This window comes from Pantoea sp. ABR1s (assembly GCF_057812235.1).
In genome coordinates this window covers 400807-455038 of the sequence record NZ_CM173823.1, presented here as the reverse complement: position 1 = coordinate 455038, position 54232 = coordinate 400807, and the positions used below count along the sequence as shown (strand labels likewise).

Annotated in this window: 65 protein-coding genes (1 of these 65 cut by a window edge); 15 read left to right on the top strand and 50 right to left on the bottom strand. The window is 55.5% G+C overall.

The annotated features are described in order from the left end of the window. Positions 1 to 222: 222 nt before the first annotated feature. From rpsQ to rpsJ, 11 genes are read right to left on the bottom strand one after another with little or no spacing between them, the layout of a single operon-like run. Positions 223 to 477 (bottom strand): 30S ribosomal protein S17, encoded by a 255-nt coding sequence (gene rpsQ / locus ACXKZD_RS02160; RefSeq protein ID WP_003850147.1) that lies wholly within the window; start codon positions 475 to 477, stop codon positions 223 to 225. Continuing rightward, the gene (gene rpmC / locus ACXKZD_RS02155) at positions 477 to 668 is read right to left on the bottom strand and encodes a 50S ribosomal protein L29 (protein WP_003850146.1); all 192 of its coding nucleotides are present in this window, start codon (positions 666 to 668) and stop codon (positions 477 to 479) included. Before rpmC ends, rpsQ begins: the two co-directional genes overlap by 1 nt. After that, positions 668 to 1078, bottom strand: coding sequence for a 50S ribosomal protein L16 (gene rplP, locus ACXKZD_RS02150; RefSeq protein ID WP_008927134.1), 411 nt, complete (start codon positions 1076 to 1078; stop codon positions 668 to 670). The genes rpmC and rplP overlap by 1 nt, the downstream gene beginning before the upstream one ends. A 12-nt stretch (positions 1079 to 1090) precedes the next feature. Beyond that, positions 1091 to 1789: a 30S ribosomal protein S3 gene (gene rpsC, locus ACXKZD_RS02145; protein ID WP_009087585.1), complete on the bottom strand. Its 699-nt coding sequence runs from the start codon at positions 1787 to 1789 to the stop codon at positions 1091 to 1093. A 17-nt stretch (positions 1790 to 1806) separates the two neighbouring features. Continuing rightward, positions 1807 to 2139 (bottom strand): 50S ribosomal protein L22, encoded by a 333-nt coding sequence (rplV, locus tag ACXKZD_RS02140; RefSeq protein ID WP_008927136.1) that lies wholly within the window; start codon positions 2137 to 2139, stop codon positions 1807 to 1809. A gap of 13 nt (positions 2140 to 2152) precedes the next feature. After that, positions 2153 to 2431, bottom strand: a complete 279-nt coding sequence (gene rpsS / locus ACXKZD_RS02135) for a 30S ribosomal protein S19 (RefSeq protein WP_001138115.1) — start codon at positions 2429 to 2431, stop codon at positions 2153 to 2155. Between the two features lie 16 nt (positions 2432 to 2447). Next, positions 2448 to 3269 carry a 50S ribosomal protein L2 gene (gene rplB, locus ACXKZD_RS02130; protein ID WP_008927137.1) on the bottom strand — a complete coding sequence of 274 codons (822 nt, stop codon included), beginning with the start codon at positions 3267 to 3269 and terminating at the stop codon, positions 2448 to 2450. Between the two features lie 17 nt (positions 3270 to 3286). Next, positions 3287 to 3589, bottom strand: coding sequence for a 50S ribosomal protein L23 (gene rplW / locus ACXKZD_RS02125; RefSeq protein ID WP_003850708.1), 303 nt, complete (start codon positions 3587 to 3589; stop codon positions 3287 to 3289). Continuing rightward, positions 3586 to 4191 (bottom strand): 50S ribosomal protein L4, encoded by a 606-nt coding sequence (gene rplD, locus ACXKZD_RS02120; RefSeq protein ID WP_003850711.1) that lies wholly within the window; start codon positions 4189 to 4191, stop codon positions 3586 to 3588. Before rplD ends, rplW begins: the two co-directional genes overlap by 4 nt. Positions 4192 to 4201: 10 nt before the next feature. After that, the gene (rplC, locus tag ACXKZD_RS02115; RefSeq protein ID WP_003850712.1) at positions 4202 to 4831 is read right to left on the bottom strand and encodes a 50S ribosomal protein L3; all 630 of its coding nucleotides are present in this window, start codon (positions 4829 to 4831) and stop codon (positions 4202 to 4204) included. A 32-nt stretch (positions 4832 to 4863) separates the two neighbouring features. Further along, entirely contained in the window at positions 4864 to 5175 is a 312-nt protein-coding gene (gene rpsJ, locus ACXKZD_RS02110; RefSeq protein ID WP_001181005.1) for a 30S ribosomal protein S10, read from the bottom strand. Positions 5176 to 5568: 393 nt separating this feature from the next. On the opposite strand from rpsJ, the gene ACXKZD_RS02105 reads away from it, so the two are divergent. After that, on the top strand, positions 5569 to 6342 hold the full coding sequence (locus ACXKZD_RS02105) for a prepilin peptidase (RefSeq protein WP_010671586.1): 774 nt from the start codon (positions 5569 to 5571) through the stop codon (positions 6340 to 6342). Here ACXKZD_RS02105 and bfr read toward each other — a convergent pair. The 11 genes from bfr to fkpA form a co-directional block, all read right to left on the bottom strand. Then, on the bottom strand, positions 6329 to 6802 hold the full coding sequence (bfr, locus tag ACXKZD_RS02100) for a bacterioferritin (protein WP_010253012.1): 474 nt from the start codon (positions 6800 to 6802) through the stop codon (positions 6329 to 6331). The genes ACXKZD_RS02105 and bfr overlap by 14 nt on opposite strands. A 100-nt stretch (positions 6803 to 6902) precedes the next feature. After that, positions 6903 to 7097, bottom strand: a complete 195-nt coding sequence (bfd, locus tag ACXKZD_RS02095) for a bacterioferritin-associated ferredoxin (RefSeq protein WP_010671585.1) — start codon at positions 7095 to 7097, stop codon at positions 6903 to 6905. A gap of 171 nt (positions 7098 to 7268) precedes the next feature. Then, a complete protein-coding gene (tuf, locus tag ACXKZD_RS02090) occupies positions 7269 to 8453 on the bottom strand; it encodes an elongation factor Tu (RefSeq protein ID WP_010253018.1) in 1185 nt (394 codons plus the stop codon). A 68-nt stretch (positions 8454 to 8521) separates the two neighbouring features. Then, positions 8522 to 10636 carry an elongation factor G gene (gene fusA, locus ACXKZD_RS02085; RefSeq protein ID WP_010253020.1) on the bottom strand — a complete coding sequence of 705 codons (2115 nt, stop codon included), beginning with the start codon at positions 10634 to 10636 and terminating at the stop codon, positions 8522 to 8524. Between the two features lie 90 nt (positions 10637 to 10726). After that, a complete protein-coding gene (gene rpsG / locus ACXKZD_RS02080) occupies positions 10727 to 11197 on the bottom strand; it encodes a 30S ribosomal protein S7 (RefSeq protein WP_003852909.1) in 471 nt (156 codons plus the stop codon). 96 nt (positions 11198 to 11293) lie between these two features. Next, positions 11294 to 11668, bottom strand: coding sequence for a 30S ribosomal protein S12 (rpsL, locus tag ACXKZD_RS02075; RefSeq protein WP_003852912.1), 375 nt, complete (start codon positions 11666 to 11668; stop codon positions 11294 to 11296). A 124-nt stretch (positions 11669 to 11792) separates the two neighbouring features. Beyond that, positions 11793 to 12080, bottom strand: a complete 288-nt coding sequence (gene tusB / locus ACXKZD_RS02070; protein ID WP_010253026.1) for a sulfurtransferase complex subunit TusB — start codon at positions 12078 to 12080, stop codon at positions 11793 to 11795. A gap of 9 nt (positions 12081 to 12089) precedes the next feature. After that, entirely contained in the window at positions 12090 to 12449 is a 360-nt protein-coding gene (gene tusC, locus ACXKZD_RS02065) for a sulfurtransferase complex subunit TusC (protein ID WP_010253027.1), read from the bottom strand. After that, positions 12449 to 12835 carry a sulfurtransferase complex subunit TusD gene (gene tusD / locus ACXKZD_RS02060; RefSeq protein ID WP_010671584.1) on the bottom strand — a complete coding sequence of 129 codons (387 nt, stop codon included), beginning with the start codon at positions 12833 to 12835 and terminating at the stop codon, positions 12449 to 12451. The genes tusC and tusD overlap by 1 nt, the downstream gene beginning before the upstream one ends. After that, the gene (locus ACXKZD_RS02055; RefSeq protein WP_010253029.1) at positions 12835 to 13557 is read right to left on the bottom strand and encodes a helix-turn-helix transcriptional regulator; all 723 of its coding nucleotides are present in this window, start codon (positions 13555 to 13557) and stop codon (positions 12835 to 12837) included. The genes tusD and ACXKZD_RS02055 overlap by 1 nt, the downstream gene beginning before the upstream one ends. Positions 13558 to 13723: 166 nt before the next feature. Further along, entirely contained in the window at positions 13724 to 14569 is an 846-nt protein-coding gene (gene fkpA / locus ACXKZD_RS02050; protein WP_010253030.1) for an FKBP-type peptidyl-prolyl cis-trans isomerase, read from the bottom strand. Between the two features lie 269 nt (positions 14570 to 14838). Between fkpA and ACXKZD_RS02045 the strand changes: the two genes are divergently transcribed. Beyond that, complete coding sequence (locus ACXKZD_RS02045) at positions 14839 to 15057, top strand: SlyX family protein (protein ID WP_010253031.1); 219 nt, start codon at positions 14839 to 14841, stop codon at positions 15055 to 15057. A gap of 95 nt (positions 15058 to 15152) precedes the next feature. Here ACXKZD_RS02045 and slyD read toward each other — a convergent pair whose 3' ends face one another. The 4 genes from slyD to kefG form a co-directional block, all read right to left on the bottom strand. Next, on the bottom strand, positions 15153 to 15719 hold the full coding sequence (slyD, locus tag ACXKZD_RS02040; protein WP_010671583.1) for a peptidylprolyl isomerase: 567 nt from the start codon (positions 15717 to 15719) through the stop codon (positions 15153 to 15155). 197 nt (positions 15720 to 15916) lie between these two features. Further along, complete coding sequence (locus tag ACXKZD_RS02035) at positions 15917 to 16111, bottom strand: YheV family putative zinc ribbon protein (RefSeq protein WP_010253033.1); 195 nt, start codon at positions 16109 to 16111, stop codon at positions 15917 to 15919. A gap of 23 nt (positions 16112 to 16134) precedes the next feature. Beyond that, a complete protein-coding gene (gene kefB, locus ACXKZD_RS02030) occupies positions 16135 to 17940 on the bottom strand; it encodes a glutathione-regulated potassium-efflux system protein KefB (RefSeq protein ID WP_010253035.1) in 1806 nt (601 codons plus the stop codon). Further along, positions 17941 to 18492, bottom strand: a complete 552-nt coding sequence (gene kefG, locus ACXKZD_RS02025; RefSeq protein ID WP_010253037.1) for a glutathione-regulated potassium-efflux system ancillary protein KefG — start codon at positions 18490 to 18492, stop codon at positions 17941 to 17943. A gap of 112 nt (positions 18493 to 18604) precedes the next feature. Between kefG and ACXKZD_RS02020 the strand changes: the two genes are divergently transcribed. Next, positions 18605 to 20509: an ABC transporter ATP-binding protein gene (locus ACXKZD_RS02020; RefSeq protein WP_010671582.1), complete on the top strand. Its 1905-nt coding sequence runs from the start codon at positions 18605 to 18607 to the stop codon at positions 20507 to 20509. A 33-nt stretch (positions 20510 to 20542) separates the two neighbouring features. On the opposite strand, the gene tauD is transcribed toward ACXKZD_RS02020, so the two are convergent. Genes tauD through tauA form a run of 4 tightly spaced genes read right to left on the bottom strand, consistent with a single transcriptional unit; the run spans position 20543 to position 23957 of the window. Beyond that, positions 20543 to 21382 (bottom strand): taurine dioxygenase, encoded by an 840-nt coding sequence (gene tauD / locus ACXKZD_RS02015; protein ID WP_010253043.1) that lies wholly within the window; start codon positions 21380 to 21382, stop codon positions 20543 to 20545. After that, on the bottom strand, positions 21379 to 22206 hold the full coding sequence (tauC, locus tag ACXKZD_RS02010) for a taurine ABC transporter permease TauC (protein WP_010253046.1): 828 nt from the start codon (positions 22204 to 22206) through the stop codon (positions 21379 to 21381). The genes tauD and tauC overlap by 4 nt, the downstream gene beginning before the upstream one ends. Then, a complete protein-coding gene (gene tauB / locus ACXKZD_RS02005; protein ID WP_010253049.1) occupies positions 22203 to 22970 on the bottom strand; it encodes a taurine ABC transporter ATP-binding subunit in 768 nt (255 codons plus the stop codon). The genes tauC and tauB overlap by 4 nt, the downstream gene beginning before the upstream one ends. Positions 22971 to 22979: 9 nt before the next feature. After that, entirely contained in the window at positions 22980 to 23957 is a 978-nt protein-coding gene (gene tauA / locus ACXKZD_RS02000; protein ID WP_080694248.1) for a taurine ABC transporter substrate-binding protein, read from the bottom strand. A gap of 236 nt (positions 23958 to 24193) precedes the next feature. Between tauA and ACXKZD_RS01995 the strand changes: the two genes are divergently transcribed. Beyond that, on the top strand, positions 24194 to 25174 hold the full coding sequence (locus ACXKZD_RS01995; protein WP_010671579.1) for a LacI family DNA-binding transcriptional regulator: 981 nt from the start codon (positions 24194 to 24196) through the stop codon (positions 25172 to 25174). A 1-nt stretch (position 25175) separates the two neighbouring features. Here ACXKZD_RS01995 and ACXKZD_RS01990 read toward each other — a convergent pair whose 3' ends face one another. Continuing rightward, a complete protein-coding gene (locus ACXKZD_RS01990) occupies positions 25176 to 25778 on the bottom strand; it encodes a LysE family translocator (RefSeq protein ID WP_010671578.1) in 603 nt (200 codons plus the stop codon). Positions 25779 to 25835: 57 nt separating this feature from the next. Here ACXKZD_RS01990 and ACXKZD_RS01985 point away from each other — a divergent pair, with 57 nt between their 5' ends. The 3 genes from ACXKZD_RS01985 to ACXKZD_RS01975 all read left to right on the top strand — a co-directional run bounded on the left by ACXKZD_RS01985 (position 25836) and on the right by ACXKZD_RS01975 (position 28006). Then, positions 25836 to 26852, top strand: coding sequence for a hydrolase (locus ACXKZD_RS01985; RefSeq protein ID WP_010253062.1), 1017 nt, complete (start codon positions 25836 to 25838; stop codon positions 26850 to 26852). A gap of 4 nt (positions 26853 to 26856) precedes the next feature. Continuing rightward, a complete protein-coding gene (locus ACXKZD_RS01980) occupies positions 26857 to 27075 on the top strand; it encodes a YheU family protein (protein WP_010253066.1) in 219 nt (72 codons plus the stop codon). A 61-nt stretch (positions 27076 to 27136) separates the two neighbouring features. Then, entirely contained in the window at positions 27137 to 28006 is an 870-nt protein-coding gene (locus tag ACXKZD_RS01975) for a phosphoribulokinase (RefSeq protein ID WP_010253068.1), read from the top strand. Positions 28007 to 28250: 244 nt separating this feature from the next. Here ACXKZD_RS01975 and ACXKZD_RS01970 read toward each other — a convergent pair whose 3' ends face one another. Continuing rightward, on the bottom strand, positions 28251 to 28655 hold the full coding sequence (locus tag ACXKZD_RS01970) for an OsmC family protein (protein WP_010253071.1): 405 nt from the start codon (positions 28653 to 28655) through the stop codon (positions 28251 to 28253). A 303-nt stretch (positions 28656 to 28958) separates the two neighbouring features. Here ACXKZD_RS01970 and crp point away from each other — a divergent pair, with 303 nt between their 5' ends. After that, entirely contained in the window at positions 28959 to 29591 is a 633-nt protein-coding gene (gene crp / locus ACXKZD_RS01965; protein ID WP_003852956.1) for a cAMP-activated global transcriptional regulator CRP, read from the top strand. 57 nt (positions 29592 to 29648) lie between these two features. After that, positions 29649 to 31724 (top strand): YccS/YhfK family putative transporter, encoded by a 2076-nt coding sequence (locus tag ACXKZD_RS01960; protein WP_010253083.1) that lies wholly within the window; start codon positions 29649 to 29651, stop codon positions 31722 to 31724. 1 nt (position 31725) lies between these two features. Here ACXKZD_RS01960 and argD read toward each other — a convergent pair whose 3' ends face one another. From argD to ppiA, 5 genes are all read right to left on the bottom strand, one after another. Then, positions 31726 to 32946, bottom strand: coding sequence for a bifunctional acetylornithine/succinyldiaminopimelate transaminase (gene argD / locus ACXKZD_RS01955; RefSeq protein WP_022624054.1), 1221 nt, complete (start codon positions 32944 to 32946; stop codon positions 31726 to 31728). Positions 32947 to 33027: 81 nt separating this feature from the next. Further along, positions 33028 to 33603, bottom strand: coding sequence for an aminodeoxychorismate/anthranilate synthase component II (locus ACXKZD_RS01950; RefSeq protein WP_022624053.1), 576 nt, complete (start codon positions 33601 to 33603; stop codon positions 33028 to 33030). A 41-nt stretch (positions 33604 to 33644) separates the two neighbouring features. Then, complete coding sequence (locus ACXKZD_RS01945; protein ID WP_022624052.1) at positions 33645 to 34238, bottom strand: putative adenosine monophosphate-protein transferase Fic; 594 nt, start codon at positions 34236 to 34238, stop codon at positions 33645 to 33647. Then, positions 34228 to 34398, bottom strand: a complete 171-nt coding sequence (locus tag ACXKZD_RS01940) for a YhfG family protein (protein WP_010253095.1) — start codon at positions 34396 to 34398, stop codon at positions 34228 to 34230. Before ACXKZD_RS01940 ends, ACXKZD_RS01945 begins: the two co-directional genes overlap by 11 nt. 99 nt (positions 34399 to 34497) lie before the next feature. Next, a complete protein-coding gene (gene ppiA, locus ACXKZD_RS01935) occupies positions 34498 to 35070 on the bottom strand; it encodes a peptidylprolyl isomerase A (protein WP_003852970.1) in 573 nt (190 codons plus the stop codon). A gap of 261 nt (positions 35071 to 35331) precedes the next feature. Here ppiA and tsgA point away from each other — a divergent pair, with 261 nt between their 5' ends. Then, entirely contained in the window at positions 35332 to 36510 is a 1179-nt protein-coding gene (gene tsgA / locus ACXKZD_RS01930) for an MFS transporter TsgA (RefSeq protein ID WP_022624051.1), read from the top strand. Between the two features lie 35 nt (positions 36511 to 36545). On the opposite strand, the gene ACXKZD_RS01925 is transcribed toward tsgA, so the two are convergent. Beyond that, positions 36546 to 37823, bottom strand: coding sequence for a cytosine deaminase (locus ACXKZD_RS01925; protein WP_022624050.1), 1278 nt, complete (start codon positions 37821 to 37823; stop codon positions 36546 to 36548). 217 nt (positions 37824 to 38040) lie between these two features. Here ACXKZD_RS01925 and nirB point away from each other — a divergent pair, with 217 nt between their 5' ends. Genes nirB through cysG form a run of 3 tightly spaced genes read left to right on the top strand, consistent with a single transcriptional unit; the run spans position 38041 to position 42314 of the window. After that, complete coding sequence (nirB, locus tag ACXKZD_RS01920; RefSeq protein ID WP_033780999.1) at positions 38041 to 40581, top strand: nitrite reductase large subunit NirB; 2541 nt, start codon at positions 38041 to 38043, stop codon at positions 40579 to 40581. After that, positions 40578 to 40904, top strand: a complete 327-nt coding sequence (nirD, locus tag ACXKZD_RS01915; RefSeq protein WP_033785680.1) for a nitrite reductase small subunit NirD — start codon at positions 40578 to 40580, stop codon at positions 40902 to 40904. The genes nirB and nirD overlap by 4 nt, the downstream gene beginning before the upstream one ends. Positions 40905 to 40949: 45 nt before the next feature. Further along, positions 40950 to 42314 (top strand): siroheme synthase CysG, encoded by a 1365-nt coding sequence (gene cysG, locus ACXKZD_RS01910; RefSeq protein ID WP_488981839.1) that lies wholly within the window; start codon positions 40950 to 40952, stop codon positions 42312 to 42314. A gap of 58 nt (positions 42315 to 42372) precedes the next feature. Here cysG and trpS read toward each other — a convergent pair whose 3' ends face one another. The 7 genes from trpS to aroK all read right to left on the bottom strand — a co-directional run bounded on the left by trpS (position 42373) and on the right by aroK (position 48485). After that, positions 42373 to 43374 (bottom strand): tryptophan--tRNA ligase, encoded by a 1002-nt coding sequence (gene trpS / locus ACXKZD_RS01905; RefSeq protein WP_033758992.1) that lies wholly within the window; start codon positions 43372 to 43374, stop codon positions 42373 to 42375. 16 nt (positions 43375 to 43390) lie between these two features. Next, the gene (locus tag ACXKZD_RS01900) at positions 43391 to 44068 is read right to left on the bottom strand and encodes a phosphoglycolate phosphatase (protein WP_488981838.1); all 678 of its coding nucleotides are present in this window, start codon (positions 44066 to 44068) and stop codon (positions 43391 to 43393) included. After that, complete coding sequence (rpe, locus tag ACXKZD_RS01895; protein WP_010253116.1) at positions 44052 to 44735, bottom strand: ribulose-phosphate 3-epimerase; 684 nt, start codon at positions 44733 to 44735, stop codon at positions 44052 to 44054. Before rpe ends, ACXKZD_RS01900 begins: the two co-directional genes overlap by 17 nt. Positions 44736 to 44802: 67 nt before the next feature. After that, entirely contained in the window at positions 44803 to 45618 is an 816-nt protein-coding gene (gene dam, locus ACXKZD_RS01890) for an adenine-specific DNA-methyltransferase (protein ID WP_010671570.1), read from the bottom strand. 93 nt (positions 45619 to 45711) lie between these two features. Further along, positions 45712 to 46764 carry an SPOR domain-containing protein gene (locus ACXKZD_RS01885; protein WP_045139564.1) on the bottom strand — a complete coding sequence of 351 codons (1053 nt, stop codon included), beginning with the start codon at positions 46762 to 46764 and terminating at the stop codon, positions 45712 to 45714. Positions 46765 to 46836: 72 nt separating this feature from the next. Beyond that, on the bottom strand, positions 46837 to 47925 hold the full coding sequence (gene aroB / locus ACXKZD_RS01880) for a 3-dehydroquinate synthase (RefSeq protein WP_187492640.1): 1089 nt from the start codon (positions 47923 to 47925) through the stop codon (positions 46837 to 46839). A 38-nt stretch (positions 47926 to 47963) separates the two neighbouring features. Continuing rightward, positions 47964 to 48485 (bottom strand): shikimate kinase AroK, encoded by a 522-nt coding sequence (gene aroK, locus ACXKZD_RS01875; RefSeq protein ID WP_003852989.1) that lies wholly within the window; start codon positions 48483 to 48485, stop codon positions 47964 to 47966. Between the two features lie 97 nt (positions 48486 to 48582). On the opposite strand from aroK, the gene ACXKZD_RS01870 reads away from it, so the two are divergent. Next, on the top strand, positions 48583 to 48756 hold the full coding sequence (locus tag ACXKZD_RS01870; RefSeq protein WP_223265993.1) for a hypothetical protein: 174 nt from the start codon (positions 48583 to 48585) through the stop codon (positions 48754 to 48756). Between the two features lie 91 nt (positions 48757 to 48847). Here the strand turns inward: ACXKZD_RS01870 and hofQ are convergent, their stop codons facing one another. Genes hofQ through pilM form a run of 5 tightly spaced genes read right to left on the bottom strand, consistent with a single transcriptional unit; the run spans position 48848 to position 52266 of the window. Continuing rightward, positions 48848 to 50119 (bottom strand): DNA uptake porin HofQ, encoded by a 1272-nt coding sequence (hofQ, locus tag ACXKZD_RS01865; protein WP_488981837.1) that lies wholly within the window; start codon positions 50117 to 50119, stop codon positions 48848 to 48850. After that, the gene (locus tag ACXKZD_RS01860) at positions 50058 to 50441 is read right to left on the bottom strand and encodes a HofP DNA utilization family protein (RefSeq protein ID WP_191921935.1); all 384 of its coding nucleotides are present in this window, start codon (positions 50439 to 50441) and stop codon (positions 50058 to 50060) included. The genes hofQ and ACXKZD_RS01860 overlap by 62 nt, the downstream gene beginning before the upstream one ends. After that, positions 50431 to 50925 (bottom strand): HofO family protein, encoded by a 495-nt coding sequence (locus tag ACXKZD_RS01855; RefSeq protein WP_488981836.1) that lies wholly within the window; start codon positions 50923 to 50925, stop codon positions 50431 to 50433. Before ACXKZD_RS01855 ends, ACXKZD_RS01860 begins: the two co-directional genes overlap by 11 nt. Beyond that, positions 50918 to 51460 carry a PilN domain-containing protein gene (locus ACXKZD_RS01850; RefSeq protein ID WP_488981835.1) on the bottom strand — a complete coding sequence of 181 codons (543 nt, stop codon included), beginning with the start codon at positions 51458 to 51460 and terminating at the stop codon, positions 50918 to 50920. Before ACXKZD_RS01850 ends, ACXKZD_RS01855 begins: the two co-directional genes overlap by 8 nt. Further along, positions 51460 to 52266 (bottom strand): type IV pilus biogenesis protein PilM, encoded by an 807-nt coding sequence (pilM, locus tag ACXKZD_RS01845; protein ID WP_033773304.1) that lies wholly within the window; start codon positions 52264 to 52266, stop codon positions 51460 to 51462. Before pilM ends, ACXKZD_RS01850 begins: the two co-directional genes overlap by 1 nt. 116 nt (positions 52267 to 52382) lie before the next feature. Here pilM and mrcA point away from each other — a divergent pair, with 116 nt between their 5' ends. Further along, on the top strand, positions 52383 to 54232 hold the 5' portion of the coding sequence (mrcA, locus tag ACXKZD_RS01840; RefSeq protein WP_022624040.1) for a peptidoglycan glycosyltransferase/peptidoglycan DD-transpeptidase MrcA. It continues 700 nt past the right edge of the window; 1850 of the gene's 2550 nt are visible here — the first part of the coding sequence; it begins with the start codon at positions 52383 to 52385; its stop codon lies off the right edge, out of view.

Below are 54232 nucleotides of genomic sequence, written 5' to 3'. Positions count from 1 at the left end.
ACGGCACATTTCCTTGTACAGTTATGATAACCCCGGCGTTTATAGCCTGGCGTTTTCAGGCCACCTCGCCTGAAGAGAGGCAGCTTAATCCCTGCAAGCCCCTGAATTTGTGAGCACCATCAAATCCGTATTGCCACGGGCACAAATGGATCAAGCCCGAATCGCAGGCAAAAAAAAACCCCCTGCCGAAGCAGAGGGTTTCCTCAGAAAAAACGATTCTTATTATAGAACAGCTTTCTCGATTACGCGAACCAGGGTCCAGGATTTAGTCTTGGACAGTGGACGGCATTCGCGGATTTCTACCACGTCACCAATTCCACATTCATTGTTCTCGTCATGGATGTGCAGCTTGGTCGTACGTTTAATGAATTTGCCGTAGATCGGGTGTTTCACGAAACGTTCGATAGCAACAACTGCAGATTTCTGCATTTTGTCACTTACTACACGACCCTGCAGAGTACGGATTTTATCGGTCATTACGAACCCGCCTTCTCAGTCAGTAAAGTCTTAACGCGTGCAACATCACGGCGAACCTGTTTCAGCAGATGAGTCTGCTGCAGTTGGCCAGATGCTGCCTGCATGCGCAGGTTAAATTGCTCACGCAGCAGATTAAGCAGCTCAGTGTTCAGCTCTTCAACGCTTTTTTCACGCAGCTCAGTTGCTTTCATTACATCACCGTCTTAGTTACAAAGGTGGTTTTGATAGGCAGTTTTGCTGCTGCCAGCTTGAATGCTTCACGGGCCAGCTCTTCTGGTACGCCGTCCATTTCATACAGGACTTTACCAGGCTGGATCAGGGCAACCCAATACTCTACGTTACCCTTACCTTTACCCATACGCACTTCCAGCGGCTTCTCGGTGATCGGTTTGTCCGGGAATACTCGGATCCAGATCTTACCTTGACGCTTAACTGCACGGGTCATAGCACGACGTGCTGCTTCGATCTGACGAGCAGTCAGACGACCACGGCCAACAGCTTTCAGACCGAAAGTACCGAAGCTGACATCCGTACCCGCAGCCAGACCGCGGTTACGGCCTTTGTGCACTTTACGGAATTTCGTACGCTTTGGTTGTAACATCAGCGACTCTCCTTACTTACGGCCTTTACGCTGCTGCTTTTTAGGTTGAGCAGCCGGTTCCGGTTGTTCAACAGCAGCCATACCACCCAGGATCTCACCTTTGAAGATCCATACCTTAACGCCGATTACACCATAAGTGGTGTGCGCTTCAGAGGTGTTGTAGTCAATGTCAGCACGCAGTGTGTGCAATGGCACGCGACCTTCACGATACCATTCGGTACGTGCGATCTCGGCGCCACCCAGACGGCCGCTAACTTCGACTTTAATACCCTTCGCGCCAAGACGCATGGCGTTCTGAACTGCACGCTTCATAGCACGACGGAACATCACACGACGCTCCAGCTGTGAAGTGATGCTGTCAGCTACCAGTTTCGCGTCCAGTTCCGGCTTGCGGACTTCGGCGATATTAATCTGTGCAGGAACGCCAGCGATATTCGCGACGACCGTGCGCAGTTTTTCTACATCTTCGCCTTTCTTACCGATAACGATGCCCGGACGAGCGGTGTGAATAGTCACACGGATGCTCTTCGCTGGACGCTCGATAACGATACGAGAGACAGATGCTTTAGCCAGTTCTTTAGTCAAAAACTGACGTACTTTAAAATCGCTGTCCAGGTTGTCAGCGAATTCTTTGGTGTTCGCAAACCAGGTAGAGTTCCATGGTTTTACAATACCCAGGCGAATACCATTAGGATGTACTTTCTGACCCATTGCTAGTCTCCAGAGTCTCAGCGATCGGACACAACCACAGTAATGTGGCTGGTGCGCTTCAGGATGCGATCTGCACGACCTTTGGCACGCGGCATAATGCGTTTCATGGTCGGACCTTCATCAACGAAAATTTTCGTGATTTTCAGATCGTCGATATCAGCGCCATCGTTGTGTTCGGCGTTAGCAATGGCAGATTCCAGAACTTTTTTGACCAGTACAGCCGCTTTCTTATTGGTGTAGGTCAAAATGTCCAGTGCCTGCGACACTTTCTTACCGCGAATCAGGTCAGCAACAAGGCGAACCTTCTGAGCAGAAGAACGAGCGTGGCGATGTTGAGCTAAAGTTTCCATCTCTTCCTCCTACTTATTTCTTCTTGGCTTTTTTATCAGCCGCGTGACCGCGATAAGTACGTGTCGGCGCGAATTCACCCAGTTTGTGACCAACCATTTCGTCGGAAACAAAGACAGGAACGTGCTGACGACCATTATGGACAGCGATGGTCAAACCGATCATGTTAGGAAAGATCGTTGAACGACGGGACCAAGTGCGCAAAGGCTTCTTGTCACCGCTTTCCACCGCTTTCTCTACCTTCTTCAGCAAGTGCAGGTCAATAAAAGGACCTTTCTTGAGAGAACGTGGCATGGCTTATCCTCTAATATTATTTGCTACGGCGACGTACGATAAACTTATCGGTACGCTTGTTGCTACGGGTCTTCTTACCTTTGGTCTGAACGCCCCACGGAGTTACCGGGTGCTTACCAAAGTTACGACCTTCACCACCACCGTGCGGGTGATCAACTGGGTTCATCGCGGTACCACGAACGGTAGGACGAACACCACGCCAACGGGCTGCACCAGCTTTACCCAGAACGCGCAGCATATGCTCAGCGTTGCCGACTTCGCCCAGTGTTGCGCGGCAGTCAGACTCGACTTTACGCATTTCACCTGAACGCAGACGCAGGGTAACGTAAGAACCTTCACGCGCAACGATCTGCACGTAAGCACCGGCTGAGCGAGCAATCTGACCGCCTTTGCCTGGTTTCATTTCTACGTTATGCACGGTTGAACCCACCGGGATGTTACGCATCGGCAGAGTGTTACCTGCTTTAATCGCAGCATCAACGCCAGATTGGATCTGGTCGCCGGCTTTCAGGCCTTTAGGGGCCAGGATGTAACGGCGCTCGCCGTCTTTGTACAGAACCAGTGCGATGTTCGCAGAGCGGTTCGGATCGTACTCAAGACGTTCAACAACTGCCGGGATACCGTCTTTGTTGCGTTTGAAGTCAACAATACGATAAGCCTGCTTGTGACCACCACCGATATGACGGGTAGTGATACGACCATTGTTGTTACGGCCACCGGATTTGCTGTTTTTTTCTACCAGCGGGGCAAATGGTTTGCCCTTGTGCAGCTCCGCGTTTACCACTTTAACTACATGGCGACGACCCGGAGATGTCGGTTTACATTTAACAACTGCCATTGTCTTTCTCCTCCGACTTACTCAGCGCCGCCAGCGAAGTCCAGATTCTGGCCTTCTTTCAGGGTGACGTAAGCTTTTTTCCAGTCGCTACGACGACCGATACGCTGTCCTTGACGCTTAACTTTGCCCTTAACTACCAGGGTGTTTACGTCTTTAACTTCTACTTCGAACAGTTTCTCAACAGCAGCAACGATCTCTGCTTTGGTCGCGTCATTAGCAACTTTGAGAACGATGGTATTGGTTTTTTCCATCGCGCTAGATGCTTTTTCAGATACGTGCGGCGCGCGCAGTACTTTCAGCAGACGTTCTTCACGGATCATGCCAGCATCTCCTCAACTTGCTTAACTGCATCAGCAGTCATAACGACTTTGTCGAAGGCGATCAGGCTAACTGGGTCGATACCGGATGCATCACGTACGTCAACCTTGTACAGGTTGCGCGCAGCCAGGAACAGATTCTCATCCAGTTCACCGGTGATGATCAGCACGTCTTCCAGAGCCATGTCTTTCAGTTTCTGTACCAGCAACTTGGTTTTCGGTGCTTCTACAGCAAATGATTCGACAACGATCAGACGATCTTGACGTACCAGTTCGGACAGGATGCTTTTCAGCGCGCCGCGGTACATCTTTTTGTTAACTTTTTGACTGTGGTCCTGCGGCTTCGCAGCAAAGGTCACACCACCTGAACGCCAGATTGGGCTCTTTACAGAACCTGCACGCGCACGGCCGGTGCCTTTTTGACGCCATGGCTTTTTGCCTGAACCGGTTACTTCGGCGCGAGTTTTCTGCGCGCGAGTACCCTGGCGGGCGCCAGATGCGTAAGCAACAACAACCTGGTGAACCAGCGCTTCGTTGAAATCACGACCGAAGGTAGTTTCGGAAACAGTCAGCGCGCTCTGCGCGTCTTTCAATACTAATTCCATTGCTATCCCCTTACGCCTTCACAGCTGGTTTAACGATCAGGTCGCTACCGGTAGCACCGGGAACTGCACCTTTAACCAGCAGCAGGTTGCGCTCAGCGTCAACACGTACTACGTCCAGACTCTGAACGGTTACGCGCTCATTACCCAGCTGACCTGCCATTTTCTTGCCTTTGAACACTTTGCCCGGAGTCTGGTTCTGACCGATAGAACCCGGAACGCGGTGAGACAAGGAGTTACCGTGAGTAGCGTCCTGGGTACGGAAGTTCCAGCGCTTAACGGTACCGGCGAAACCTTTACCTTTAGAGGTACCGGTTACGTCAACTTTCTTAACTTCAGCGAAAATCTCAACGCTGATGCTCTGACCTACAGAGTATTCTTCACCTTCAGCGGTGCGGAATTCCCACAGGCCACGGCCAGCTTCAACGCCAGCTTTAGCAAAATGACCAGCTTCAGGTTTGGTCACACGGTTTGCTTTTTTAGCACCGGTGGTAACCTGAATTGCCTGGTAACCATCGTTTTCCAGGCCTTTGACCTGAGTAACGCGGTTCGCTTCAACTTCGATTACGGTGACGGGGATAGAAACGCCATCTTCAGTGAAGATGCGGGTCATGCCCACTTTTTTACCGACTAAACCAATCATTGTTTCAACCTCTCAATCGCTCGATGACCTGATTAACCCAGGCTGATCTGCACGTCAACACCGGCAGCCAGATCCAGACGCATCAGAGCATCAACGGTTTTTTCAGTTGGCTCAACGATGTCTACCAGACGCTTGTGAGTGCGGATTTCGTACTGATCACGCGCATCTTTGTTAACGTGCGGAGAGATCAGAACAGTAAAACGCTCTTTGCGGGTTGGCAGCGGGATTGGACCACGAACCTGCGCACCAGTGCGCTTGGCGGTCTCAACGATTTCCGCGGTTGATTGATCGATCAGACGATGATCAAACGCTTTAAGACGGATACGGATTCTTTGGTTCTGCATGAGACCAGAGCTCCAAACTTTTTATAGACGAAAAAAATTACTACTCGAGCCCATTACGATTGATGGGAGAGTGTAATCGTTCAGCATATAACTCCACAATTGGGAGTATTGTCAGGCGGCCTAAATTTCAGCCGTCTGCGATTCTGCTCGAATCGCGCCTGCAATATCTGCAGGCCCGCGCATTATACGTAAATCTGTTCAGGAAGCAACCCGTGTTGAGGTTTTACCCATTAAATTGTGGCCGGTTCGTGAAGCGTGCGTCGCATTGCACTGCCGTATCGCTGATAAATCAGTTATTCAGTTGTGAGTCTGTTTCCGCCCTTCTTCATTCATAGGTGACACAGAACCCGTTGCCCACGAGAGTGCATCTAACCTTTCGTCCGGAGCATAATCATGTCGCCCACTCTGATAACTCACATTGCTGCACTCGCAGGCGGAGGTGCATTGGGAAGCTTTCTTTCGCTGACCAGCCAGCGCTTCACCCCCGCCCTCTCACCCGCTCAATGGTTTGCCCTACTCTGCTTTCCGGGTTCGCACTGTAATCATTGCCAGCAGCGCCTGCTGTGGCGAGATGCGCTGCCGTTAGTCAGCTGGCCTGGCTTAAAAGGACGGTGTCGCTTCTGTCATCGCGCGTTCGGCGCAGAAAGCGTTGTCATTGAATGGCTGTTCGCCCTTCTGTGCCTGCTGGTGCTGCAGAGTTTTGACCACTCTGCGGAGGCTGTTTTTATTATTACTGCCTCCGGCCTCTTGCTGCTCGTGGCTGCCATCGATCGTCGCCACTTCTGTATACCTGACCCGCTCAATTATCTGCTGCTCTGGTCCGGATTATTCCATGCCACGCTGTCCGGAACCGAAACAACGGCGATATGGGGTGCTGTGGCGGGCTACTGTGCGTTGTGGCTGCTCGCCTGGAGCTATCGGCAGATGCGGGGGTACGAGGGATTAGGTTATGGCGATATCAAGCTTTTCGCAGCGTTAGGTGCCTGCTGTGGCTGGCAGGCATTACCCTGGATTGCGCTGGGTGCCACCGTTATGGCGCTGACGTCGATCGTGATGCTGCAACTGCGGGGTTTTATTCAGGGGGACAGCCCGCTGCCGTTTGGCCCTTTCCTGGCCATTGCGGGCTGGGTAACGATAGTGCTGCAGACCCGATTCACTCTTGTTTGATTTGAGCCTGCAGATAGTTCTGGATGCCCATCTTCTGGATTAACTCAAGTTCCGTCTCAATCCAGTCGATGTGATGTTCCTCATCAGCCAGGATTTCAATCATCATGTCACGGCTGACATAGTCATGCACTTTGTCAGCATAGGAGATAGCTTCACGTAGGTCTTTCGCGCCCTCCAGCTCCAGATTCAGGTCTGAACTCAGCATCTCTTCAACATCTTCACCGATACGGAGCCGTCCCAGATCCTGAAGATTTGGGATCCCTTCAAGGAAAAGAATACGCTCAATATATTTATCGGCATGTTTCATCTCATCGATTGATTCATGGTATTCCACATCATTGAGGCGCGTCAGACCCCAGTTTTTGAACATGCGCGCATGAAGAAAGTACTGATTGATAGCAACCAGTTCATTTCCAAGCAGTTTGTTGAGATGACTGATAACTTTGATATCGCCCTTCATTGTTAACCCTCCGCGTCTGGTTTATTAGAGCGTAGATGCGGTTAAAAAGAAGTCAAAAAAACGCGACAGATATTGTGGGTATTCACGCACCGATCGTCGGTCAGGCTATCTCTTTGTAGAGTGGTGCATGCTGCATCTCTTCATCCATAATTTCACGCGCAGCACGAATGCATTTGCCGCATTGCTTGCCGACCGGCACAAGCTGGCGCAGTTGCTGAATAGATTTGGGCTGATAGCGACGCACGACTTCACGAAGGGTTTTATCACTGATGGCATTACACAGGCAGACGTACATTGATTCATCACTCGGGTACATTTTCTGTACACAGTGTAAATGCGAATCGTTTTTATTTCAAACCCACCCTTTGCAGGGTTATGGCGTTTTCAGAGCAAAAAAAAAGAGCACCGAAGTGCTCTTTTTACTGTGTTGCAGTGGCCATTTACACAGCCACAGCAGATATCACAATTAAGCGATAACTTTAGCAACAACACCCGCGCCAACGGTACGGCCGCCTTCGCGGATTGCGAAGCGCAGACCTTCGTCCATTGCGATTGGGTGGATCAGGGTAACAACCATTTTGATGTTGTCGCCTGGCATTACCATTTCAACGCCTTCTGGCAGCTCTACTGAGCCGGTTACGTCAGTTGTACGGAAGTAGAACTGTGGACGATAGCCTTTGAAGAACGGAGTATGGCGACCACCTTCGTCTTTAGACAGAACGTAAACTTCTGACTCGAACTGGGTGTGCGGCTTGATTGAGCCTGGCTTAGCCAGAACCTGGCCACGCTGGATGTCTTCACGCTTGATACCGCGCAGCAGAACACCACAGTTTTCGCCTGCCTGACCCTGGTCCAGCAGCTTACGGAACATCTCAACACCGGTACAGGTTGATTTCACAGTATCTTTGATACCCACGATTTCAACTTCGTCGCCGACTTTAACGATGCCGCGCTCAACACGACCGGTAACAACGGTACCACGGCCAGAGATTGAGAATACGTCTTCGATTGGCAGCAGGAACGGCATGTCGATCGCACGCTGTGGCTCTGGGATGTAGTTGTCCAGATGCTCAGCCAGTTCGATGATTTTCGCTTCCCACTCTGGGTTGCCTTCCAGCGCTTTCAGAGCAGAACCACGAACGATTGGAGTGTCGTCGCCTGGGAAGTCATATGCTGACAGCAGGTCACGAACTTCCATCTCTACCAGTTCCAGCAGCTCTTCATCATCAACCATGTCACACTTGTTCAGGAACACGATGATGTAAGGAACGCCAACCTGACGACCCAGCAGGATGTGCTCACGGGTCTGTGGCATTGGGCCATCAGTCGCAGCAACAACCAGGATCGCGCCGTCCATCTGCGCAGCACCGGTGATCATGTTTTTCACATAGTCGGCGTGGCCTGGGCAGTCAACGTGCGCATAGTGGCGAGTCGGGGTTTCATACTCAACGTGTGAAGTGTTGATGGTGATACCACGTGCTTTCTCTTCTGGTGCGTTATCGATCTGATCGAATGCACGAGCCTGGCCGCCGTAAGTTTTAGACAGTACGGTGGTGATAGCTGCAGTCAGGGTGGTTTTACCGTGGTCGACGTGACCGATGGTGCCCACGTTTACGTGCAGTTTGTTACGCTGAAATTGCTCTTTCGCCATGGCGATAATTCCTTACGTTGTGCCTTCACCATCTGGGTGAAGGCATCAGTTCAAATTTAAACCGTAGCTTATTTGCTACGAGCTTCAATAACGGCCTGCGCTACGTTGTTTGGCGCATCGTCATACTTCAGGAACTCCATGGAGTAAGAAGCACGACCTTTGGTCAGAGAACGCAGCTGAGTTGCGTATCCGAACATCTCAGACAACGGAACTTCAGCGTGAATCTGAACGCCAGTAGCGTTAGATTCCTGCCCTTTGAGCATACCACGACGACGGCTAAGGTCACCGATGACATCACCCGTGTTCTCTTCTGGCGTTTCAACTTCAACCTTCATGATAGGCTCAAGCAGAACAGGTGTCGCTTGTTTAAAGCCTTGTTTGAAGGCAAGAGACGCGGCCAGTTTAAACGCCAGTTCTGAGGAGTCGACATCGTGGTAAGAACCGAAGTGCAGACGCACGCCCAGATCCACAACCGGGTAACCAGCCAGAGGGCCTGATTTCAGCTGCTCCTGGATACCTTTGTCAACCGCAGGGATGTATTCACCAGGAATCACACCACCTTTGATGTCGTTGACAAATTCGTAGCCTTTCGGGTTCGAACCTGGCTCCAGTGGGTACATGTCGATAACAACATGGCCATACTGACCACGACCACCAGACTGCTTGGCGTGTTTACCTTCAACATCGGTAACTTTGTTGCGAATCGCTTCACGGTAAGCAACCTGTGGTTTACCCACGTTTGCTTCAACGTTGAACTCACGCTTCATACGGTCAACGATGATGTCGAGGTGCAATTCACCCATACCGGCGATGATGGTCTGGTTAGATTCTTCATCAGTCCATACGCGGAATGATGGGTCTTCTTTTGCCAGACGGCCCAGAGCCAGACCCATTTTTTCCTGGTCAGCTTTGGTTTTTGGCTCAACGGCGATAGAGATTACCGGCTCCGGGAACTCCATGCGCTCAAGGATGATGACGTTATCTGGGTCACACAGGGTGTCACCAGTGGTCACATCTTTCAGGCCGATCGCAGCTGCGATATCACCCGCACGAACTTCTTTAATCTCTTCACGCTTGTTAGCGTGCATCTGAACGATACGGCCCAGACGCTCACGGTTTGACTTAACCGGGTTGAACACGGTGTCACCCGTGTTAACAACACCAGAGTAAACGCGGAAGAAGGTTAAGTTACCCACGAACGGGTCGGTAGCGATTTTGAACGCCAGTGCAGCAAACGGCTCGTTGTCATCAGAGTGACGAACAGCCGGCGTGTCTTTACCGTCGTCCAGCATACCGTTGATCGCGGTAACGTCAGTCGGTGCTGGCAGATATTCAACAACTGCATCCAGCATCGCCTGAACACCTTTGTTCTTAAATGCAGAACCACAGGTTACCAGGATAATTTCGTTGTTCAGAACACGCTTACGCAGAGATGTTTTGATCTCTTCTTCAGTCAGTTCTTCACCACCGAAGAATTTCTCCATCAGCTCATCAGAGCCTTCAGCAGCGGCTTCAACCAGCTTCGCATGCCATTCTTCAGCCAGTTCCTGCATATCAGCTGGGATATCTTCGTAGACGAAGGTTACACCCTGGTCTGCGTCGTTCCAGTTGATTGCTTTCATTTTCACCAGGTCAACAACACCGGTGAATTTCTCTTCTGCGCCGATAGCCAGCTGCAGAGGAACTGGAGTTGCGCCCAGACGAACTTCCATCTGTTTAACAACTTTCAGGAAGTTAGCACCCATGCGGTCCATTTTGTTAACGAACGCAATGCGTGGAACTTTATATTTGTTAGCCTGACGCCATACAGTCTCAGACTGTGGCTGAACGCCACCAACTGCACAGTAAACCATTACCGCGCCATCAAGCACACGCATAGAACGTTCAACTTCGATGGTGAAGTCAACGTGTCCTGGGGTGTCGATAATGTTTACGTGGTGTGGTTCAAACTGCTTGGCCATACCAGACCAGTAACAGGTGGTCGCAGCGGAGGTGATGGTAATACCACGTTCCTGTTCCTGCTCCATCCAGTCCATGGTTGCTGCGCCGTCATGTACTTCACCGATTTTGTGGTTTACACCGGTGTAGAACAGAACGCGTTCGGTAGTGGTAGTCTTACCGGCGTCGATGTGCGCACTGATACCGATATTACGGTAGCGGGCAATGGGTGTTTTACGAGCCATTTGATTCCTCTGATTCTCGGACGTTCAAGGTAAGTCGACCCCAGCGGGTTGGCTGATTGAGCGCCCGCTGGTTTAACAACTACGTGGTGATTACCAACGGTAGTGTGCGAACGCCTTGTTGGCTTCTGCCATGCGGTGAACGTCTTCACGTTTCTTAACTGCTGTACCTTTGTTCTCTGCAGCATCAGAAAGTTCGTTCGCCAGGCGAAGAGCCATTGATTTATCACCGCGTTTACGAGCAGCATCTACGATCCAGCGCATTGCCAGAGCATTACGACGAACCGGACGGACTTCTACTGGTACCTGATAAGTAGAACCACCAACGCGACGTGACTTAACTTCGACAGTCGGACGCACGTTTTCCAGGGCTACTTCAAAAGATTCCAGCGCGTTTTTACCTGAACGCTGAGCCAGGGTCTCAAGCGCGGTATAAACGATTGATTCTGCAGTAGATTTTTTACCATCTACCATCAGGATATTTACAAATTTGGCCAGCAGCTCTGATCCGAACTTAGGATCTGGCAGAATTTTACGCTGACCAATGACGCGACGACGTGGCATGGAAATACTCCGTTGTTAATTCAGGATTGTCCAAAACTCTATGAGTTTATTTTGACATTTAATTTAAAACGTTTGGCCTTACTTAACGGAGAACCATTAAGCCTTTGGCTTCTTCACGCCGTACTTGGAGCGAGCCTGCTTACGGTCTTTAACACCTGAGCAGTCAAGCGCGCCACGAACGGTGTGGTAACGCACACCTGGCAGGTCTTTTACACGACCGCCACGGATCAGGATCACGGAGTGTTCCTGCAGGTTATGACCTTCACCACCAATGTAGGAGGTAACTTCAAAACCGTTGGTCAAACGCACACGGCAGACTTTACGCAGTGCGGAGTTTGGTTTCTTAGGAGTGGTGGTGTACACACGAGTACAAACGCCACGTTTTTGCGGGCAAGCTTCCAGCGCCGGCACGTTGCTCTTTGCAACTTTGCGGACGCGTGGTTTGCGAACCAGCTGGTTAACTGTTGCCATTAAATAGCTCCTGGATTTGCTTTTGCTTCGTAAACACGTAATAAATCGCCTCGTAGAATTACGAGGAGGCAGAATTTTAGGGCTGAGTCAAAGGGGTGTCAAGAAATAACCAGGTTTTAGCCGATTACCAGACCATTTGTTGCTGATGCCTGATCGTTAGCGTGACAAACCCAGTATAGTCTACTGACTGCACACGGGTCGAAATTTGTCCAGCGAGACCGCGAGCCTGGACATCTTCGTCCAGCACCCAGAGCGTCGCTTCGCTCTCTGACAGTCGCATCAATGCGTGGCTGCCAGCTAAAGCGGCCAGCACGCCATCCTGCAACAGCAGCAGGTCATCACCCGCACCCGCCATTAAAAGCAGGCTCTCAAGGTCACAGTGTGCCGGTGAGTGCAGTAACGTATGCAGCATTAACGTCTCTTAAAAAGTAAGAATGCGATCGTAGCTGGCCAGCGTCTGTCGCAGTGCCGGCGCGTCCAGTAGCGTAACATCCAGCAACCGGTCAGCGTCAACCTCTAATCCACGCGCTATCAGCGATGTCCGGCAGAGATAGCAGTGTTCAATCTCATATAGTGCCAGCACGCCAAAGGTCGCGGCATAGTGACGGCTCTTAATCGTCTCAGGTTGCTGGTGCAGATTAAGCTGCAGCACGCCATCACCGATAAAAAACAGGCCGATATCCTCACTGAGCGCGCCCGTGGCCAGCGCGGCATCCAGCCCCTCACGTCCTGCGCTGCTGCCGTGCGGCGCCCGGGTAAAGACAAACGCGACCCGATTCATCAGAACTGCACCATGCGTTCACAGCTCAGCGCCGCTTCCGCCAGCGCGCCCAGCCCGCTCAGGGTAAAGCCCGGCTGCAGGTTACTGCCCGCCAGCTGGAGTCGTGCCGCTTCCTGCTGGTCGCTGACGCCACGACGCAGCGCGGCCGCCACACAAATATTCAGTGCCACACCCTGCTCCTGATGCAATGTCTGCCATGCGCGCACCAGATCAAACTCATCACTGGCGGGCGACGTCAGTTGGTTAGCGTTCAGCACCCCTTCGCGATAGAAGAAAACACTGTCAAGCTGATGGCCTGCCGTCAGCAGTGCGCAGGCAAACAGCCAGGCACTGGTCGCCTGTTGCGTACCGTAAGCCGGGCCGGTGACCAGCAGGGTGTAACGCATTACCGCTCCTGCCCCTGGAAGTCGCCATTTTTAAACTGACGGATATAGAGATAGACGGTGTGTTTGGAAATATTCAGCCGATCGGCCACCTGGTTGATGGCATCCTTGATGTCGAAGATCCCCTTCTCATACAGGTTCAGCACAATCTGACGATTCTTGGCGTTGTTCGATACATTACGGTCAGCACTCACCTCTTCAATGGTGAACTCCAGCGTCTGCATCACCAGATCGTCTACCGAACTGGCGAAGTTGACGTTGGAGTCAACCTGCTGCATCTCGGGCGGCATAAAGGTCGACATGATCTGTGAGAACGGCACATCAAGGTTCATGTTGATGCAGAGCAAGCCAATGACCCGCTGCTGACGGTTACGAATCGCAATCGTGACCGATTTCATCAGCACGCCGCTTTTGGCACGTGTGAAGTAGGCACGGGAGACATTACTGTCCGCACCATGCATATCATGCAGCATACGCAGGGCTAAATCGGTAATAGGCGAACCGACTTTACGTCCAGTGTGTTCACCATTAGCGATACGCACTGCCGAACACTTAAGATCTTCAAGCGAATGCAGGACAATTTCACAATGCGAACCGATCAACATCGCCAGGCCATCCACGACAGCCTCGTACGATTTCAGAATATCGTAATCACTTTGTTCGAACGGGCGCTGCTCCAGAAGATCGAAGTCGCTCAGTTCACCCGGATTGAATGGATTAGACATTGAAGAGTATCACCCTGAATGGCTGGAGCCTGTCACAGCGGCTTATGGGCAGACTCAATATTGGGATAATTAGGCAGGCATTAGTCTGGCAAATGTCGTCGGCTTATGCCAGAGGTTTGTCGTGAAGCCGAAATGAAACCGCCGCCCGGAGGCGGCGGTCAGCAGATTACTGCGCTTTTTCTGCAGCAGCAGGCGCAGGAGCCTGTGCTTTTTCATCTGCCTTTGGCGCTGGTTTGATATCAAGCAGCTCGACATCAAACACCAGGGTGGAGTTAGCCGGGATGCCCGGAACGCCATTTTTGCCGTAAGCCAGATTTGGTGGGATCACCAGCTTGATCTTGCCGCCTTTCTTCACGTGCTTCAGACCTTCAGTCCAGCCCGGAATGACACCATCCAGACGGAATGAAAGTGGCTCGCCACGGGTATAAGAGTTGTCGAATTCAGTACCGTCAATCAGCGTCCCTTTGTAGTTTACCACTACAGTGTCGCTGTCTTTAGGTGCGTCGCCGGTACCCTCTTTCTCAACTTTATACAGCAGGCCGCTTTCGGTTTTCTTCACGCCGCTCTCTTTAGCAAATTTGGTTGCGTAAGCTTCGCCCTTTTCAGAGTTCTCTTTCGCATCTTTTTCCATTTTCGCTGAGGCTGCGCCTTTCACGCGGCCTTCAAAGGATTGCAGCGTCTGCTCAATCTCTTCATCAGAGAGTTTGCTCTTGCCACCAAATGCATCCTGAACACCAGCGATCAGCTGCTGCTTATCCAGTTTGATGCCCAGTTTTTCCTGCTCCTTCAGGGAGTTGTCCATGTAGCGACCGAGCGAAGCACCCAGCGCGTAGGCAGACTGCTGGTCTTCATCTTTGAAGGCAGCATTTTTCGGTGCCTGAGGCGCAGACTGTGGCGCGGCGGCTGGTGCAGCCTGTGGCGCCGCAGCGGTATCTGCCGCCATTGCCAGCGGAGCATTCAGCGCAACAGCCATGGTGGTAGCTAACAATGTGACTTTAAACAGTGATTTCATCCATTCTCCAAAACCGAAGCGTCTAACCTCGGGAAACATTGCGGACTTCAGGGTCCACACTATAACTTTACGTGGCAGTGTCGAACACTCCCACAATGTAATTACCCGGTTAACCTCCGACCTTTATAACATCGGGAAGTTTCATCAGAGATGATGCCGCGCTGCCTTTTTTCAAGCGCAACGCCTCCGGGCGTGAAAAAAACAGGTGATTCCTGGCATTCAGATCGTAGAATCACGCCCCGAGTCGCACCTTAACAGAGGAACAGGTCATGCAACAATCTGAGTGGGAACAGCGTCTGGAGACGCTGGAGAGCAAACTGGCCTTTCAGGAGATGACTATCGATCAGCTGAACAGCGCGGTCGTTCAGCACGAGCTGGAGATGAATAAGATGCGTGAGCAGATGCGCATTTTAACCGACAAGCTCAAAGCGAATGCGCCATCGATCGTCGCCTCACAATCTGAAGAGACGCCACCACCGCACTACTGATCGCGGGCTATCTGGCCCCGGCTTACCCGGGCAGAACCAGAATACGCGCCAAAAGAAAGGCCACCCGAGGGTGGCCTTGAAAGGTCTGTTGAGACTTAGTGGCTGCAGCCGCAGCCGCCAGTGCCACAACCGCCTTTACCCTGATCGTGGTCGTGGTCGTGATCATGGCCGTGATCGTGGTCATGATGATGGCCATCTGCACCGTGAACGTGGCCATGAGCCAGTTCTTCCGGCGTGGCTTCGCGGATAGCAACCACTTCAACGTTGAAGTTCAGGTTCTGACCCGCCAGCATGTGGTTACCATCAACCACGACGTGATCATCTTCCACTTCGGTGATTTCTACCGGTACCGGGCCCTGATCGGTTTCTGCCAGGAAGCGCATGCCAACCTGCAGTTCGTCAACGCCCATGAAGACGTCTTTAGGAACGCGCTGCACCAGGTTATCGTCATACTGACCGTAGGCATCGTTTGCCGGGATATGCACGTCAAACTTGTCGCCGGCAATGTGGTTTTCCAGCGCATTTTCCAGACCAGAAATCAGGGAACCATGACCGTGCAGGTAGTCTAACGGTGCACTCACCGGTGACTCGTCAACTAACACGCCGTCTTCTGTACGTACCTGATAGGCCAGGCTTACCACCAGGTCTTTTGCTACTTTCATGATATCTCCTAACCGTTGAGAGCTGAGATCCCGTCTCATTGGTCTATTCTTTCGTGCAATAACACCAACCAGAAAGGTTCGGGGCTGAGTACAAGAGGGTTTTCACTTTCTCTTGCGACTACAGCGTTAATGGCGACAATTGTAACGGAATTCAATCCCGCTGTAAGTCCAGGCGTAAAAAAAGCTGCGCCATTCCGCTACTCAGGATGAAAAATACCGATAACCTGCTCATTAGTGCGAACCTGATCGCGCGCCTGCTTATCGGCCTCACGCATCTGGTGACCACACTTCACGCACTCCACCACATCGACATTATTTTCACGCCACATTGCCAGCGTGTCCTTCTCCTGGCAGTGCGGGCATGTCGCACCAGCAATAAAACGTTTACGCATTAGCTTCTGCCTGTTTAAAGAGGTTATTCATCATCGTCCCAGCCGTCGATCTGCCGCTTTTCGCGCTGCATTTCACGCTGGAAGATATCTTCCAGTTCACGCCGCGCTTCACGGACGCGCGAAGCCTGCGCGCTTTCAGAGAGATTGGGCATCAGCTCGCGCAGCATCCGCATATCAAGATGGCGGAAATACTGCTGGGCGCGGTGCGCCTGATGCGGATGCATCCCCAGCGTCATCAGCGTTTTACGTCCCAGCTCCAGCGCACTGGAGAAGGTCTCACGCGAGAACTGCGTGACGCCCGCCTGAAGCAGTTCATGCGCTTCTACACGGCCCCGGGCGCGCGCCTGAATCTGCAACTGCGGAAAATGCTGCTGGCACAGATGTACAATCGTCATCACATCTTCGGGCTCGTTACAGGTGATCACAATCGCCTGAGCGCTGGCCGCACCGGCTGCCCGCAGCAACTCCAGTTCGGTGGCGTCGCCGTAATAGACCTTATAGCCATATTTCCGCATCAGACTGACTGCACTGATGTCGCGCTCAAGCACGGTGATGCGTTTGTTATTCGCCATCAGCAAACGCCCCACCACCTGCCCGAACCGACCAAAGCCCACCACAATCACCTGCGGCTGATCGTCTTCGACAAAGTGTTTCTCTGCCTCGTCATCCGGCTCATTGAAGCGGCGTGCCAGCAGACGATCGATTCCCTTCATCAGCAGCGGCGTGGTCATCATCGACAGGGTTACCGTCACCAGCAGCATCGGCAGTTGATCGCCAGAGAACAGCTTTGCCGAGGAGGCCGCGGAAAAGAGCACAAAGGCGAACTCGCCCCCCTGACTCAGTACGCCAGCGAACTGCTGCCGCTCAGAGCTGCGCAAGCCATAAATGCGCGCCAGCAGATAGAGCACCAGCGTTTTCACCGCCACCAGCGTCACGACACCCAGCAGGATGGTCACAATATGGGTATAGAGCACACCGAGGTTGAGCGCCATGCCAACCGAAATAAAGAACAGGCCCAGCAGTAAACCTTTAAACGGGTCGATGGCGACTTCCAGCTCATGCCGGTACTCGCTCTCTGCCAGCAGGATCCCGGCAATAAAGGTCCCCAGCGCCATCGACAGACCCAGCGCATCCATAAACAGCGCGGAGCCCAGCACCAGCAGCAGCGAAGCGGCGGTAAAGACTTCGCGCACGCCCGACGCAGCGATGTAACGGAAGATAGGCCGCAGCAGATAGCGTCCGCCTACCAGCATGCCGGCAAACGCCAGTACTTTCATGCCGACCTTCATCCAGTCGATATGACCGCTGTCGGTTCCGGCCAGCAGCGGGATCAGCGCCAGGGCTGGGATCACCGCGATATCCTGAAACAGCAACACCGAAAAGCCCAGTTGCCCCGCTTCGCTGCGATTCATGCCTTTATCCATCATCAGCTGCAGGGCCATGGCGGTCGAGGACATCGCCAGACCAATCCCGCCAATAATCGCCGCCTGCCAGCTAAAGTTGGTCAGCCATAATAAGCCGCCCAGAATCGCCGCTGAGAAGATCACCTGCGCCGCGCCGACGCCAAAAATGGAGCGGCGCAGCGCCCACAGCTTTGCCGGGTTCAGCTCCAGCCCGATAATAAACATCAGGAACACCACGCCGAGCTCAGAGAAGTGCAGAATCTCGTCGACGTCGCTGATAAAGCCTAATCCCCACGGGCCGATAGCGATACCCGCCACCAGATAGCCCAGAACTGCACCAATACCGAGGCGAGCCGCCACCGGTACAATCAATACCGCCGCGACCAGATAAATCACCCCGGCGGTCAGCAGCGTTTGCCCTTCCATCTATACCCCTCCATTCGGCAGCGGTGCCGCCAGCCAGTCGCCATAGGCGCGGGCGTAATTTTTCATTAATTCAGGACTCTGACGACGCGCCCAGTAGACGATCATCGGCGGCATCCAGTGCATACGGCACATCTGCGCGGTCAGCTCAAAAGGACGCATAATGTCATTGAGCGAATAGCGGTTCAGACCCTGATGTCTGAAGGCACTTTCCGGTTCTCCGGTGGTGACGACGCTGCGCCAGTACTTTCCTTCCAGCGCATTGCCATCCACGCCATTGGCGAAACCGCGCGACAGAACTCTGTCCAGCCACTCTTTCAGCAGCGCCGGACAGCTATAGGTATAGAGCGGATGCTGAAAAATGATGACATCATGTTCACGCAGCAGCTGTTGTTCATGGTGAATATCGATAAAAAAATCCGGATAGGTTGCGTACAGATCGTGCACGGTAACGTGTTCCAGTGCCTGAGCCGGCTGCAGCAGAATCCGATTGGCGATCGAATCCTGTGATTCCGGATGAGCATAAAGCAGCAAAACCCTGGGTGGCTGCGACATCCTTTCCCTCCAAAGCGTCGTCATTGGTGCGGTTTTCCGCTACCATGCACGACGCAGCAAAATCTCATTATGTTGCCAGTAAATTAACATATTCTGACGATACGGCGCTTACATGATTGTCTTCTCAGCCTTACAAATTCGCCGCGGCATCCGCGTCCTGCTCGACAATGCCACCGCCACCATTAATCCCGGCCAGAAGGTCGGGCTGGTGGGTAAAAACGGCTGTGGAAAATCCACGCTGCTGTCGCTGTTAAAAGGTGAAATCACCAGCGATGCCGGTACCGTCACTTTCCCCACTCACTGGGCGCTGGCCTGGGTGAATCAGGAAACCCCTGCGCTGGATAAAGCCGCGCTGGAGTACGTGATTGATGGCGATCGCCAGTTTCGCCAGCTTGAAGCAGAACTGGCGGACGCCAATCTGCGTGACGATGGCAATGCCATCGCGCTGCTGCATGGCAAGCTGGACGCGGTGCAGGCGTGGAGCATCCATGCGCGCGCCTCAAGCCTGCTGCATGGTCTGGGCTTCAGTCAGGAACAGCTGCAACGCCCGGTCAGCGACTTCTCGGGTGGCTGGCGCATGCGCCTCAACCTGGCACAGGCGCTGATTTGCCGTTCCGATCTGCTGCTGCTGGATGAACCGACCAACCACCTCGATCTCGATGCGGTGATCTGGCTGGAGCGCTGGCTGAAGAGTTATGAAGGCACGCTGATTCTGATTTCGCACGATCGTGATTTCCTCGATCCCGTCATCGACAAAATTATTCATATCGAACAGGAGTCGATGTTCGAATATACCGGCAACTACAGCTCCTTTGAGCGGCAGCGCGTCGCCAAACTGGCTCAGCAGCAGTCGCTGTATGAGAGCCAGCAGGAGAAAGTGGCGCACCTACACAGCTACATTGATCGCTTCCGTGCCCAGGCCACCAAGGCGAAGCAGGCGCAGAGCCGCATCAAGATGCTGGAGCGCATGGAGATGATTGCGCCCGCCCATGTCGATAACCCATTCAGCTTCACTTTCCGCAAGCCGGAGAACCTGCCTAATCCACTGATGAAGATGGAGAAGGTCACCGCGGGTTATGGCGATCGTATTATTCTCGACGCCATCAAGCTCAACCTGGTCCCCGGCTCGCGCATCGGCCTGCTGGGACGTAACGGTGCCGGTAAATCGACCCTGATTAAGCTGCTGGCGGGTGAGCTGGAGGCGATGGACGGCAAGATGGGTCTGGCGAAAGGGATCAAGCTCGGTTACTTCGCCCAGCATCAGCTGGAGTACCTGCGGGCCGATGAGTCACCGTTGCAGCATCTGTCGCGTATTGCGCCTGAGGTGCTGGAACAGCAGCTGCGCGACTATCTGGGCGGCTTCGATTTCCGCGGCGATAAAGTCACTGAAATCACTGAGCGCTTCTCCGGCGGAGAGAAAGCGCGACTGGTGCTGGCGCTGATTGTCTGGCAGCGCCCTAACCTGCTGCTGCTGGATGAACCCACCAACCATCTCGATCTCGATATGCGCCAGGCGCTGACCGAAGCGTTGATCGACTTCGAAGGTGCGCTGGTCGTGGTATCGCACGACCGACATCTGCTGCGCGCGACCACCGACGATCTCTATCTGGTGCATGATGGCAAAGTGGATGTGTTTGAAGGCGATCTCGAAGATTATCAGAAGTGGCTGAGCGATCTGCAGAAGCAGCAGGCGCAACAGGATGCCGCGCCGAAGCAGGATAACGGCAACAGTGCCCAGGCGCGTAAAGACCAGAAGCGTCGTGATGCCGAACTGCGCACCCAGACGCAGCCGCTGCGCAAAGAGATAGAGAAGCTGGAAAAGCAGATGAGCAAATGGCAGAGCCAGCTGGCCGAAGCCGAAGCTCAGCTCTCAGACAGCGCTATCTATGAACAGAGCCGTAAAGCGGACCTGACCACCGCGCTGCAGCGTCAGGCGGAGAGCAAATCTGCGCTGGAAGAGGTGGAGATGGCGTGGCTGGAAGCGCAGGAACAGCTCGAACAGATTATGGCCTCATAAAAAAAATCTCCCCGCGAGCGGGGAGATTTTCTTTTAACGGGGTTTATCGCCCAGCACCGTTGCCCGCTGCATAATGCGCCGGGCAGGATAGTAATCAGCATTGGCATAATGCTGCGTGACCCGATTATCCCAGATAGCCAGATCGTCTGGCTGCCAGCGCCAGCGCACCTGAAACTCCGGTTTGGTGGCGTGCGCAAACAGAAAGCCCAGCACCGCATCACTCTCTTTCTCGCTTAAATCGACGATCCGCGTGGTAAAGCCCTCATTCACAAACAGCGCTTTTTTGCCGCTGACCGGATGGGTGCGGATGACCGGATGCTGCACCGGCGGATGTTTTGCTACCGCCTGCTGCCAGCGCTGATGCTCCTCCTCCGTTTTGCGGTACTTATACTCCTGGAATGACTTTTTAAAATCATGCTCGGCATGGAGACCTGCCAGCAGCTGCTTAAAGGGTTCAGAGAGCGCTTCGTAAGCCGCAATGCCGCTGGTCCAGAGCGTGTCACCCCCCGACTCCGGTAACACCTTCGAGGCCAGCAAGGCGATCGCTGGTGGCGTATCAATAAAGGTGACATCGGTATGCCAGTTGTCATTATCTGGCGGATTATCCTGATGGGTATCCAGCACGATAATCTCCTCGACGCCTTCCGCATGCGGATAGACCGGATGGATATGCAGATCGCCAAAGCGGATTGCCAGCGCGCGGTGCTGTTCCGGCGTTATTTTCTGGTCACGCAGAAACAGCACCTGATGACGCAGCAGGCCATGATAAAGCTGCTCAAACTGAGCATCACTCAATGGGCGAGACACATCCAGGTTTGAGACCTGCGCGCCAATGTACGGGCCAAGCGGGGTAAAACTGAGACGTTCGTTCATGATTGTTCTCCACTCCAGGGCGTCAGACGGCGCTGCAACGCGCGGAGCCCGAGTTCTAAGCTAAAAGCAATAAAGGCGATTACCGCGATACCCGCCAGCACCACATCGGTGGCGAGGAATTCTCCTGCTGACTGCACCATAAAACCCAGACCCCGCGTGGCGGCAATCAGCTCAGCGGCCACCAGCGTTGACCAGCCAACCCCCAGACCGATGCGCAGACCGGTGAGGATCTCCGGCAACGCGCCTGGCAGAATCACCCAGCGCAGCAGTTGCCAGCGATTAGCCCCCAGCGAGCGAGCCGCACGAAGTCGGACCTGCTGCGTGTTACGCACACCGGCCAGGGTGGAGAGCGTCACCGGCGCGAAAATCGCCAGATAGATCAGCAGGATTTTCGAGGTCTCACCAATGCCGAACCAGATCACCATCAATGGCAGATAGGCGAGTGGCGGAATCGGGCGATAGAGTTCAATCAGAGGATCGAGCAACCCGCGAGCGACCGGGCTGAGGCCCATCAGGATCCCTACCGGAATACCGATGGCGGCAGCGGCAGTCAGCGCAATCAGCATTCGTGTCAGGCTGGCGGCCAGATGCTGCCACAGCGTGGCATCCATAAAGCCCTGCGCGCTGGCAATCAGCAGCAGCTTGCTTAACACCTGCTGCGGCGACGGCAGGAACAGCGGGGCAATCAGGCCCAGCGCGGTCACGCCCCACCAGAGCAGCAACAGCAGAGAGAGACTCAGCATGCTCAGCGTAAAGGCGGTTGAAAACGGCCAGCGCAAACGACGGCGCACCGGCAGAGACTTGTCATTGATGAGTGCACTCATGCAAACGCCTCCCGCTGATCAAAGACCCGGCTCAGCACATACTCGCGCTGGGCGATAAACTGCGGATCGGATTTGATGCTGCGGCACGACTCTCCCGCGGCAAAGCGCTGACCAAAGCCAGGACGCAGCCGCTCTACGATGCGGCCCGGTCCTGGCGACAGCAGAATCAGTTCGCTGGCCAGGAAAATCGCCTCTTCTATGTCGTGCGTAATCAACAGAATCTGTTTACCGCTGTCGCGCCACAGCGTCAGCAGCAGGGTTTGCATCTGCTCTCGGGTAAAGGCATCCAGTGCGCCGAAAGGCTCATCCAGCAACAGCAGTTGTGGATCGGTAGCCAGCGCGCGCGCAATGCCCACCCGCTGACGCTGACCGCCGGACAACTGCCAGATGGCGCGCTTTTCCGCGCCCTCCAGCCCCACCTGCCTGATTAACCGGCGGGCAATCGTGTCGCGATCCGGGCGTGACATCCCCGCCAGCTGCAGGCCAAAGGCGACGTTATCCAGCACATTGCGCCACGGCAGTAATCCTTCATGCTGAAACACCACGCCGCGCTCCGCACCAGGCCCGGTCACCGGCTGGTTATCCAGCGTGATGCTGCCCGACTCCACCGGCAGGAAACCGGCAACCAGATTGAGCAGTGTGGTTTTGCCGCAGCCGGAGGGGCCGAGCACCACCAGCAGTTCATGGCTATCCAGCTGCAGATTGATATCCTGCAACACTGGCTGACCGGCATAACGGGCATTAAGGTGAGCGATGCGCAGCATAGTGCCTCCTTAAGGTTTAACTAATGGCTCGACGAAACGGGAGGTCACATAGCTGCTGTAGTCGTTATCCGCCTGCGGCACCCGGCCCTGTGCTTTCAGAAACTGCGCGGTATCGACGATCGCTTTATTGACCGGTTTGCCCAGTTGCTCAACCTGCTGCTGCGCCGTGAGGTAGGTATTGCCCTTCACCAGACCGGGCACCTGTGCTTCCGGCACACCGCTGAGGCGAGAGAGTTTGCTGAGGTTATCGGACTGCTTCAGCCAGCTGTCGGGGCTGTTCAGGTAGGCCTGCTGCGCGTCAAGCGCGCTGCGGGCAAAAGCAGTCACGATCTCCGGATGCTGCTGAGCAAAATCTTTGCGTACCACCCAGACATCCAGCGTCGGCGATCCCCAGCTTCCCACTTCCGCAGAGTCGGTTAACACCTTGCCCTCTTTTTCCAGCTCATTAACCGCCGGTGCCCAGACGTAAGCGCCATCAATGTCGCCACGCTGCCAGGCAGCAATAATCGCTGGCGGCTGCAGATTGACCAGCTGTACCTGTGACGGTTTGATGCCCCAGTGTTTCAGCGCAGCCAGCAGGCTGTAGTGGGTGGTAGAGATGAACGGCACCGCGATGCGTTTGCCAATTAAATCTTTGGGCGTGGTGATGCTCTTCTTCACCACCAGCGCTTCAGAGTTGCCCAGCTGAGAGGCGAGTAAAAAGGCTTCAATCGGCAGCTTCTGCGCCGCCGCGACCGCTAACGGGCTGGAACCGATATTGCCAATCTGGACGTCACCGGACGCCATCGCACGTAATACCCCGGCGCCGCTGTCAAACTTGCGCCAGTCAACGCTGGCCCCGCTCTCTTTCGCAAAGCTGTTGTCAGCCTGCGCCACTTTCGCCGGCTCAGCCGAGGTCTGGTAAGCCACGGTGACATTGACCGCATCAGCCCGAAACGCCAGCAGCGCCAGCGCTGCGGCTAAAAAAGTTAAACGTGTTGCTGCCATGATCACTACCCCACCGTTTTTATAGTGGAGGCAGTGTCTCTGCGCGCTATAGTTTCATAAAGGAATTAAAAATTATCCCTAATAGAAATAAGTTCTTAGATCACTATCTGCAAAACTAAGTTAAAAATCGCAAATGCTGAAAATAGCTAAAGTAAGCAAAAATGTCAGGCGCTCACATTGTCCCTGTGCTATTCATATGCGTTCCCAATTATTGCCTGTTAAGGTTTCTGAATCCGATGTCGATCGAGAAAGTCGCTCAGCTGGCTGGCGTCTCCAAAGCCACGGTATCGCGGGTTCTCAACGCGCATCCCGGCGTGAAGCCCGATACGCGTGAGAAAGTTCTGGCGGCAATCTCTGCCTGCGACTATCAGCCCAACTTACTGGCGCGTCAGCTGCGTACGTCGCAAAGCAACATGCTGCTGGTGCTGATCTCGGATATCACCAATCCCTTCTGTTCACGCGTGGTTCAGGGCATCGAGGCCGAAGCGGAACTGCACGGCTATCACATCCTGCTCTGTAACTCCGCTTCGCAGCTCCAGCGTGAAGCCGCCTATCTCTCCCTGCTGACCGGAAAAGTGGTGGATGGCGTGATTACGATGGATGCGGCCTCCGGTTTACAGGATTTGCAGGCGCTCATTGCCGGGGCGCCCTGGGTGCAGTGCTGCGAATTTGATCCGGATATTCCCGCCTCCTCGGTCAGCATTGATCACCTTGAAGCCGCGCGCGACACCGTCCATTACCTTGCCGGTAAAGGGCGTAAACGCATCGGGCTGATCAATGGCGACATGCGTTACCTTTACTCGCATCATCGTGAAAAGGGCTACCGGCAGGCGATTGAGGAGCTGGGGTATGTCTGGTCCGGCGTCTCCTACACTTACGAAATCTCCTGTGAGGCGGGCAGTCAGGGGCTAAGGGAGTTGATGGCGCTGCCGGAACCGCCGGATGCGGTGTTCGCGGTTTCAGATGTGCTGGCGGTAGGCGTGGTGCATGCGGCGCTGGAAGCGGGTCTGCGCGTGCCGGAAGATCTGGCGGTGGTCGGGTTTGATGGCGTGTCGTTTACCCGCAGCCTGAATCCGCCGCTGACGACCATCGAGCAGCCGATGAACCAGCTGGGCGCGCGTAGCGTGCAATTGCTGCTGCAGAAGATCCGCAATCCTAATGCGCCAGTCATCCGCGAGGTGCTGCCCTGGACGCGCGTTGAACGCGCATCCAGCTAATTTAGTGCCAGATTAACAGCACGCAGGCGGCGGTCAGCAGCCCCATGGCGAGGTTAAAGATTTTCCAGGCGCGACGGCTGCGCAGAATGCGGCCGATCATCGCACCAAATCCCATCCAGATAACACCCGATACCAGATTAACCAGAAACATGCCGATGCTTATCGCCATCACTGAATGGCGATATGCGTCACCGGCCAGGCTGAAACTGGCGACCGCGCCCAGCGCCATCAGCCAGGCCTTGGGATTGATCAACTGCAACAATCCGCCCTGCCAGAAGGGCATCGGCGCATCCGGCGCCTGATCGGTTTCCAGCTTCTCATAACTGGCGGTAGCGATTTTCCATGCCAGCCAGAGCAGATAGAGGCTACCGGCGATTTTCAGCACCAGGTGCAGCGAAGGATAGAGCAGGATCAGCCCGCCGACGCCAAAGGCCACCATCAGCAGCATCACCTGCATTCCGATCATGATGCCAATCATCAGCGGAATGGTGCGCATAAAGCCAAAATTAGCGCCCGAGGCGGTGAGTAACATATTATTAGGCCCGGGCGTAATGGCCGCGACCCAAAGAAATCCCAACATTGATAAGAAAAGACTCAGTTCCATGGCAATCGGGTACTCCTTACCCTGCAAGAAAAAACTTATCGAAGCTAACAGTGTGATATGGAACAGACAAGCTTTTACCACATGAAATTTACCGGTCCGGAAAACGAGCACTTCACGCCACCTGAGAGTCTGCGTAACGCGCACCTGCAGACCCTGCTGCCGCGCCTGCTACGTCGTCGTATCGCGGGCGATCCCCACTGGCAGCGTCTCGACCTGCCGGATGGCGACTTTGTCGATCTCGCCTGGAGTGAAGATCCGCAGTTCGCGCAGCATAAACCGCGCGTGGTGCTGTTTCATGGGCTGGAGGGCAGTTTTCACAGCCCCTATATTCATGGCCTGATGGCGATCTGCCGCGCGCGCGGCTGGCTGGCGGTGGTGATGCATTTTCGCGGCTGCAGCGGCGAACCGAATCGGCTCAACCGCATCTATCACTCTGGCGAAACCGAAGATGCCCGCTTTTTTCTGCACTGGCTGCGCACCCGCTGGGGCCGCGTACCCACCGCCGCGGTCGGTTTCTCGCTGGGCGGTAACATGCTGGGCTGCCTGCTGGGCCAGCAGGGCGCAGCCGCTGAGGTAGACGCGGGCGTCATTGTCTCCGCTCCGCTGCTGCTGGAGCCCTGTAGCGTAAAACTGGAACGCGGCTTCTCACGCGTGTATCAATACTATTTGCTGGCGCAGCTCAAGAAAAATGCCCGCCGCAAACTGCACGCCTGGCCGGATACGCTGCCGGTCAATCTGGCGCAGCTGAAAGCGCTACGTCGACTGCGCGATTTTGATGATGCCATTACCGCCCGCGCCCACGGTTTTCTGGATGCGGCCGATTACTATCATCGTGCCAGCGCCATGCCCTGGCTGAAGCACGCAGAGAAACCGCTGCTGATCATTCACGCCAAAGATGATCCTTTTATGAGTGATGAGGTGATCCCGCACAGCAGCCAATTATCTGCCACTATTACTTATCAACTGACACCACACGGCGGCCATGTAGGTTTTGTTGGTGGGACATTACGCCAGCCTGAAATGTGGCTGGAACAGCGTATCCCCCAGTGGATCGCCCCTTTTCTGGATAACTGATCTCGTGATTATTCCCTGGCAACAGGTCTCACCTGAGACCCTTGAAAATCTGATTGAAACCTTTGTGCTGCGCGAAGGCACGGACTATGGCGAGCAGGAACGCAGCCTGATCGACAAGGTGGCCGATGTGCGACGTCAGCTGGAAACGGGTGAAGTGGTACTGGTGTGGTCGGAACTGCACGAATCGGTCAATATCATGCCGCGCAAAGAATTTCGTGGCTGATGCACCCAACGGCATTTCGTGTTAACAATGCCTATTGCCCGACCTCACAGGGAGCTTTTCTATGTCTGCACGTCATCCCATTATCGCGGTGACTGGTTCCAGCGGCGCAGGGACCACCACCACCAGCGTGGCGTTTCGCAAAATCTTTCAGCAGCTCGATCTTCATGCGGCGGAGCTGGAAGGTGACAGTTTTCACCGCTTTACCCGCCCTGAAATGGATATGGCGATTCGTAAGGCGCGCGATTTAGGACGTCATGTCAGCTACTTCGGCCCGGAAGCCAATGACTTTGGCCTGCTGGAGCAGAGCTTTAAAGAGTATGGTCAGAGCGGACAGGGCCAGTCGCGTAAATATCTGCATACCTATGATGAAGCAGTGCCGTGGAATCAGGTGCCCGGCACCTTTACGCCGTGGCAACCGCTGCCGCAGAACACCGATATTCTCTTCTACGAAGGGCTGCACGGCGGCGTGGTAACGGCGCAGCACAACGTAGCAGAACAGGTTGATCTGCTGGTTGGCGTGGTGCCGATTGTGAACCTGGAGTGGATTCAGAAGCTGGTGCGCGACACTGGCGAGCGCGGCCATTCACGTGAAGCGGTCATGGATTCGGTGGTGCGCTCGATGGAAGATTACATCAACTTCATCACACCACAGTTCTCACGCACTCACCTCAACTTTCAGCGCGTCCCGACGGTCGATACCTCAAACCCGTTCGCTGCCCGCGCTATTCCGTCACTGGATGAGAGCTTTGTGGTGATCCACTTCCAGGCGCTGGAAGATATCGACCTCCCCTACCTGCTGGCGATGCTGCAGGGCTCGTTTATCTCGCACATCAATACGCTGGTGGTGCCTGGCGGCAAAATGGGTCTGGCGATGGAGTTGATCATGGGTCCGCTGGTGAAGCGGCTGATGGAAGGCAAACGAATAGAGTAAGAGGCCAAAAGAGCCTTTCCAGACTAATGCCAATGCAGGATGAATCTGACAGCAGCGAAAAAGCTTAACACGCAGGGTACCGGGTCAGAAGAGGAAAGCGTCCCGCGCCAGGGACGGCGCGGGCCGAGCGGCCATGGATGGCGGTTTTGCGTCTTTCCGATCTGACCCGGTTCCCAGCGCAGGCACAGTCTGACAGCAGAGCACGACAGATTTTGCCCGCGACCTTAAAAGATCCCTGCTGGTACTAAAGTTCGATCACTTCATAGCTATGGGTAATGTTGACGCCTTTACCCAGCATGATGGCCACAGAGCAATATTTTTCAGCAGAAAGATCAACAGCGCGTGAGACCGCTTTATCCTGGAGGGCTTTGCCACTCACGATAAAATGCAGGTTGATGTGCGTAAAGATTCGCGGCGCCTCTTCACGACGTTCTGAGGTCAGTTTTACTTCACAATCAGCCACATCGTTTCGGCCTTTTTGCAGAATTGATACCACGTCAATCGCGCTGCATCCGCCCGCCGCCATCAGCACCATCTCCATTGGGCTGGGCGCTTTATCACCCGAATTTCCATCCATCAGTATCTGATGGCCGGATGAGGATTCTCCGAGGAATGTCAGCCCTTCTACCCATTTCACTCTTGCCTGCATGATTTTTGCTCCGGAATACGCTGTTTTGTCGCCAGAGTACGCTTTCGCCTGGTAAACAGCAATCCAGAGAAATCCGCCCGTAGCTGAAGCGAGACAACAGAAGACAGTCGGCAAAAGCTGTGCTACAAACAGTGCTGAAAATATTTTTCGTCACCCGATGACGAAGCCGGGAAGGATGATGCGCACTGCGCCTGATGCGGCCCGAATAATTTCCTGAAATGGAAACGCTTGAAGCTTTCACCGCCTGACAGGGAAAACTGCCCCCTGTATTTTGGGCACGATTACAACAGAGGATAATAGCGAATGGTTCTCGGCAAACCGCAAACAGACCCTACACTCGAATGGTTCCTGTCCCATTGCCATATTCACAAGTATCCATCCAAAAGTACGCTGATTCACCAAGGTGAAAAAGCAGAAACGCTTTACTACATCGTGAAAGGTTCCGTTGCGGTTCTGATTAAAGATGAAGAAGGCAAAGAGATGATTCTTTCCTACCTGAATCAGGGCGATTTTATTGGTGAACTTGGCCTGTTCGAAGAAGGCCAGGAGCGCAGCGCCTGGGTACGTGCGAAAAGCGCGTGCGAAGTGGCGGAGATTTCTTACAAGAAATTCCGTCAGCTGATCCAGGTTAACCCTGACATCCTGATGCGACTCTCATCGCAGATGGCGCGTCGCCTGCAGGTGACGTCTGAAAAAGTGGGTAACCTCGCTTTCCTCGACGTAACCGGACGCATTGCACAGACCCTGCTCAACCTGGCGAAGCAGCCAGATGCCATGACGCATCCCGACGGCATGCAAATTAAAATCACTCGTCAGGAAATTGGCCAGATTGTTGGTTGTTCACGTGAAACCGTGGGCCGTATTTTGAAGATGCTGGAAGATCAGAACCTGATCTCCGCACACGGCAAAACCATCGTCGTTTACGGCACCCGCTAATTCCTGTCACCCACGGCGTGATGGCAACATCACGCCGTTATTGTTTGTGTTGGGCCGATGTGGCGTCGAATTATTTACCATCCTGAAGTTAACTACGCCTTGCGGCAAACGCTGGTGCTCTGTCTGCCGGTGGCGCTGGGCTGGTTGGCTGGCGACCTGCAAAAAGGTCTGCTGTTCTCATTAGTGCCCGCCTGCTGCAACATCGCCGGTCTGGATACCCCGCATAAACGCTTCTTCAAACGCCTGATTGTTGGCGGCAGCCTGTTTGCCCTCGGCAGCTTTCTGATGCAGTGGCTCACCCTGCATGCTATTCCGCTGCCGCTGATTCTGTTTGCCATGCCCTTATTGCTCGGCGTTACCGGGGAGATCAGCCCGCTGCATGGTCGTCTGCTGCCCGGCACCCTGATTGCCGCCATCTTTACCCTGAGCCTGATTGGCCGCATGCCAATCTATGTTCCCCCGCTGCTCTATATCGGCGGCACGCTATGGTACGGGCTCTTTAACTGGTTCTGGTTCTGGCTGTGGAAAGAGCAGCCAATGCGCGAAAGCCTGAGCCTGATCTATCGCGAGCTGGCTAACTACTGCGACGCAAAATATACCCTGCTGACGCAGCTGACCGATCCGGAAAAGGCGCTGCCGCCGCTGCTGGCTCGTCAGCAGAAAGTGGTCGATCTGATTAACACCTGTTATCAGCAGATGCATATGCTGTCGGCAAGCCGCGATCACAGCCATAAACGGCTGACGCGCGCCTTTCAGGTGGCGCTGGATCTGCAGGAACATATCTCGGTCAGCCTGCATCGGCCGGAAGAGGTGCAGAAGCTGGTCGAACAGAGCCACGCCGAAGCGGTGATCCGCTGGAATGCCAAAACCATCTCGGCCCGGTTGCGGGTGCTGGCGGATAACATTCTCTATCACCAGCTACCCGATCGCTTTGCGATGGATAAACAGCTCGGCGCGCTGGAGAAAATCGCCCATCAGCATCCCGACAATCCGGTGGGTAACTTCTGCCTTTACCACTTCAACCGCATCGCGCGGGTCCTGCGCACCCAGAAACCCCTTTATCAGCGCGATCTGATGGCTGACCGCCAGCGCCGTCTGCCGCTGTTACCGGCGCTGCGCAGTTATCTCTCGTTTCGCTCATCGGCCCTGCGCACTGCCGGCCGCTTTGCGGTGATGCTGATGCTGGGCAGCGCGCTGGCGCTGTTCTTCAACATCCCCAAACCCTACTGGATCCTGATGACCATCATGTTCGTCAGCCAGAACGGCTACAGCGCTACCCGTGTCCGCATTCAGCACCGGGCGCTGGGCACTTTTGCCGGTCTGGTGATCGCGGCCGCCACGCTGCGCATGGCGGTGCCGGAGTCGCTGGTGCTGCTGATCATGCTGGCAATTACTTTTATCAGCTATCGCTTTACCCGCCAGTTCTATGGCTGGTCGATGATTGGCTTTACGGTCACGGCGGTTTACTCGCTGCAATTGCTGTCGCTGAATGGCGCGCAGTTTCTGCTGCCGCGACTCATGGATACGCTGATGGGTTGTCTGATCGCCTTTGGCGGGATGCTGTGGCTGTGGCCGCAGTGGCAGAGCGGCTTACTGCGGCAGAACGCCCATGACGCACTGGAAACCTATCAGGATGCGCTGCGGCTGTTGCTGGGTGACGAACAGTCACCAGAGAAACTGGCTTATCAGCGCGTGAAGGTCAATCAGGCACACAATGCGCTGTTTAACTCACTGAATCAGGCGATGCAGGAACCCGCGTTCAACTCCCGCTATCTGAGTGATATGCGGCTCTGGGTCACGCACAGTCAGTTTATCGTCGAGCATATCAACGCCATGACGATTCTGGCGCGGGAGCACACCATGCTCACTGCCTCGCTGGCTGAGCGTTACCTGCAATCCTGTGAAATCGCGCTGCAGCGGTGTCAGCAGCGGCTGGAATATGATGGTGAAAGCTCACAGGTTAACCTGCTGGATGAGCTGGAGAACATCAGTGAGGGACCGATCACGGTGGTGGAGCAGCATGTGCGGCGCATTCTCGATCATCTGAGCGTGATGTACACCATTTCATCGCTGGCGTGGAACCAGCGGCCGCAACATGGCCGCTGGCTGATCAGACGCTTACGTAAAAACTAAGCTAGCCGTTGAGCACGTTGCCGACGGCCGTGGCGAAGCGGCTCATGCCCTCTTCGATGTCGGCAGGCTCAATGATCAGTGACGGGGCAAAACGCATCACGTCAGTGCCGGCAACCAGCACCATCACGCCTTCTGCGGCCGCGGCATTCAGGATGTCGCGTGCTTTACCGGCATGCTGCGGTTTCAGCGCCGCGCCAATCAGCAGACCCTTGCCGCGAATATCGCTGAAGAGATCATACTTCGCATCGATGGCCTGCAGCGCCGTGACAAAGTGCTGACGACGTGTCTCAACGCCTGCCAGCACCTCCGGCGTATTGATAATATCGAGCGCAGTTTCGGCGATGGCGCAGGCGAGTGGATTGCCGCCATAGGTGGTGCCATGCACGCCCGGCGCCATGGTCGAGGCGATCTCGTTAGTGGTCAGCATGGCGCTGACCGGGAAACCGCCGCCCAGCGCTTTGGCTGAGGTCAGAATATCGGGCTGGATGCCATAATGCTCATAGGCGAACAGCTTGCCGCTGCGCCCCATGCCGCTCTGCACTTCATCCAGCACCAGCAGCGCCTGATGCTGATCGCAAAGCTCACGCAGTCCCTGCATAAATTCCTGCGTTGCGGGCACGACGCCGCCCTCACCCTGAATCGGTTCAACCACAATGGCGCAGGTGTGATCGTCAATGACCGCTTTTACTGCGTTCAGATCATTGAACGGCACATGGACGATATCCGCCGGTTTAGGCCCGAACCCATCAGAATATTTTGGCTGTCCGCCGACCGTGACGGTAAACAGCGTCCGGCCATGAAAGGCGTTATGAAAGGCGATAATCTTACTTTTGAATGGGCTGTGACGTTTGCAGGCGTAGTAGCGCGCCAGCTTAAAGGCGGCCTCGTTGGCTTCGGCCCCGGAGTTAGCGAAGAAGACCCGCTCGGCAAAGGTCGCCTGAATTAACTTACTGGCAAGACGCAGCGCCGGTTCGTTGGTGAAGACGTTGCTGGTGTGCCACAGCGTCTCGCCCTGACTTTTCAGCGTCTCCACCAGCGCAGGATGGCAGTGTCCAAGTGCGGTGACGGCGATACCACCTGAGAAATCGATATACTCTTTGCCCTGCTGATCCCATACACGACTGCCCTTGCCTTTTACCGGCACGAACTGCGCAGGTGCATAAACAGGCAAAATAACGTTATCGAACGTCTCCCGCGTGACCGCAATTTTTTCCGCTGCCATTGATGACCCCATTTAGATGATTGATGTGCAACTTTGAAATAATAATCACAAAATATGCATAAAAAATCACTCAAAGGCAACTTATTGCTCAAGGAAATTGCGCAGCAGCTGATGTCCCTGCTCGCTGAGAATGCTTTCGGGATGGAACTGCACGCCTTCCAGCGCCAGGGTTTTATGGCGGAATCCCATAATTTCGTCAGGCTCGCCGTCACGCACCGTCCAGGCAGTCACCTCGAAGGCATCTGGCAGGGAGTCGCGCTGTACAATCAGCGAATGGTAGCGGGTCACGGTTAGTGGATTTTTCAGAGTGTGGAACACGCCCTGGCCAGTGTGCTGAATCGCAGAGGTTTTGCCGTGCATCACCTGACGCGCACGCACGACCTGCGCGCCATACGCCTGCGCAATTGCCTGATGGCCCAGACAGACGCCCAGCACCGGCAGCTGACCGGCGAAATGCCGGATCGCCGCCAGCGAAATGCCTGACTCCGACGGCGTGCAGGGACCAGGGGAGATCACCAGATGAGTCAGCGGTAACGCCGCCATCTGCTCCAGCGTGATGGCATCATTGCGCACCACCTGAACCTGCGCGCCCAGCTCGCAGAAATATTGATAAAGATTCCAGGTAAAGGAGTCGTAATTGTCGATAAGCAGCAGCATGGCCAGTCCAGAATAATTACCCGCGCCGCTATTCTACGCGGTTAAGCCGCCTCGCTCACCACTTTCGCAAATACCTGCTCCAGCAAAGTCAGGTCTCCGGCCACACCAGCCTGATTCGCCGCTTTCCAGCTTTCAGCGTCAGTCTCTTCCCAGGAGAGCAGATAACCGGCATGCAGCGCCAGCTGTTCAAAGAAAATCCGCTGCGCCCGACCGTTGCCGTGGCGGAAAGGATGCAACATATTGATTTCGCAGTAGTAGTGGGCAACACGCTCAATAAACGCGTCACGTGGCAGGTCAGCAAGGCCCTTCTCCTCCTCCAGCGCGGCCATCAGGGCGTTACCTTCCTTTTCGATATATTCGAAATGACAGAACGGCGTCTCATCGCGCCAGATATCGATAGTGCGCAGTTCACCAGCCCAGCTGTAGACGTCCTGAAACAGCGTACGGTGGATCTGGCGCAGGTAAGGCAGTCCAGGATTACGGGGGCCCAGCTCCAGCGTGGCGGCACGCGCCGCACTAAAACTCAGCTCCGCCTTACGCAGCTGCGCGGCATCGTGAATATCGGGCAGGTTTTTCAGCACATTGTCATGCTGCCACAGGTAGGGATCCTGGCTGACGGCGGTATTAGAGTCCATATTGCCTCCTCAGTGACGCCAGACGTGCGGCCGCATCATCGCTGTTTACGCTGGTTTCATTTGGCGAGAAGCCTTCCAGCCGACAGCTGGCCTGATAGCTGGCGCTACGCCGCTGTCGCCACAGGGTGACCTTCTGTTTTTCGGTGAGTTTGTTCGCCATGCCGCCTCCTGCTCAGGTTTTTGCCCTAAGTATAAGAGCAAATTCTGGCTTTGCCGGATGCGGCAGGCGGTCGCCATCCGCAGATGGCGACGAACGGACTTAAGGCAGGACTTTGGCGGAGAGGATAACTACCGGTTTGGATGGAACATTCTGGTAAGGACCCACATCTTTGGTCGGTACCTGAGAAATTTTTTCAACCACATCCTGACCTTTCACAATCTTACCAAATACGGCATAGCCAAAATCGCGCTGTCCGTGATCGAGGAATGCATTATCCGCGACGTTGAGGAAGAACTGGCTGGTCGCACTGTCTTTATCGGCGGTACGCGCCATGGAAATCGTGCCACGCAGGTTACGCAGGCCGTTATCCGCTTCATTCTTGATCGGCGCGTTAGTCTGCTTCTGCTGCATGTCCGTAGTGAAGCCCCCACCCTGCACCATAAAGCCCGGGATCACGCGGTGAAAAATGGTGTTGTTGTAAAAACCGTTGTTGACGTAATCAACGAAGTTTTTCACAGAAACCGGCGCTTTCTGGTTATTCAGTTCGAGTTCGATATTGCCGGCGGAGGTGGTGAGCAGAACGTGGGTGTCACCTTTTGCAGCCAGCGCCTGGGCGGAAACGGAAGAGAGCGCTAACAGGGTGATGGCCGCTGTTAAAGTACGTTTAAACATGAAAGATTCCTTACCTGGGAGAGCGGGCACAAAAACGTGATTGATTGTAAAGAGACTCTATTCCAGGAGCCAGCGTTTTACCTATATTTACGCTGTGGCAGCAAATGAGGGGAGCAAACGTTAAACCCCGGCAATTACGTGATTAAAATCACACAACACATGAAATATGGATCTCTGGTTTCACTGGTTGTTTATTAAGATCACGGTTCCGTTTACACTTTCTGACACTTTTTGGCACCCGGTTCTCAACAGGTTCAGAACATGACAAACCGTAATCGTATTGGCCTCACCTGGATAAGCTTCTTCTCCTACGCGCTTACCGGCGCGCTGGTGATTGTTACCGGCATGGTAATGGGCGATATCGCAAAAGATTTCCAGATCCCCATCTCCAGCATGAGTAATACCTTCACCTTCCTCAACAGCGGCATCCTGGCGGCGGTTTTCCTGAACGCCTGGCTGATGGTGATTGTGCCACTGAAGCGTCAGCTGATTTTCGGCTTCGTCCTGATGGTACTGGCGATAATCGGGTTGATGACCAGCCGCGATCTGACCGTCTTCTCGCTCTGTATGTTTGTGCTGGGCGTGGTCAGCGGCATTACTATGTCGATCGGCACCTTCCTGATCACCCATATGTATGAAGGCCGCCAGCGCGGTTCGCGCCTGCTGTTTACCGACTCCTTCTTCAGCATGGCGGGCACGCTGTTTCCGGTGCTGGCGGGGATTCTGCTGGCGCGTCAGCTGCCGTGGTACTGGGTCTACGTCTGCATCGGCTTTATCTACGTCGCGATCTTCATCATGACGCTGTTTGTCGAGTTCCCGGTGCTGCGTAAGCCCGAAAACAGCCCGACAGTTGAGAAAGAAAAATGGGGTGTGGGCGTGCTGCTGCTGGCAGTGGCGGCGCTCTGCTACATTCTGGGCCAGCTTGGCTTTATCTCCTGGGTGCCGGAATATGCCACCAAAGTCATGGGCATGAATATTAATGATGCCGGACAACTGGTGGGCAGCTTCTGGACCGCGTATATGGTGGGTATGTGGGCCTTCAGCTTCCTGCTGCGCTTCTTCGATCTGCAACGCATTCTGATGGTACTGGCGGGACTGGCTACCGTGCTGATGTACTGGTTCGTCAGCAGCAGCGATGCCAGCATGCTGAAGTGGATCATTATGGTGTTGGGCTTCAGCTCCAGCGCAATTTACACCACCATCATCACGCTCGGCTCGCTGCAGACCAAAGTAGCGTCACCGAAACTGGTGAACTTTATTCTGACCTGCGGCACCGTTGGCACCATGCTGACCTTCGTGGTGACCGCGCCGATTGTTGAGAAGAGCGGCGTGCACACGGCGCTGGTCACCGCCAACGGCCTCTACGCGGTGGTGTTTGTAATGTGTGTCCTGCTGGGGCTGGTCACTAAACATCGCTCGCACGGTCACGTTACGCATTAATCATTCAGGGCGGCGATTGATCGCCGCCCTGCTGTTTAACGCCGGAAGTCTATCCGCTCCCGCTCCCGCCAGTAAATCTCGCTTTCTGCGGGCTTTGTCTCTGCCACCACAGTGCCGCGACGCAGCGAGTAGCGCACCGGAACCTGTCTTCTTACTGCATCAAAACCACTCTCTGCCGGCAGAATAATCAGGCTGGCATCGTTGCCGGTCTGAATGCCATAGCCTGACAGCTGCAGCGTCTTCGCGCTGTTATGCGTAATCAGATCCAGACCCGCATCAATCTGCTCATAGCCCATCAACTGACAGACGTGTAAGCCCATATGCAGCACCTGCAGCATGCTGGCGGTGCCCAGCGGATACCAGGGATCGAACACATCGTCGTGGCCGAAACAGACGTTAATCTCCGCCTCCAGCATCTCTTTCACCCGCGTAATGCCGCGCCGCTTAGGGTAGGTATCAAAGCGGCCCTGCAGGTGAATATTGACCAGCGGATTCGCGACAAAATTAATGCCCGACAGCTTAAGCAGTCGAAACAGTCGTGAGGTATACGCGCCATTATAAGAGTGCATCGCGGTGGTATGACTGGCCGTCACGCGCGCGCCGTTGCCATCGCGATGCGCCAGCGCCGCCACGGTTTCCACAAAGCGCGACTGTTCATCATCGATCTCATCGCAGTGAACATCGATCAACCGATCATAGCGGTTAGCCAGCGCAAAAGTTTTATGCAGCGACTCAACACCATATTCACGGGTGAATTCGTAATGCGGGATCGCGCCGACCACATCCGCGCCCAGCCGCAATGCCTCCTCCAGCAGCGCTTCACCGTTGGGATAAGAGAGAATACCCTCCTGGGGAAAAGCAACAATCTGGATAGTGATCCACGGCGCCATCTCCGCCTTCAACTCCAGCATCGCTTTAAGCGCCGTCAGTGACGGGTCAGAAACGTCAACATGAGTACGGACAAACTGAATGCCGTTGGCAATCTGCCACTTCAGCGTCTGCATCGCCCGCCGCTTAACATCTTCATGACTGAGCATGGCTTTGCGTTCAGCCCAGCGCTCAATGCCTTCAAACAGCGTACCGGACTGGTTCCACGCGGGTTCGCCAGCGGTCTGGGTGGTATCCAGATGAATATGCGGCTCAATAAAAGGCGCGCAGGCTATGCCACCCTCACCGTCCAGCGATTCATCCGCCGGTGAAGCGTGCTGCGGCTGGGCTGAGATTCGGGCAATTTTGCCATCGGCGATGGCGATCTGCCATAACCCATCCCGCCAGGGTAAACGCACGTTATTGATCCACTTAGGTGACATCATTGCCGACTCCTTTTCCGGTTTTGTGATTTAAAACTAACACGATTCAGGTGACCCGCCGCAAGCCCGAATAATCAGCGGGTTAGCCGCACCAGAAAAAATTATTTCAAATCAACCATATACCTCTTAATGGGTATATGGCGTCGTGGTTGATGTATATCAATAAGTGCCGGAAACGGCGCGCTATTGTAGCCGCAGATATCGCAAATTTGAGGCAAAAATGAGCAAGCACAATGTCGTCGTTATCGGTAACGGCATGGTCGGCCACCGCTTCATAGAAGAATTACTAGAGAAAGCGGAACCTGACCAGTTTTCGCTGACCGTCTTTTGTGAAGAACCCCGTGTCGCCTATGATCGTGTCCACCTGTCCGCCTACTTTTCCCATCACACCGCTGAAGAATTGTCGCTGGTTCGTGAAGGCTATTACGACAAACATCAGGTCAATCTGCTGCTGGGTGAACGCGCCATCACCATTAACCGTGATGAGAAGCTCATCCACTCCAGTACCGGTCGCGCGGTGCATTACGATACGCTGATTTTTGCCACCGGCTCTTATCCGTGGATCCCGCCAATTAACGGTGCCGAAGGCAGCGACTGCTTTGTCTATCGCACCATCGAAGATCTCAACGCCATCGAAGCCTGTTCGCGCCGCAGCAAACGCGGCGCGGTGATTGGCGGCGGCCTGCTGGGGCTGGAAGCGGCGGGCGCACTGAAAAATCTGGGCATTGAAACCCACGTTATTGAATTTGCGCCGGTGCTGATGGCGGAGCAGTTAGATCAGCAAGGCGGTGAGCAGCTACGTCGCAAGATTGAGCAGATGGGCGTGCGGGTCCACACCGGTAAAAACACCCAACAGATTGTGCATCACGAGCACGGCGGCAAAACGCTGCAGTTTGCTGATGGCAGCGCGCTGGAGGTCGATTTCATCGTCTTCTCCACCGGCATTCGCCCGCAGGACAAACTGGCGAAGCAGTGTGGATTAGCACTGGGGCCGCGCGGCGGCATCGCCATTGATGACCAGTGCCGGACCAGCGATCCCACTATCTACGCCATCGGTGAGTGCGCTGCCTGGCAGAATCGTGTCTATGGCCTGGTGGCGCCGGGTTACAAAATGGCCCAGGTCGCCAGCGACCATCTGCTGGGCCGCGACAATGCGTTTACCGGCGCGGACATGAGCGCCAAACTGAAGCTGCTGGGTGTTGATGTTGGCGGCATTGGCGATGCGCGCGGCACCACGCCAGGCGCTCGCAGCGTGGTCTGGCTGGATGAGAGCAAATCGATCTACAAGCGCCTGATTATCAGCGAAGATCAGAAAACCCTGCTGGGTGCCGTCCTGGTGGGCGACACCAGCGACTATGGCAACCTGCTGCAGCTGGTGCTGAATGGTATTCCGCTGCCTGCTAATCCGGAAGCGCTGATTCTGCCAGCCGGCAGCGGGGATAAACCGGCCATCGGCGTCGATTCTCTGCCTGATACCGCACAAATCTGCTCCTGTTTTGACGTCAGTAAAGGCGACATCATTAAGGCGGTACAGGGTGGCTGTCATACCGTGGCAGCACTGAAAAGCAGCACCCGTGCCGGCACCGGTTGCGGCGGCTGTATCCCACTGATCACCCAGGTTCTCAACAGTGAACTCAGCCGTCAGGGCATTGAGGTCAATAACCATCTTTGCGCCCACTTCGCCTGGTCACGCCAGGAGCTTTATCACCTGATTCAGGTAGAGGAGATTAAAACCTTTGACGAACTGCTGGCCCGCTATGGTCAGGGTTACGGCTGTGAAGTGTGCAAGCCGGTGGTTGGCTCACTGCTCGCCTCCTGCTGGAATGAGTATGTGCTCAAGCCCCAGCACGCGCCGTTGCAGGACAGCAACGACCTCTACCTTGGCAACATCCAGAAAGATGGCACCTACTCGGTGATCCCGCGCTCGCCCGGCGGTGAAATCACACCCCAGGGACTGAAAGTGATTGGCGAGATCGCCGAGCGCTATCAGCTCTACACCAAAATTACCGGCTCTCAGCGCATCGGTCTGTTTGGCGCGCAGAAAGACGATCTGCCCGCTATCTGGTCACAGCTGATCGACGCCGGATTTGAAACCGGCCAGGCCTACGCCAAGGCGCTGCGGATGGCGAAAACCTGCGTTGGCAGCGCCTGGTGCCGTTATGGCGTGGGTGATAGCCTCGGCTTCGGCGTGATGCTGGAGAACCGCTACAAAGGCATCCGTACGCCGCACAAGATGAAGTTTGGCGTCTCTGGCTGCACCCGTGAATGTGCGGAAGCACAGGGCAAAGATGTCGGCATTATCGCGACCGAAAAAGGGTGGAACCTTTACGTCTGCGGCAACGGCGGCATGAAGCCGCGCCATGGCGATCTGCTGGCGGCCGATCTCGATCAGCAGACGCTGATCACCTATCTCGACCGTTTCATGATGTTCTATATCCGCACCGCCGACAAACTGCAGCGCACCTCGCTGTGGCTGGAGAGTCTGGAAGGCGGCATCGACTATCTGCGTAAGGTGATTGTGGATGACAAACTTGGCCTCAACGGCCAGATGGAGCAGCAGCTGGCCGCACTGCGCGCCAGCGTCAGCTGTGAATGGAAAGCGACGCTGGAAGATAAGGATCACCTGACGCGCTTTGCCCACTTTATCAACTCGCCGCAACGCGATCCTGGCGTGCAGCGGGTCGCGGAGCGCGACCAGCACCGCCCGGCACGCGCCGATGAACGCATTGCCGTGACCCTGATTGAGGAGACCGAATCATGAGCCAGTGGAATCCGGTGTGCCCGCTGACGCAGATCCTGCCCGCCACGGGCGTCTGCGCGCTGGTCAAAGGCCAGCAGGTTGCTATCTTCCGTCCCCGCAACGATGAGCAGCTCTATGCCATCAGCAATATCGACCCCTTTGCCGATGCCAGCGTGCTGTCACGCGGCATTATTGCTGAACATCAGGATGCGCTCTGGGTTGCCAGCCCGCTGAAAAAGCAGCGTTTTCGTCTTAGCGATGGCTACTGCATGGAGGATAAAACGCGCTCCGTGGCGGCCTGGCCGGTGCGGGTCAATGCCGGACAGGTTGAAGTCTGCCTGTAACTCCCGTCAACAGCCCGCCTCCGCGGGCTTTTTTAAGGACGTCTGATGGACTACTTCCCCTTATTCTGCCGCCTGCAGGGCCGACGCTGCCTGCTGGTCGGCGCAGGTGACGTGGCTGAGCGGAAAGCCCGCCTGCTGCTGGAGGCCGGCGCCGAACTGCTGGTCGGTGCCCTTGATTTCTCCCCCGCCTTCCGGCAATGGGCGCAGCAGGAAACCATCACGCTGCTGCCAGGGACGTTTGATCCGCACTGGCTCACCGGCTGCTGGCTGGTGGTCGCCGCAACCAGCGACGATGCGGTTAATCAGCAGGTGGCTGAAGCCGCCGAAAAACAGCAGATCTTCTGCAATCTGGTGGATGCGCCGCAGCAGGCCAGCGCCATTATGCCGTCAATCATCGATCGTTCCCCGCTGATGGTCACCGTCTCTTCCGGTGGACGCGCGCCGGTACTGGCGCGCCTGTTGCGGGAGAAGCTGGAGGCGATGCTGCCGCAACACCTTGGCCAGCTGGCTCAGCTGGCAGGCACTCTGCGCGCGAGGGTGAAACAGCAATTCAGCTCTGTCAGTGCCCGCCGCCACTTCTGGGAACGCTTCTTTAACAGTGAGCGGCTGGCCCAGACGCTGGCCAACGGCGACAGTGAACGCGCGGAGCAGATTACCCACCAGCTCTTTAACGCTGACCTTTGCCAACAGGGTGAAGTGGCGCTGGTCGGTGCCGGTCCGGGTGATGCCGGATTACTGACCCTGAAAGGCTTACAGCTGATCCAGCAGGCAGACGTCATCGTCTATGACCGGCTGGTCTCCGATGAGATCCTGAATCTGGTGCGCCGCGATGCCGAGCGCATTTTTGTCGGGAAACGCGCCGGACATCACTGCGTACCGCAGAATGAGATTAACCAGCTGCTCTGCGAACAGGCGCAGCGGGGAAAACGCGTAGTGCGGCTGAAAGGCGGCGATCCCTTTATCTTTGGTCGCGGCGGTGAAGAGCTGGAAGCGCTGGCGCAGCGGCAGATTCCGTTCAGCGTGGTGCCGGGTATCACCGCCGCATCGGGCTGTGCGGCTTACAGCGGTATTCCCCTGACCCACCGCGATCATGCGCAGAGTGTCAGACTGGTTACCGGACATCTGCAGAAAGAGGGCTCGCTCGCCTGGCAGACGCTGGCGGCGGAACAGCAGACGCTGGTCTTTTATATGGGGCTCACGCAGGCCGGAGAGATTCAGCAGCAGCTGATAAAGCACGGTATGTGCAGCGATATGCCGGTGGCGCTGGTGGAAAACGGCACCACTACGCGTCAACGCGTGGTCACCGGGACACTGAGCGAGCTGGAGGCGTTAGCCGGTCAGGTGACCAGTCCCAGCCTGATGATCATCGGCAGCGTGGTAAGTCTACGTGACAGCCTGCGCTGGTTCTGAGTCCGGCAAATAAAAACGGCGGGCACAATGCCCGCCGTCCTGGTTGTCTGCTCAGCCATTACGGCATCGCGACAAAGCCTACCGCCTCATACACCTTCTTCAGCGTTTCCTGCGCCTGTGCGCGTGCTTTGGCCGCGCCATCACGCATCACCTGCTCCAGCAGTGCTTCATCGTTGCGGAAGCTGTGATAACGCTCCTGCAGCTCAGAGAGCATACCCGACACAGCATCGGCTACTGCGCCCTTCAGGTGACCATACATCTTGCCTTCGAACTCCTGCTCCAGCTCGGCGATGGTTTTACCGGTCACACCCGACAGAATATCCAGCAGGTTAGAGACGCCCGCTTTCTCTTTGATATCGTAGCGCACCACTGGCGGCTCTTCAGAATCGGTGACGGCGCGTTTAATCTTCTTCACGACCGCTTTCGGATCTTCCAGCAGGCCGATCACGTTATTGCGGTTATCGTCAGACTTGGACATCTTCTTCGTCGGTTCCAGCAGCGACATCACGCGCGCGCCAGACTTCGGAATCAACGGCTCTGGTACTTTGAAGATATCGCCGTAGATCGCATTGAAGCGATGCGCGATATCGCGGCTCAGCTCCAGATGCTGCTTCTGGTCTTCACCCACCGGCACCTGATGGGTCTGATAGAGCAGAATGTCAGCCGCCATCAGCACCGGATAGTCGAACAGACCGGCGTTAATGTTCTCTTCGTAACGCGCTGATTTGTCCTTGAACTGCGTCATGCGGCTCAGTTCACCGAAGTAGGCATAGCAATTCAGGATCCAGCTCAGCTGCGTGTGCTCTGGCACATGCGACTGAACAAAGATGGTGCTTTTTTGCGGGTCGATACCACAGGCCAGATAGAGCGCCAGCGTGTCCAGCGTCGCTTTACGCAGTGCAACAGGATCCTGACGCACGGTGATAGCGTGCAGATCAACGATGCAATAAATGCAGTGGAAATCATCCTGCATCTGCACCCACTGACGCAGCGCTCCCATATAGTTGCCAATGGTCAGTTCGCCGGACGGCTGTGCGCCGCTGAAAACGATGGGTTTCATACTTATGTCCTGATATTTACAGCCCCAGAGCGGGCAAAAGTTCGTCGAAAGATTCGAGGGTTAAATCGGGCTGGCTGGTGGCAATCGGCTCGCCATAGTTATAGCCAAAGGTCATGCCGATATTGGGTACGCCCGCCGCCTGTGCCGCCTGGATATCATTGCGTGAGTCGCCGACAAACAGCAACTCATTCGGCAACACACCAAAGGTACCTAGCACCATAAAGATTGCCGCAGGATGCGGTTTTTTAAACGGCACATCGTCGCCACCGATAATCAGCGAAAACGCATCAGCAATGCCAAGCGACTCCAGCAGCGGTGCCACAAACGGCGTCGGCTTGTTGGTGACTATCGCCATCGGCAGCCCGGCGGCCTTTAAGGCGGCCAGCGTCTGCTTTATCTGTGGAAACAGCGTACTGCCCGCATCCACGGTATCGGCATAATGTCGGTCAAACAGCGCCCGCGCATCACGCTGCTCTTCCGGCTGCGGCTCACGGCCCAGCGCGAAGGTCAGCGCGCGGGCCATCATGATATCCGCGCCGTTGCCAATCCAGGTTGAGACACGCTCAAGGCCCGCCTGCGGCAGACGGAGGTCGTTCAGCGTGCGGTCAATCGCATCGGCCAGGCCGGGTGCGCTATCCACCAGTGTCCCATCGAGATCAAACGCCAGCGCACGAATATCAGTGAAATGAGCCATTGGCCTTCTCCAGTTCGTTGCGCATATCATCGATCACTTTTTTATAGTCAGGGTGACCGAAGATCGCGGAACCGGCGACAAACATGTCGGCACCGGCGGCAGCGATCTGGCCAATATTGTCGATCTTCACGCCGCCATCCACTTCAAGACGAATGCTGTAACCACTCTGATCGATACGCCTGCGCGCTTCACGCAGTTTATCCAGTGTGCCAGGAATAAATGACTGACCGCCAAAGCCGGGGTTCACTGACATCAGCAGAATGATATCCAGCTTATCCATGACGTAATCGAGGTAGCTCAGCGGGGTCGCCGGGTTAAACACCAGACCCGCTTTGCAGCCATGCTCTTTGATGATTTGCAGGGTGCGGTCAACGTGTTCGCTGGCTTCGGGATGAAAGGTGATGTAGGTGGCACCCGCTTTGGCGAAATCAGGGATCAGCGCATCTACCGGCTTCACCATCAGATGCACATCGATGGGGGCAGTGATGCCATAGTCGCGCAGTGCTTTCAGCACCATCGGACCCATGGTCAGATTAGGCACGTAGTGGTTGTCCATCACGTCGAAGTGAACCACGTCACCTCCGGCCGCCAGCGCTTTGGCTGTGTCTTCGCCCAGGCGAGCAAAGTCCGCCGAAAGGATTGAAGGGGCCAGCAAATATTGTTTCATCCGATTCTCCCACTGTTGTGCGCCAGCACGCAGGCTGGCGTAATGCGTTGGTCGCGGACGAAACAGACTAGCTATAAAGTGCCAGCAGTTCGTCGACCTTGGTGCGACCCGTTATGCTTCGGCTGATAGAACGCCGGGCTTTGACCACATGTAACTCTGCATCCTGATACCATAAACGCGTCAGTGCAGTGTCGTGGTTAGAAATCAGTACCGGAATCCGGTCCTCCGACGAAGCCAGCTTTGCCGCTAACGCCGCCAGGTTCTCCTGCTCACGCAGGCTGAAGCTGTTGGTGTGATAAGCCGTGAAATTGGCCGTTGCCGACAGCGGCGCATAAGGCGGATCGCAATAGACTACCGAGCCTTTACCGGCATTGGTCAGGGTAACATCGTACGATTCACAGACAAACGTCGCTTTTTGCGCACGCTCGGCAAACCATAACAGTTCTGCTTCCGGAAAGTAGGGTTTGCGATAGCGGCCAAACGGCACGTTGAACTCGCCACGCAGGTTATAGCGACAGAGGCCGTTGTAACAGTGACGGTTCAGATAGAGGAACAACAGCGCGCGCAGGTAGGCGTCGGTGCTGGTGTTAAATTCGGTGCGACGCTGGTAATAACAGATCTCGTTGTTACTTTCCGGCGTAAACAGCAGCTGCGCGTCACGGATGAAATCCGCCGTGCGCGTTTTAACAATGTTATAGAGATTAATCAGGTCACTGTTGATATCAGCCAGATGGTAGCGATCAAATTCAGTGTTCAGAAACACCGAACCCGCGCCAACAAAGGGTTCTACCAGACAGTCGCCTTGCGGCAGATGGCGATGGATCTCTTCTACTAAGGGAAATTTTCCCCCTGCCCATTTCAGGAAAGCGCGATTTTTTTTCATGCTGTCGTGGTTATTACATCTTATTGTGAGGCTGTGGCTGGACCGACAGCAGATCTGCGCTTAAAACGGGGCCAGAAACTGGCCCCACATCCGCTATTGGCTGGCTTCTTTCTTCACCTGGCTTACTGGTTTAACCCACGGGTTCTTCGCACGCACTTCGGCAGGCAGTGAGGCTACCGCGCGTTTGGCATCAGCCGGTGTGGCATAGGAACCACTCACCAGCACGTACCACGACTGACCGTTACGTGTGGTTTTGTAGACGTGATACCCACTCAGATTCTGCTGCTTAGCCCAGGCATTCAGGCTTTCAGCCTTCGATGCACCGCTCAGCTGCAGAGTATAGCTGCCGCCTGGCAATGATTTGCTGGCTGAACTGCTTCCTGCCGCCGCAGTGGCCGGAGCAGAAGGGGCTGGCGTGCGTGCTGGCGTGGTATGTGTTTTGCTGTCACGGGTTGCAGGCTTCGAGGCAGTTTTATGCGATGAATCGTGCGCCGGACGGGCAGAAGCGTTTGATTTGTTTGGCGTCTGACGGCCTGCTGGGGCCGTAACCGGATTCGCAGCCGTTCCGGCATTGCCGCTGACCGTGGCAGGGGCTGTTGGCAGTGAACTACCACCCTGCGTGCCCATCGCGGCACTGTCGACCTGCTGCTGCTGATTACTCAGCGCGCTGTTCAGATCGCCCGGCAGTGTGACACGCTGCTGATTCGCTGGCGTGTCAACAGGGGCTGCCTGCGTAGGCGTTGAAGCCACAGGCGGCATTGAGACGTCGCGCTGCGGGTCAGACGCAGCATTACCGCTGGTCGCCGCGTTATTTTCGCTGGTAGCTGGCGTGGTCTGCCCGCCAGTCGGCGTCGTCTGTCCACCTGACATGGAAGAGGAGCCAGCCAGGTCGATATTCTTCTCGCTGCCGGAACCGCCGCCAGCGGCAGGCGTATTGCCCGCAGTAGCAGGTTTTTTCTCATCCGGACCATTCAGCGCCGAACCAATTCCCAGTACCAGTAACAGCAGAACCAGGATCCCGACACCCATCATGATGCGCTGGCGCGAAACCGGTATTTTGGCTGCGGGAGACGACTTACGAGGGCGCGAGGGACGGCGATCGCTGGCGTCAGGTTTTAACTCATCTTCCGGTTTAAACTCATCCATTTTGCCTCCTCCGTAAAGCGGCATTCCGCACTGCGCACCCTGCGCGCCGCGTCACCACTCAACTGCTTAATCTCAGGATTGCTGACAATCATTAATTGCAGCCAGCACCATATCATGTGCCACGCCACCACGCACTTCAGAGCGGCCAATCGACAGCGGGAGTACCAGCCGCAATTCGCCCGCCAGAACTTTCTTATCGCGCATCATGTGCGGCAGATACATCTCCGCACTCATCGCCTCCGGCCCATGTACCGGCAAACCGGCACGCAGGAACAGAGCAATAATGCGGTCCGTCTCCTGTGCCTGGAACTGCCCCAGGCGTTCAGCCGTGCGTGCCGCCATCACCATGCCCGCTGCAATCGCTTCACCGTGCAGCCAGTTGCCATAGCCCATGTGTGCTTCAATCGCATGACCAAAAGTATGGCCCAGATTCAGCAACGCCCGCTGACCGTTTTCACGTTCATCGGCGGCCACGACTTCGGCTTTCAGTTCACAGCAGCGACGAATGCAGTACGCCAGCGCCTGTTCATCCAGCGCCAGCAGGGCATCAAGATTCTGCTCCAGCCACTGGAAAAACGCACCGTCGAGGATGATGCCGTACTTAATCACTTCCGCCAGACCCGACGCCAGTTCGCGCGCGGGCAACGTCTGCAGACAGGCAGTATCAATCACCACCGACGCGGGTTGATAAAACGCGCCGATCATGTTTTTGCCCAGCGGATGGTTAACGGCCGTTTTGCCGCCAACCGAAGAGTCGACCTGCGACAGTAAGGTGGTCGGTACCTGAATAAAGCGTACGCCACGCTGATAACTGGCCGCAGCAAAACCGGTAAGATCGCCAATGACGCCGCCGCCTAAGGCGATAAGCGTCGTATCACGACCGTGCGGCTTTTGCAGGAGCGCGGTAAAAACCTGATCCATCACGGCCAGCGTCTTATATTGCTCGCCATCGGGTAAGATCACCTGATCCACTTTTACACCTGCCCCCGTCAGCAGCGCCGTCAGCTGGTCAAGATAAAGCGGAGCCAGCGTCTGGTTTGTCACCACCATGGCGTTTTCGCCCGCGGTTAGCGGCCAAAAAGAAGCCGGATCGTTAAACAGTCCGGCAGCGATAGTGATGGGGTAACTGCGTTCCCCCAGTGAGACGGTGATCTTCTCCATGATGCCCGATACCTGTTAAGGAGCCTTCGAACGTTGGATCAACTTTTTTCCAACATGTGGATAATCTGATTCGCCACCACTTTCGCACTCTGATCATCTGTGCGAATGGTTACATCGGCGATCTCTTCGTAGAGCGGGTTACGTTCGCCAGCCAGCGCTTCGAGCACTTCACGCGGCGGTGAATCCACCTGCAGCAACGGACGTTTTTTGTCACGTTGGGTGCGCGCCAGTTGCTTCTCGATGGTGGTTTCAAGATAAACCACAACACCGCGGGCGGAGAGACGATTACGCGTTTCCCGGGATTTGACGGAACCACCGCCTGTCGCCAGGACGATGCCTTGCTTCTCGGTCAGTTCGTTAATGATTTTTTCTTCGCGATCGCGAAAGCCAGCTTCGCCTTCGACATCAAAAACCCAGCCCACATCCGCTCCGGTGCGTCGCTCAATTTCCTGATCGGAATCGAAGAACTCCATGTTGAGTTGCTGAGCCAACTGACGGCCAATAGTGCTTTTGCCGGCACCCATCGGCCCAACCAGAAAGATATTGCGTTTCTCTGCCATTTTGTCGGTATTACTAAGAATTCGTTAATGATACCCCGCGTTCAGCATTTGCTGGCGGGACAGGAACTGAGACCTCATGAGCGTTAGCAAGAGTCAGATGAAAAATTATCTCAACACTCAAGGCTGTTTGGCAACCGATTATATTGCCTTCAGCACATCCATTTCTGAATTGGCCTGTGTTCGCGAAACTGTAACGCGCCAGCGCTGCGTCTTTACAACGCTGCGTACAGAGGAGTTTTCTGATCTGTTTGCCGGGATTTACCCAGCATAGACGGTTACACCGTATTGAAAATCGCTAAACCTTGTAAGCTAATTCCTCTCCTGCGTCAACGCAGATGGCCTTAAGGGACGCATTTTCCGTTTTATCCAGCCGTAAGCGCTGCTTCCCTGACCAATCGCGGCGTAATGAAGATCACCAGCTCTCTTTTTTTGCGCTGATCAGATTGCTGGCGAAACAACCCGCCAATCAGCGGCACATTTCCCAGTAGCGGCACCTGATTCTGTCCGCGGGTGCGCTGCTGCTGAAAGATACCGCCTAACGCCAGTGTTTGCCCGTCACTGACCGTGACCTGGGTCTCAATTTCCTGTTTATCGATGGATAATATGTCGCTATCGCCGGTTCTGATGCTGCGACCCGGCATATTCTGACTGATATGGATCTTCAACTGGATGCGGCCATTGCCGGAAATCGTCGGTGTCACCTCCATACCCAGTACCGCTTCTTTAAACTCAATACTGGTGGCACCGCTGTTTCCTGCCGACACTTCATAAGGAATTTCTGTGCCCTGCTTAATCGAAGCGGTCTGCTGATGTGAGGTAAAGAGGCGCGGACTGGCGATGATTTCAATCTGGTTCTCCTGCTCCAGCGCACTTAACTCCAGATCCAGAAGCTGCCCTCCGATGCGCGCCAGCGCCATTCCCACGCTGATGCCGGGTGAACTCACCGCCAGCGGAACATCCAGCCGGGGATGATGCAGGATATCATTTACTGCGGCGTCCCCCGCCTGCAATCCCCACTTCACGCCCAGCTCCTGCAGATGCTCCTCGCTGATAGTGACGATGTGGGCTGACAGTTCAATCTGTTCCAGTGGCAGATCCAGCGCCCGTATCCAGCGCTCCGTCTCTTTTAAAGCCGCCGCACTATCGCGCAGTAACAATGCGTTGGTGCGTTTGTCGACCGTCACGCTACCGCGTGGTGTCATCAGCGACTGACGCTCACTCAGCAGGCTGGCATACACCTCGCTGGCGCTGGCATAACGCAATATCACAGCGCGCTGTTGCAAAGGAACCTGCTGCAACTGCGACTGCTTCTCAGCCTCACGTGCCTGCTGCTGAGCCTGCTGCCAGCTTTCCGGATAGACCAGCAGGACATTATCCTGTTCAACCAGCGTCAGCTTTGCCATGCGCGCCACCAGGTCGAGCGCCTGATGCCAGGGCAGGTTATCCAGCCGCAGCGATAACGAACCTTCAACCTCTGGCGCAATCATCAGATTGATCTGCTGATAGTCAGCCAGCGCCTGCAAAATACGTTCTACCGGGGCGTTATCAAAAGTCAGACTGAGAGGTTCCTCATCAGCGGCGTGAACCGGCGGCAGGCAGCTTAGTAGCAGCAGCAGGGTAGCTATCCTTATCATGCGATCGTCCTTTTAAATAAAATGCGGTCTGTTGTGCGTTGCAGCTATTCGCCACCGCTAAGGTGAGGCTGCGGCGGGTCATATTCGCCAGTTGCCAGGGTGCGAATGGAAATGGCTTGCCGGTGCGGGCCGTAATACTCTCTCCCTGCGGGGTCAGCAGCCAGGCATGGAAATGTGCCTCCCGGCCAATGATCCCCTGCAGACGCCAGCCGGTGAGCGGTTCCACTGACGCCTCACAGACGGAACCGGCTACAGGCCGGAACGGATCGCGCGCCAGCACGCCGCCACAGCACAACAGTAAAATCAGCAGACTATGGCGCATCGTCAGGTTCCAGCCAGAGTTGAGCCACCAGGTACTGCGGCTGCGCCAGCAGCTGGAAATGCACCGGAAACGGTGCGGAGGCCTGGGCCAGCTCGGCAAAAAGCGACTGGAACGCCGGCCACTGCAGATGCAGCGTCAGCATGCGTGAGGGGGCGTCCGGCTGCCACTCTTCCAGCTGGCTACGGCGTGCCGCCAGGATCTCTTCCACTGCACGGCCCGATGCAGATGCTGATCTCGCGATCTGCATCGACTGCAGCTGCGCCTGCAACTGTGCATTATCAGGGTTCTGACGCAACTGGTGCTGGCGCAGCTGCAGAGTGCGGGTCAACTGCAACAGCGTCTGCTGTTCAGCAATGAGCGCCTGCTGCTGTGGCCGTAACCACAGGATCCAGGAGAGCAGCAGCAGACCGGATAAGAGCGCGGCGAGCAAGCCATAGCGCGCAATAGCGGCCATCTGCCACCAGCGCTCCCACCATTCACTCACTGTTCACCTCCTGCATCTCTGCCCGCAGTGAAAACCGATAATGGCCATCAGCCTGACGCTTAACCCCGCCCTGCTTCACCAGACCAAACAGGGCCACAGTGGTTAATTGCTGGCGGAACTGTCGGACTGCCGCCATATCCTGTGCCTGCCCCTCCAGTGTCAGACGGTTGTCGCGCTTCTCCAGCCGGGTCAGCCAGGCGGTGTCGGGCAGCAACGCGGGTAAATCGAGCCAGAACTGCTGCCAGGCGGCCAGTTGTGCAGCCTGCTGGCGATGCTTCGCCTGCTGTTTTTGCACGACCGCGAGCTGCTCCATTAACTGCTTCTGTTGCGCTAACTGCTGCCCCAGGCTTTCCAGCGCCTGCTGCTGCGTCCTGCTCGCCTGCGCCACCTGCTGACGCGTCTGCTGGATCCGCCAGGTTTGCTGCATCACCACCAGTAACAGGGCGCCAGTCGCCAGTGACAGCACGACCAGGCTTTGTCGCCGCTGCTGTTGCCGACGGCGCTGCCGCCAGGGCAGCAGATTAACCGCGACCATCACTCATCTCCGTCGCGCAGCGCCAGCCCGGCCGCCAGCGCAAAAGCGCCCGGATTCTCCGGCAAAGGTGGCTGCTTATAACGAAACAGATCAAAAGGGGAAAACGCGCTAACGTCTGCGGGCAACGGCGTCTGCTCTGCGGTACACCAGGCGACAGAACGCGCCCCGGGAAAGGCCTGCCGTTGCAGTGCCTCCAGCGTGGCGGCTTCGCCTGTGTCAGCAGCGGTGTGCGCATCGCTCCAGAGCCAGCGGTTATCCTGCTGCAGAACCAGTACCGCATCGTCCTGCAGCGCTGCCTGCCGGGCTAACCGCTTCAGCGCCTCGGTGGTCAGTTCGAACACCTGCGGTTTTAAACCTGCCTGCAACAGGGGTGCCGCCCACTGGTCGATAATCTCCAGCCGCGCTGCCGTGACGCAGAGCTGACCGCTCTGCGCATCCGGTCGGTAATCAAGCGCCAGCGCAGCGGGCTCCAGCGGAAAGAGACGGCGCGCGGCCGCCTGCACGTAGTGCCCCAGCGCGGGCTCATTCAGCGACTGCGCAGGAAGGGGGAGCTGGCGCTGCAGCACCAGCTGGGCAGGCAATCCGACCCGCAGCGAATAACGGCGTGGTAACCGCTGACGCCAGGTCGTTAAGGCCGCCAGTAATTCAGGCGAAGATTGCAGCACGCCGTTTCTTAACGTATCTTGCGGCAGCCGCTGCTGCCACCAGTGGCGTAGCTGCCAGCCATCACGACGAGGCTGGAGGGCCAGGGCGCAAATCTGCCTATTCTGAATATCCAGCCCAATTTGCCAGGTATGAAAAGCCATACGCGCGATCTCCTTATCGTCCGGGAAAATGGACATATCAAAGCGTCTGGCTTGCCTTTATACTACCGCGCGGTTGTTTATAAACTGCTCAAACGACAACAGATGGGAAATTCCAGGTGAAGTTCGTAAAGTATTTATTGATCCTTGCAGTGTGTTGCATCCTGTTGGGAGCTGGCTCGATTTATGGTTTATACAAATACATAGAGCCACAGCTGCCCGACGTAAACACGCTGAAAGATGTGCGTCTGCAAACCCCTATGCAGGTTTACAGCGCCGACGGCGATCTGATCGCCCAGTATGGCGAAATGCGCCGTATTCCTTTGACTCTGCAGCAAGTGCCACCTGTGATGGTGAAAGCGTTTATTGCGACCGAAGATAGCCGTTTTTATGAGCACCATGGTGTTGATCCGGTGGGTATTTTCCGTGCGGCCAGCGTTGCGCTGGTCTCCGGTCACGCCTCACAGGGTGCCAGTACTATCACTCAGCAGCTGGCCCGTAACTTCTTCCTGAGCCCGGAACGCACCCTGATGCGTAAAATAAAGGAAGCGTTCCTGGCGATCCGCATTGAGCAGTTGCTGAACAAAGATGAAATCCTTGAGCTCTACCTGAATAAGATCTACCTCGGCTACCGTGCTTATGGCGTCGGCGCAGCCTCACAGGTCTATTTTGGTAAGCCGGTTGACCAGCTGTCGCTGAGTGAGATGGCGATGATTGCCGGTCTGCCGAAAGCCCCTTCCACCTTTAACCCGCTTTACTCGCCGAGTCGTGCCCTGTCGCGCCGCAACGTGGTGCTGGCGCGTATGCTGGATCAGCATTACATCACGCAGCAGCAGTATGATGAGGCGCGTAATACGCCGCTGGTCGCGAAGTATCACGGTCCGGAAATCGCTTTCTCTGCCCCCTATCTCAGCGAGATGGTGCGTCAGGAGATGGTGAAACGCTACGGTGAGAATGCCTACACCGATGGTTACAAGGTCTACACCACCGTGACCCGTCGCCTGCAGGAAGCCGCGCAGACCTCCGTTCGCAATAACGTCATGGCCTACGATATGCGTCATGGCTATCGCGGCCCGACCAGCGTGCTGTGGAAAGTGGGTGAACCGGCATGGGATCAGACGAAGATTGAAAAAGCGCTGAAGACGCTGCCGGTCTACGGTCCGCTCAATCCGGCAGTCGTAACGGAAGCGCGCAGCGATGAAGCGACCGTGATGCTGAAAGATGGCAGCAATGTGTCGCTGGCATTAGCCGGTGTGCGCTGGGCGCGTCCTTATAAGTCTGACACCGTGCAGGGCCCGACGCCGAAAAGCGTGACGCAGGTATTGCAGGCCGGCCAGCAGATCTGGGTGCGCAAGGTGGGTGATGAGTGGTGGCTGGGCCAGGTGCCGGATGTGAACTCGGCGCTGGTCTCGCTGGATCCGAATGATGGTGCGGTGCGCGCGCTGGTAGGCGGCTTTGCCTTTAACCAGAGCATGTTTAACCGTGCGACCCAGGCGCTGCGTCAGGTCGGCTCTAACATCAAGCCTTTCCTCTATACCGCCGCAATGGATCGCGGGCTGACGCTCGCCTCAATCCTTAACGATGTGCCGATTTCACGCTGGGATGCGGGTGCGGGTGCTGACTGGCGTCCCAAGAACTCACCGCCAACTTACGATGGTCCGATTCGTCTGCGTCAGGGTTTAGGCCAGTCGAAAAACGTGGTGATGGTGCGTGCGATGCGTGCGATGGGCGTGGATTACGCCGCTGAGTATCTGCAGCGCTTTGGTTTCCCGGCTCAGAACATTGTTCATACCGAATCGCTGGCATTAGGTGCGGCCTCGTTTACCCCGTTACAGGTGGTGCGCGGCTACTCCGTGATGGCGAATGGCGGCTTCCTGGTCGATCCTTACTTCATCACCCGGATTGAGAACGAACAGGGCGGCCTCGTATTTGAAGAGAAACCGAAGATCGCCTGCCCGCAGTGCAATCT

Bases quoted from the DNA above. Each gene is read 5' to 3' on its own strand.
- rplC (WP_003850712.1), bottom strand. From the start codon at position 4,831: ATGATTGGTTTAGTCGGTAAAAAAGTGGGCATGACCCGCATCTTCACT.
- rplV (WP_008927136.1), bottom strand. From the start codon at position 2,139: ATGGAAACTTTAGCTCAACATCGCCACGCTCGTTCTTCTGCTCAGAAG.
- nirB (WP_033780999.1), top strand. From the start codon at position 38,041: ATGAGCAAGCACAATGTCGTCGTTATCGGTAACGGCATGGTCGGCCAC.
- ACXKZD_RS02105 (WP_010671586.1), top strand. From the start codon at position 5,569: ATGTCGCCCACTCTGATAACTCACATTGCTGCACTCGCAGGCGGAGGT.
- slyD (WP_010671583.1), bottom strand. From the start codon at position 15,719: ATGAAAGTAGCAAAAGACCTGGTGGTAAGCCTGGCCTATCAGGTACGT.
- ACXKZD_RS01995 (WP_010671579.1), top strand. From the start codon at position 24,194: ATGTCGATCGAGAAAGTCGCTCAGCTGGCTGGCGTCTCCAAAGCCACG.
- ppiA (WP_003852970.1), bottom strand. From the start codon at position 35,070: ATGTTTAAACGTACTTTAACAGCGGCCATCACCCTGTTAGCGCTCTCT.
- hofQ (WP_488981837.1), bottom strand. From the start codon at position 50,119: ATGATAAGGATAGCTACCCTGCTGCTGCTACTAAGCTGCCTGCCGCCG.
- tauD (WP_010253043.1), bottom strand. From the start codon at position 21,382: ATGAACGAACGTCTCAGTTTTACCCCGCTTGGCCCGTACATTGGCGCG.
- tusB (WP_010253026.1), bottom strand. From the start codon at position 12,080: ATGCTGCATACGTTACTGCACTCACCGGCACACTGTGACCTTGAGAGC.
- ACXKZD_RS01950 (WP_022624053.1), bottom strand. From the start codon at position 33,603: ATGCTGCTGCTTATCGACAATTACGACTCCTTTACCTGGAATCTTTAT.
- fusA (WP_010253020.1), bottom strand. From the start codon at position 10,636: ATGGCTCGTAAAACACCCATTGCCCGCTACCGTAATATCGGTATCAGT.
- cysG (WP_488981839.1), top strand. From the start codon at position 40,950: ATGGACTACTTCCCCTTATTCTGCCGCCTGCAGGGCCGACGCTGCCTG.
- rpe (WP_010253116.1), bottom strand. From the start codon at position 44,735: ATGAAACAATATTTGCTGGCCCCTTCAATCCTTTCGGCGGACTTTGCT.
- ACXKZD_RS01900 (WP_488981838.1), bottom strand. From the start codon at position 44,068: ATGGCTCATTTCACTGATATTCGTGCGCTGGCGTTTGATCTCGATGGG.
- crp (WP_003852956.1), top strand. From the start codon at position 28,959: ATGGTTCTCGGCAAACCGCAAACAGACCCTACACTCGAATGGTTCCTG.
- rplW (WP_003850708.1), bottom strand. From the start codon at position 3,589: ATGATCCGTGAAGAACGTCTGCTGAAAGTACTGCGCGCGCCGCACGTA.
- ACXKZD_RS01970 (WP_010253071.1), bottom strand. From the start codon at position 28,655: ATGCAGGCAAGAGTGAAATGGGTAGAAGGGCTGACATTCCTCGGAGAA.
- ACXKZD_RS01850 (WP_488981835.1), bottom strand. From the start codon at position 51,460: ATGGTCGCGGTTAATCTGCTGCCCTGGCGGCAGCGCCGTCGGCAACAG.
- tauC (WP_010253046.1), bottom strand. From the start codon at position 22,206: ATGAGTGCACTCATCAATGACAAGTCTCTGCCGGTGCGCCGTCGTTTG.
- aroB (WP_187492640.1), bottom strand. From the start codon at position 47,925: ATGGAGAAGATCACCGTCTCACTGGGGGAACGCAGTTACCCCATCACT.
- bfr (WP_010253012.1), bottom strand. From the start codon at position 6,802: ATGAAGGGCGATATCAAAGTTATCAGTCATCTCAACAAACTGCTTGGA.
- ACXKZD_RS01960 (WP_010253083.1), top strand. From the start codon at position 29,649: ATGTGGCGTCGAATTATTTACCATCCTGAAGTTAACTACGCCTTGCGG.
- rplD (WP_003850711.1), bottom strand. From the start codon at position 4,191: ATGGAATTAGTATTGAAAGACGCGCAGAGCGCGCTGACTGTTTCCGAA.
- kefB (WP_010253035.1), bottom strand. From the start codon at position 17,940: ATGGAAGGGCAAACGCTGCTGACCGCCGGGGTGATTTATCTGGTCGCG.
- ACXKZD_RS02020 (WP_010671582.1), top strand. From the start codon at position 18,605: ATGATTGTCTTCTCAGCCTTACAAATTCGCCGCGGCATCCGCGTCCTG.
- nirD (WP_033785680.1), top strand. From the start codon at position 40,578: ATGAGCCAGTGGAATCCGGTGTGCCCGCTGACGCAGATCCTGCCCGCC.
- rpsC (WP_009087585.1), bottom strand. From the start codon at position 1,789: ATGGGTCAGAAAGTACATCCTAATGGTATTCGCCTGGGTATTGTAAAA.
- pilM (WP_033773304.1), bottom strand. From the start codon at position 52,266: ATGGCTTTTCATACCTGGCAAATTGGGCTGGATATTCAGAATAGGCAG.
- dam (WP_010671570.1), bottom strand. From the start codon at position 45,618: ATGAAAAAAAATCGCGCTTTCCTGAAATGGGCAGGGGGAAAATTTCCC.
- kefG (WP_010253037.1), bottom strand. From the start codon at position 18,492: ATGTCGCAGCCACCCAGGGTTTTGCTGCTTTATGCTCATCCGGAATCA.
- tauA (WP_080694248.1), bottom strand. From the start codon at position 23,957: ATGGCAGCAACACGTTTAACTTTTTTAGCCGCAGCGCTGGCGCTGCTG.
- tusC (WP_010253027.1), bottom strand. From the start codon at position 12,449: ATGAATCGGGTCGCGTTTGTCTTTACCCGGGCGCCGCACGGCAGCAGC.
- trpS (WP_033758992.1), bottom strand. From the start codon at position 43,374: ATGAAACCCATCGTTTTCAGCGGCGCACAGCCGTCCGGCGAACTGACC.
- aroK (WP_003852989.1), bottom strand. From the start codon at position 48,485: ATGGCAGAGAAACGCAATATCTTTCTGGTTGGGCCGATGGGTGCCGGC.
- fkpA (WP_010253030.1), bottom strand. From the start codon at position 14,569: ATGAAATCACTGTTTAAAGTCACATTGTTAGCTACCACCATGGCTGTT.
- rpsL (WP_003852912.1), bottom strand. From the start codon at position 11,668: ATGGCAACAGTTAACCAGCTGGTTCGCAAACCACGCGTCCGCAAAGTT.
- rpmC (WP_003850146.1), bottom strand. From the start codon at position 668: ATGAAAGCAACTGAGCTGCGTGAAAAAAGCGTTGAAGAGCTGAACACT.
- argD (WP_022624054.1), bottom strand. From the start codon at position 32,946: ATGGCAGCGGAAAAAATTGCGGTCACGCGGGAGACGTTCGATAACGTT.
- ACXKZD_RS01925 (WP_022624050.1), bottom strand. From the start codon at position 37,823: ATGATGTCACCTAAGTGGATCAATAACGTGCGTTTACCCTGGCGGGAT.
- ACXKZD_RS01870 (WP_223265993.1), top strand. From the start codon at position 48,583: ATGAAAAATTATCTCAACACTCAAGGCTGTTTGGCAACCGATTATATT.
- tuf (WP_010253018.1), bottom strand. From the start codon at position 8,453: ATGGCGAAAGAGCAATTTCAGCGTAACAAACTGCACGTAAACGTGGGC.
- ACXKZD_RS01945 (WP_022624052.1), bottom strand. From the start codon at position 34,238: ATGGACTCTAATACCGCCGTCAGCCAGGATCCCTACCTGTGGCAGCAT.
- ACXKZD_RS01990 (WP_010671578.1), bottom strand. From the start codon at position 25,778: ATGGAACTGAGTCTTTTCTTATCAATGTTGGGATTTCTTTGGGTCGCG.
- rplB (WP_008927137.1), bottom strand. From the start codon at position 3,269: ATGGCAGTTGTTAAATGTAAACCGACATCTCCGGGTCGTCGCCATGTA.
- ACXKZD_RS01940 (WP_010253095.1), bottom strand. From the start codon at position 34,398: ATGGCGAACAAACTCACCGAAAAACAGAAGGTCACCCTGTGGCGACAG.
- rpsJ (WP_001181005.1), bottom strand. From the start codon at position 5,175: ATGCAGAACCAAAGAATCCGTATCCGTCTTAAAGCGTTTGATCATCGT.
- rpsG (WP_003852909.1), bottom strand. From the start codon at position 11,197: ATGCCACGTCGTCGCGTCATTGGTCAGCGTAAAATTCTGCCAGATCCT.
- rplP (WP_008927134.1), bottom strand. From the start codon at position 1,078: ATGTTACAACCAAAGCGTACGAAATTCCGTAAAGTGCACAAAGGCCGT.
- ACXKZD_RS02035 (WP_010253033.1), bottom strand. From the start codon at position 16,111: ATGCGTAAACGTTTTATTGCTGGTGCGACATGCCCGCACTGCCAGGAG.
- ACXKZD_RS01885 (WP_045139564.1), bottom strand. From the start codon at position 46,764: ATGGATGAGTTTAAACCGGAAGATGAGTTAAAACCTGACGCCAGCGAT.
- rpsQ (WP_003850147.1), bottom strand. From the start codon at position 477: ATGACCGATAAAATCCGTACTCTGCAGGGTCGTGTAGTAAGTGACAAA.
- tauB (WP_010253049.1), bottom strand. From the start codon at position 22,970: ATGCTGCGCATCGCTCACCTTAATGCCCGTTATGCCGGTCAGCCAGTG.
- tusD (WP_010671584.1), bottom strand. From the start codon at position 12,835: ATGCGTTACACCCTGCTGGTCACCGGCCCGGCTTACGGTACGCAACAG.
- ACXKZD_RS01975 (WP_010253068.1), top strand. From the start codon at position 27,137: ATGTCTGCACGTCATCCCATTATCGCGGTGACTGGTTCCAGCGGCGCA.
- ACXKZD_RS02045 (WP_010253031.1), top strand. From the start codon at position 14,839: ATGCAACAATCTGAGTGGGAACAGCGTCTGGAGACGCTGGAGAGCAAA.
- ACXKZD_RS02055 (WP_010253029.1), bottom strand. From the start codon at position 13,557: ATGTCTAATCCATTCAATCCGGGTGAACTGAGCGACTTCGATCTTCTG.
- rpsS (WP_001138115.1), bottom strand. From the start codon at position 2,431: ATGCCACGTTCTCTCAAGAAAGGTCCTTTTATTGACCTGCACTTGCTG.
- bfd (WP_010671585.1), bottom strand. From the start codon at position 7,097: ATGTACGTCTGCCTGTGTAATGCCATCAGTGATAAAACCCTTCGTGAA.
- ACXKZD_RS01860 (WP_191921935.1), bottom strand. From the start codon at position 50,441: ATGCGCCATAGTCTGCTGATTTTACTGTTGTGCTGTGGCGGCGTGCTG.
- tsgA (WP_022624051.1), top strand. From the start codon at position 35,332: ATGACAAACCGTAATCGTATTGGCCTCACCTGGATAAGCTTCTTCTCC.
- ACXKZD_RS01985 (WP_010253062.1), top strand. From the start codon at position 25,836: ATGGAACAGACAAGCTTTTACCACATGAAATTTACCGGTCCGGAAAAC.